The 54,356-nt window shown below is 54.7% G+C and carries 61 protein-coding genes, 3 tRNA genes and 1 pseudogene (1 of these 65 running past the window's edge); 35 read left to right on the forward strand and 30 right to left on the reverse strand.

Features of this window, described 5'->3' with window-relative positions; all coding sequences use genetic code 11:
• The first annotated feature begins 341 nt into the window (after positions 1-341).
• Positions 342-1,685: an anaerobic C4-dicarboxylate transporter gene (locus tag IMQ56_RS07570; RefSeq protein ID WP_017693227.1), complete on the forward strand. Its 1,344-nt coding sequence runs from the start codon at positions 342-344 to the stop codon at positions 1,683-1,685.
• A gap of 80 nt (positions 1,686-1,765) precedes the next feature.
• On the opposite strand, the gene IMQ56_RS07575 is transcribed toward IMQ56_RS07570, so the two are convergent.
• Both IMQ56_RS07575 and azuC read right to left on the reverse strand, forming a co-directional pair.
• Positions 1,766-2,017, reverse strand: a complete 252-nt coding sequence (locus IMQ56_RS07575) for a DUF2766 family protein (RefSeq protein ID WP_003859683.1) — start codon at positions 2,015-2,017, stop codon at positions 1,766-1,768.
• Between the two features lie 106 nt (positions 2,018-2,123).
• On the reverse strand, positions 2,124-2,207 hold the full coding sequence (azuC, locus tag IMQ56_RS07580; RefSeq protein ID WP_003859682.1) for a stress response protein AzuC: 84 nt from the start codon (positions 2,205-2,207) through the stop codon (positions 2,124-2,126).
• A 214-nt stretch (positions 2,208-2,421) separates the two neighbouring features.
• Between azuC and IMQ56_RS07585 the strand changes: the two genes are divergently transcribed.
• Positions 2,422-3,840 (forward strand): MFS transporter, encoded by a 1,419-nt coding sequence (locus IMQ56_RS07585; protein WP_017384426.1) that lies wholly within the window; start codon positions 2,422-2,424, stop codon positions 3,838-3,840.
• A 42-nt stretch (positions 3,841-3,882) separates the two neighbouring features.
• On the opposite strand, the gene IMQ56_RS07590 is transcribed toward IMQ56_RS07585, so the two are convergent.
• Positions 3,883-4,521 carry an RpiB/LacA/LacB family sugar-phosphate isomerase gene (locus IMQ56_RS07590; protein WP_003859680.1) on the reverse strand — a complete coding sequence of 213 codons (639 nt, stop codon included), beginning with the start codon at positions 4,519-4,521 and terminating at the stop codon, positions 3,883-3,885.
• Between the two features lie 245 nt (positions 4,522-4,766).
• On the opposite strand from IMQ56_RS07590, the gene yecR reads away from it, so the two are divergent.
• Both yecR and ftnA read left to right on the forward strand, forming a co-directional pair.
• Positions 4,767-5,105 carry a YecR family lipoprotein gene (gene yecR / locus IMQ56_RS07595; RefSeq protein ID WP_015570249.1) on the forward strand — a complete coding sequence of 113 codons (339 nt, stop codon included), beginning with the start codon at positions 4,767-4,769 and terminating at the stop codon, positions 5,103-5,105.
• A gap of 200 nt (positions 5,106-5,305) precedes the next feature.
• A complete protein-coding gene (gene ftnA / locus IMQ56_RS07600) occupies positions 5,306-5,803 on the forward strand; it encodes a non-heme ferritin (RefSeq protein WP_003859676.1) in 498 nt (165 codons plus the stop codon).
• Positions 5,804-5,839: 36 nt separating this feature from the next.
• On the opposite strand, the gene IMQ56_RS07605 is transcribed toward ftnA, so the two are convergent.
• Positions 5,840-6,076 (reverse strand): YecH family metal-binding protein, encoded by a 237-nt coding sequence (locus IMQ56_RS07605; protein WP_003859673.1) that lies wholly within the window; start codon positions 6,074-6,076, stop codon positions 5,840-5,842.
• A 191-nt stretch (positions 6,077-6,267) separates the two neighbouring features.
• Between IMQ56_RS07605 and tyrP the strand changes: the two genes are divergently transcribed.
• The gene (tyrP, locus tag IMQ56_RS07610; RefSeq protein ID WP_180260736.1) at positions 6,268-7,479 is read left to right on the forward strand and encodes a tyrosine transporter TyrP; all 1,212 of its coding nucleotides are present in this window, start codon (positions 6,268-6,270) and stop codon (positions 7,477-7,479) included.
• Between the two features lie 316 nt (positions 7,480-7,795).
• On the opposite strand, the gene IMQ56_RS07615 is transcribed toward tyrP, so the two are convergent.
• The gene (locus tag IMQ56_RS07615; protein WP_003859671.1) at positions 7,796-8,464 is read right to left on the reverse strand and encodes a YecA family protein; all 669 of its coding nucleotides are present in this window, start codon (positions 8,462-8,464) and stop codon (positions 7,796-7,798) included.
• Between the two features lie 411 nt (positions 8,465-8,875).
• On the opposite strand from IMQ56_RS07615, the gene IMQ56_RS07620 reads away from it, so the two are divergent.
• The 6 genes from IMQ56_RS07620 (at position 8,876) to IMQ56_RS07645 (ending at position 14,487) form a co-directional block, all read left to right on the forward strand.
• Positions 8,876-9,997, forward strand: a complete 1,122-nt coding sequence (locus tag IMQ56_RS07620; protein WP_196063780.1) for a branched-chain amino acid ABC transporter substrate-binding protein — start codon at positions 8,876-8,878, stop codon at positions 9,995-9,997.
• A 68-nt stretch (positions 9,998-10,065) separates the two neighbouring features.
• Positions 10,066-10,980, forward strand: a complete 915-nt coding sequence (locus IMQ56_RS07625) for a branched-chain amino acid ABC transporter permease (RefSeq protein ID WP_003859667.1) — start codon at positions 10,066-10,068, stop codon at positions 10,978-10,980.
• Positions 10,981-10,991: 11 nt separating this feature from the next.
• Positions 10,992-12,266 (forward strand): high-affinity branched-chain amino acid ABC transporter permease LivM, encoded by a 1,275-nt coding sequence (livM, locus tag IMQ56_RS07630; protein WP_015570245.1) that lies wholly within the window; start codon positions 10,992-10,994, stop codon positions 12,264-12,266.
• Entirely contained in the window at positions 12,263-13,138 is an 876-nt protein-coding gene (locus tag IMQ56_RS07635) for an ATP-binding cassette domain-containing protein (RefSeq protein ID WP_015570244.1), read from the forward strand. Before livM ends, IMQ56_RS07635 begins: the two co-directional genes overlap by 4 nt.
• Positions 13,135-13,851, forward strand: coding sequence for an ABC transporter ATP-binding protein (locus IMQ56_RS07640; RefSeq protein WP_032619512.1), 717 nt, complete (start codon positions 13,135-13,137; stop codon positions 13,849-13,851). Before IMQ56_RS07635 ends, IMQ56_RS07640 begins: the two co-directional genes overlap by 4 nt.
• Positions 13,852-14,016: 165 nt before the next feature.
• Positions 14,017-14,487, forward strand: a complete 471-nt coding sequence (locus IMQ56_RS07645) for a hypothetical protein (protein WP_196063781.1) — start codon at positions 14,017-14,019, stop codon at positions 14,485-14,487.
• A 5-nt stretch (positions 14,488-14,492) separates the two neighbouring features.
• Here the strand turns inward: IMQ56_RS07645 and IMQ56_RS07650 are convergent, their stop codons facing one another.
• From IMQ56_RS07650 to uvrY, 7 genes are all read right to left on the reverse strand, one after another.
• Positions 14,493-15,419, reverse strand: coding sequence for a LysR substrate-binding domain-containing protein (locus tag IMQ56_RS07650; RefSeq protein ID WP_017384433.1), 927 nt, complete (start codon positions 15,417-15,419; stop codon positions 14,493-14,495).
• A 250-nt stretch (positions 15,420-15,669) separates the two neighbouring features.
• Positions 15,670-15,756, reverse strand: a tRNA-Leu gene (locus IMQ56_RS07655).
• Positions 15,757-15,767: 11 nt separating this feature from the next.
• Positions 15,768-15,841, reverse strand: a tRNA-Cys gene (locus IMQ56_RS07660).
• Between the two features lie 51 nt (positions 15,842-15,892).
• A tRNA-Gly gene (locus tag IMQ56_RS07665) sits at positions 15,893-15,968 on the reverse strand.
• Between the two features lie 163 nt (positions 15,969-16,131).
• A complete protein-coding gene (gene pgsA / locus IMQ56_RS07670) occupies positions 16,132-16,680 on the reverse strand; it encodes a CDP-diacylglycerol--glycerol-3-phosphate 3-phosphatidyltransferase (protein ID WP_003859652.1) in 549 nt (182 codons plus the stop codon).
• 56 nt (positions 16,681-16,736) lie between these two features.
• A complete protein-coding gene (gene uvrC / locus IMQ56_RS07675) occupies positions 16,737-18,569 on the reverse strand; it encodes an excinuclease ABC subunit UvrC (protein ID WP_017384477.1) in 1,833 nt (610 codons plus the stop codon).
• A complete protein-coding gene (uvrY, locus tag IMQ56_RS07680; protein WP_017384478.1) occupies positions 18,566-19,222 on the reverse strand; it encodes a UvrY/SirA/GacA family response regulator transcription factor in 657 nt (218 codons plus the stop codon). The genes uvrC and uvrY overlap by 4 nt, the downstream gene beginning before the upstream one ends.
• A gap of 366 nt (positions 19,223-19,588) precedes the next feature.
• Between uvrY and IMQ56_RS23140 the strand changes: the two are divergent.
• Positions 19,589-19,690, forward strand: a pseudogene (locus IMQ56_RS23140) (hypothetical protein); the annotation flags it as partial.
• Positions 19,687-19,911: a DUF2594 family protein gene (locus IMQ56_RS07685; RefSeq protein ID WP_003859644.1), complete on the forward strand. Its 225-nt coding sequence runs from the start codon at positions 19,687-19,689 to the stop codon at positions 19,909-19,911. The pseudogene IMQ56_RS23140 and the gene IMQ56_RS07685, both read left to right, overlap by 4 nt.
• Before the next feature lie 64 nt (positions 19,912-19,975).
• On the opposite strand, the gene sdiA is transcribed toward IMQ56_RS07685, so the two are convergent.
• From sdiA to IMQ56_RS07725, 8 genes are all read right to left on the reverse strand, one after another.
• Positions 19,976-20,698 (reverse strand): transcriptional regulator SdiA, encoded by a 723-nt coding sequence (gene sdiA / locus IMQ56_RS07690; protein ID WP_045333304.1) that lies wholly within the window; start codon positions 20,696-20,698, stop codon positions 19,976-19,978.
• Between the two features lie 223 nt (positions 20,699-20,921).
• Entirely contained in the window at positions 20,922-21,674 is a 753-nt protein-coding gene (tcyN, locus tag IMQ56_RS07695; protein ID WP_003859634.1) for an L-cystine ABC transporter ATP-binding protein TcyN, read from the reverse strand.
• Complete coding sequence (gene tcyL, locus IMQ56_RS07700) at positions 21,671-22,339, reverse strand: cystine ABC transporter permease (protein WP_003859632.1); 669 nt, start codon at positions 22,337-22,339, stop codon at positions 21,671-21,673. Before tcyL ends, tcyN begins: the two co-directional genes overlap by 4 nt.
• 21 nt (positions 22,340-22,360) lie before the next feature.
• Complete coding sequence (gene dcyD, locus IMQ56_RS07705) at positions 22,361-23,347, reverse strand: D-cysteine desulfhydrase (RefSeq protein WP_017384480.1); 987 nt, start codon at positions 23,345-23,347, stop codon at positions 22,361-22,363.
• A gap of 103 nt (positions 23,348-23,450) precedes the next feature.
• On the reverse strand, positions 23,451-24,251 hold the full coding sequence (tcyJ, locus tag IMQ56_RS07710; protein WP_003859627.1) for a cystine ABC transporter substrate-binding protein: 801 nt from the start codon (positions 24,249-24,251) through the stop codon (positions 23,451-23,453).
• Positions 24,252-24,337: 86 nt separating this feature from the next.
• The gene (fliZ, locus tag IMQ56_RS07715; RefSeq protein WP_015570235.1) at positions 24,338-24,889 is read right to left on the reverse strand and encodes a flagella biosynthesis regulatory protein FliZ; all 552 of its coding nucleotides are present in this window, start codon (positions 24,887-24,889) and stop codon (positions 24,338-24,340) included.
• Positions 24,890-24,943: 54 nt separating this feature from the next.
• Entirely contained in the window at positions 24,944-25,663 is a 720-nt protein-coding gene (locus IMQ56_RS07720; RefSeq protein ID WP_003859623.1) for an RNA polymerase sigma factor FliA, read from the reverse strand.
• A gap of 163 nt (positions 25,664-25,826) precedes the next feature.
• On the reverse strand, positions 25,827-27,137 hold the full coding sequence (locus IMQ56_RS07725) for a FliC/FljB family flagellin (protein ID WP_045328696.1): 1,311 nt from the start codon (positions 27,135-27,137) through the stop codon (positions 25,827-25,829).
• A gap of 269 nt (positions 27,138-27,406) precedes the next feature.
• On the opposite strand from IMQ56_RS07725, the gene fliD reads away from it, so the two are divergent.
• The 4 genes from fliD to amyA all read left to right on the forward strand — a co-directional run bounded on the left by fliD (position 27,407) and on the right by amyA (position 31,217).
• Positions 27,407-28,819: a flagellar filament capping protein FliD gene (fliD, locus tag IMQ56_RS07730; RefSeq protein ID WP_017693218.1), complete on the forward strand. Its 1,413-nt coding sequence runs from the start codon at positions 27,407-27,409 to the stop codon at positions 28,817-28,819.
• A 30-nt stretch (positions 28,820-28,849) separates the two neighbouring features.
• Complete coding sequence (gene fliS, locus IMQ56_RS07735) at positions 28,850-29,260, forward strand: flagellar export chaperone FliS (RefSeq protein ID WP_003859616.1); 411 nt, start codon at positions 28,850-28,852, stop codon at positions 29,258-29,260.
• Positions 29,260-29,631, forward strand: a complete 372-nt coding sequence (gene fliT / locus IMQ56_RS07740) for a flagella biosynthesis regulatory protein FliT (protein ID WP_006811148.1) — start codon at positions 29,260-29,262, stop codon at positions 29,629-29,631. The genes fliS and fliT overlap by 1 nt, the downstream gene beginning before the upstream one ends.
• Before the next feature lie 98 nt (positions 29,632-29,729).
• Entirely contained in the window at positions 29,730-31,217 is a 1,488-nt protein-coding gene (gene amyA / locus IMQ56_RS07745; RefSeq protein WP_003859614.1) for an alpha-amylase, read from the forward strand.
• 102 nt (positions 31,218-31,319) lie between these two features.
• Here the strand turns inward: amyA and yedD are convergent, their stop codons facing one another.
• Positions 31,320-31,733, reverse strand: a complete 414-nt coding sequence (gene yedD / locus IMQ56_RS07750) for a lipoprotein YedD (RefSeq protein WP_003859613.1) — start codon at positions 31,731-31,733, stop codon at positions 31,320-31,322.
• Positions 31,734-31,808: 75 nt separating this feature from the next.
• Positions 31,809-32,123: a flagellar hook-basal body complex protein FliE gene (gene fliE, locus IMQ56_RS07755; RefSeq protein WP_003859612.1), complete on the reverse strand. Its 315-nt coding sequence runs from the start codon at positions 32,121-32,123 to the stop codon at positions 31,809-31,811.
• Between the two features lie 228 nt (positions 32,124-32,351).
• Here fliE and fliF point away from each other — a divergent pair, with 228 nt between their 5' ends.
• From fliF to rcsA, 14 genes are all read left to right on the forward strand, one after another.
• Complete coding sequence (gene fliF / locus IMQ56_RS07760) at positions 32,352-34,034, forward strand: flagellar basal-body MS-ring/collar protein FliF (RefSeq protein WP_017693146.1); 1,683 nt, start codon at positions 32,352-32,354, stop codon at positions 34,032-34,034.
• Positions 34,027-35,025: a flagellar motor switch protein FliG gene (gene fliG / locus IMQ56_RS07765; RefSeq protein WP_003859608.1), complete on the forward strand. Its 999-nt coding sequence runs from the start codon at positions 34,027-34,029 to the stop codon at positions 35,023-35,025. Before fliF ends, fliG begins: the two co-directional genes overlap by 8 nt.
• Complete coding sequence (gene fliH, locus IMQ56_RS07770; RefSeq protein ID WP_045348800.1) at positions 35,018-35,725, forward strand: flagellar assembly protein FliH; 708 nt, start codon at positions 35,018-35,020, stop codon at positions 35,723-35,725. The genes fliG and fliH overlap by 8 nt, the downstream gene beginning before the upstream one ends.
• Positions 35,725-37,095 (forward strand): flagellar protein export ATPase FliI, encoded by a 1,371-nt coding sequence (gene fliI / locus IMQ56_RS07775; RefSeq protein WP_017693144.1) that lies wholly within the window; start codon positions 35,725-35,727, stop codon positions 37,093-37,095. Before fliH ends, fliI begins: the two co-directional genes overlap by 1 nt.
• A 21-nt stretch (positions 37,096-37,116) precedes the next feature.
• Positions 37,117-37,560 (forward strand): flagellar export protein FliJ, encoded by a 444-nt coding sequence (gene fliJ, locus IMQ56_RS07780; protein ID WP_017383343.1) that lies wholly within the window; start codon positions 37,117-37,119, stop codon positions 37,558-37,560.
• Positions 37,557-38,768, forward strand: a complete 1,212-nt coding sequence (gene fliK, locus IMQ56_RS07785; RefSeq protein WP_196063782.1) for a flagellar hook length control protein FliK — start codon at positions 37,557-37,559, stop codon at positions 38,766-38,768. The genes fliJ and fliK overlap by 4 nt, the downstream gene beginning before the upstream one ends.
• Positions 38,769-38,874: 106 nt before the next feature.
• Positions 38,875-39,345, forward strand: coding sequence for a flagellar basal body-associated protein FliL (gene fliL / locus IMQ56_RS07790; RefSeq protein WP_003859598.1), 471 nt, complete (start codon positions 38,875-38,877; stop codon positions 39,343-39,345).
• Positions 39,346-39,349: 4 nt separating this feature from the next.
• On the forward strand, positions 39,350-40,354 hold the full coding sequence (gene fliM / locus IMQ56_RS07795) for a flagellar motor switch protein FliM (RefSeq protein WP_003859594.1): 1,005 nt from the start codon (positions 39,350-39,352) through the stop codon (positions 40,352-40,354).
• Positions 40,351-40,764: a flagellar motor switch protein FliN gene (gene fliN / locus IMQ56_RS07800; RefSeq protein WP_003859592.1), complete on the forward strand. Its 414-nt coding sequence runs from the start codon at positions 40,351-40,353 to the stop codon at positions 40,762-40,764. Before fliM ends, fliN begins: the two co-directional genes overlap by 4 nt.
• 2 nt (positions 40,765-40,766) lie before the next feature.
• Positions 40,767-41,141 carry a flagellar biosynthetic protein FliO gene (gene fliO, locus IMQ56_RS07805; protein WP_017693142.1) on the forward strand — a complete coding sequence of 125 codons (375 nt, stop codon included), beginning with the start codon at positions 40,767-40,769 and terminating at the stop codon, positions 41,139-41,141.
• Complete coding sequence (gene fliP, locus IMQ56_RS07810; protein ID WP_015572437.1) at positions 41,141-41,878, forward strand: flagellar type III secretion system pore protein FliP; 738 nt, start codon at positions 41,141-41,143, stop codon at positions 41,876-41,878. Before fliO ends, fliP begins: the two co-directional genes overlap by 1 nt.
• Positions 41,879-41,888: 10 nt before the next feature.
• Entirely contained in the window at positions 41,889-42,158 is a 270-nt protein-coding gene (gene fliQ, locus IMQ56_RS07815) for a flagellar biosynthesis protein FliQ (protein ID WP_003859587.1), read from the forward strand.
• Positions 42,159-42,164: 6 nt separating this feature from the next.
• Positions 42,165-42,950, forward strand: coding sequence for a flagellar biosynthetic protein FliR (gene fliR / locus IMQ56_RS07820; RefSeq protein WP_196063783.1), 786 nt, complete (start codon positions 42,165-42,167; stop codon positions 42,948-42,950).
• Positions 42,951-43,247: 297 nt separating this feature from the next.
• On the forward strand, positions 43,248-43,871 hold the full coding sequence (gene rcsA, locus IMQ56_RS07825) for a transcriptional regulator RcsA (RefSeq protein WP_017383340.1): 624 nt from the start codon (positions 43,248-43,250) through the stop codon (positions 43,869-43,871).
• 99 nt (positions 43,872-43,970) lie between these two features.
• On the opposite strand, the gene dsrB is transcribed toward rcsA, so the two are convergent.
• Positions 43,971-44,159 (reverse strand): protein DsrB, encoded by a 189-nt coding sequence (gene dsrB / locus IMQ56_RS07830; protein ID WP_003859583.1) that lies wholly within the window; start codon positions 44,157-44,159, stop codon positions 43,971-43,973.
• Positions 44,160-44,287: 128 nt separating this feature from the next.
• Between dsrB and yodD the strand changes: the two genes are divergently transcribed.
• A complete protein-coding gene (gene yodD / locus IMQ56_RS07835) occupies positions 44,288-44,515 on the forward strand; it encodes a YodD family peroxide/acid resistance protein (protein ID WP_017383339.1) in 228 nt (75 codons plus the stop codon).
• 294 nt (positions 44,516-44,809) lie between these two features.
• On the forward strand, positions 44,810-45,610 hold the full coding sequence (locus IMQ56_RS07840; RefSeq protein WP_023303925.1) for a mannosyl-3-phosphoglycerate phosphatase-related protein: 801 nt from the start codon (positions 44,810-44,812) through the stop codon (positions 45,608-45,610).
• On the opposite strand, the gene dgcQ is transcribed toward IMQ56_RS07840, so the two are convergent.
• The 3 genes from dgcQ to IMQ56_RS07855 all read right to left on the reverse strand — a co-directional run bounded on the left by dgcQ (position 45,595) and on the right by IMQ56_RS07855 (position 48,551).
• Positions 45,595-47,295: a cellulose biosynthesis regulator diguanylate cyclase DgcQ gene (dgcQ, locus tag IMQ56_RS07845; RefSeq protein WP_196063784.1), complete on the reverse strand. Its 1,701-nt coding sequence runs from the start codon at positions 47,293-47,295 to the stop codon at positions 45,595-45,597. The genes IMQ56_RS07840 and dgcQ overlap by 16 nt on opposite strands.
• Positions 47,296-47,379: 84 nt before the next feature.
• Entirely contained in the window at positions 47,380-47,562 is a 183-nt protein-coding gene (locus tag IMQ56_RS07850) for a DUF2158 domain-containing protein (protein ID WP_003859574.1), read from the reverse strand.
• Between the two features lie 77 nt (positions 47,563-47,639).
• Positions 47,640-48,551: a DUF808 domain-containing protein gene (locus IMQ56_RS07855; protein ID WP_196063785.1), complete on the reverse strand. Its 912-nt coding sequence runs from the start codon at positions 48,549-48,551 to the stop codon at positions 47,640-47,642.
• A gap of 178 nt (positions 48,552-48,729) precedes the next feature.
• On the opposite strand from IMQ56_RS07855, the gene yedA reads away from it, so the two are divergent.
• Positions 48,730-49,644 (forward strand): drug/metabolite exporter YedA, encoded by a 915-nt coding sequence (gene yedA, locus IMQ56_RS07860; RefSeq protein WP_196063786.1) that lies wholly within the window; start codon positions 48,730-48,732, stop codon positions 49,642-49,644.
• Here the strand turns inward: yedA and IMQ56_RS07865 are convergent.
• The 3 genes from IMQ56_RS07865 to IMQ56_RS07875 are packed head-to-tail and all read right to left on the reverse strand — an operon-like array spanning position 49,616 to position 52,266.
• Positions 49,616-50,107: a very short patch repair endonuclease gene (locus IMQ56_RS07865; protein WP_017693140.1), complete on the reverse strand. Its 492-nt coding sequence runs from the start codon at positions 50,105-50,107 to the stop codon at positions 49,616-49,618. The two genes, yedA and IMQ56_RS07865, sit on opposite strands and share 29 nt — an antisense overlap.
• The gene (locus IMQ56_RS07870) at positions 50,088-51,521 is read right to left on the reverse strand and encodes a DNA cytosine methyltransferase (protein ID WP_085939391.1); all 1,434 of its coding nucleotides are present in this window, start codon (positions 51,519-51,521) and stop codon (positions 50,088-50,090) included. The genes IMQ56_RS07865 and IMQ56_RS07870 overlap by 20 nt, the downstream gene beginning before the upstream one ends.
• Before the next feature lie 43 nt (positions 51,522-51,564).
• On the reverse strand, positions 51,565-52,266 hold the full coding sequence (locus IMQ56_RS07875) for a phosphohydrolase (protein WP_017693138.1): 702 nt from the start codon (positions 52,264-52,266) through the stop codon (positions 51,565-51,567).
• 284 nt (positions 52,267-52,550) lie between these two features.
• On the opposite strand from IMQ56_RS07875, the gene ompC reads away from it, so the two are divergent.
• The gene (gene ompC, locus IMQ56_RS07880; RefSeq protein ID WP_196063787.1) at positions 52,551-53,714 is read left to right on the forward strand and encodes a porin OmpC; all 1,164 of its coding nucleotides are present in this window, start codon (positions 52,551-52,553) and stop codon (positions 53,712-53,714) included.
• Between the two features lie 55 nt (positions 53,715-53,769).
• Here ompC and IMQ56_RS07885 read toward each other — a convergent pair whose 3' ends face one another.
• Positions 53,770-54,356: the 3' portion of an N-acetylmuramic acid 6-phosphate etherase gene (locus tag IMQ56_RS07885; RefSeq protein WP_196063788.1), read on the reverse strand. 277 nt of this gene lie beyond the right edge of the window; the window shows 587 of its 864 coding nt (coding positions 278-864); its start codon lies off the right edge, out of view; it ends in the stop codon at positions 53,770-53,772.

Genomic DNA, 54,356 nt, shown 5'->3' on the forward strand with positions numbered 1-54,356 from the left:
CGCGGTACCTTCGGCTTATTCCTTCCGGCTTATCGGGGACGGGCGGAGGTAACATCCCTGTAAAGCCCGCCCTCTCGGCGCATCCCTGCGCCTCGCCCCGGCCTACAGGAAACACCTCAGCGATTTACAGCCGGACCGAGGCATCGCTGAAAGCCTTCAGTTATTCTGAAGGCAACGTTATCGCTTTTGCTTTCAAATTACTGGGGATCCCTCAGTCCGTCAGGGAGTGGGTACCAACTCCCTGCTTTTGCTGACATTTAACAAATCAGATCTTGCTCCCAATGAATAACCATACATCGTGTAATGATTTGTTTAATTACATTCATTAACGAGGGAGCATCATGATCACCATTGAGTTTATTGTCATTATCCTCTGCCTGCTGATAGGCACCCGCTTCGGCGGGATGGGCCTGGGGCTGATAAGCGGCATCGGCCTGTTTGTTTTGAGTTTTGTCTTTGGTCTGCAACCCGGTAAACCGCCGGTTGACGTGATGCTCACGATCCTCGCCGTCATCGGCTGTGCGGCCACGCTACAGACCGCCGGTGGCCTGAATGTAATGATGCAGTTTGCAGAGCGCCTGCTGCGTAAACATCCCCAGCACATCACCCTTCTCGCACCGTTTACCACCTGGATGTTGACCTTCCTGTGCGGGACCGGGCACGTCGTCTACACCATGTTTCCCATTATCGCGGATATCGCCCTGAAAAAAGGCATACGCCCGGAACGGCCGATGGCGGTGGCCTCGGTGGCATCTCAGATGGCGATCACCGCCTCCCCCGTTTCCGTGGCCGTCGTTTCGCTGGTCTCGATTCTTGGTGCGCAGCACGGTATCGGCCACGCGTGGGGGATCCTTGAAATTCTTGCGGTCTCCGTACCGGCCTCACTGTCTGGCGTCGCCATTGCGGCACTGTGGAGCTTGCGTCGCGGGAAAAACCTCGCAGACGATCCTGAATTTCAGGAAAAGCTGAAAGATCCGAAACAGCGGGAGTTTATCTATGGAGGAACGGAGACGTTGATGGATCAACGTTTCCCGAAACAGGCCTACTGGTCCACGTGGATCTTCTTCGCCGGGATTGCCGTAGTGGTCCTGCTGGGTGCGCTGCCCGAGCTGCGTCCGGCGTTTGAGATCAAAGGCAAAATGACGGCCCTGTCGATGAACCTTGTCATTCAAATGATGATGCTGATCGCCGGGGCCATTATGCTGATGACCTGCAAGGTAAATGCGTCGGCCATTTCAAACGGGGCGGTATTTAAGGCGGGGATGGTCGCGATTTTCTCGGTGTTTGGCGTGGCGTGGATGAGCGATACCTTTTTTCAGGCGCATCTCGACGAGCTGAAAATGGCGCTGGAGGGGGTGGTGAAGAGTCATCCCTGGACGTATGCCATCGTGCTGTTCCTGGTATCAAAACTGGTCAACAGCCAGGCTGCGGCCTTGACCGCGGTCGCCCCGATGGGGTTGATGCTGGGCATCGATCCGAAAATGCTGGTGGCCTTCTTCCCGGCATCCTACGGCTACTTTGTGCTGCCCACCTATCCGAGCGATCTGGCCTGTATCGGGTTCGATCGCTCCGGCACCACCCGCATCGGTAAATTCATCATCAACCACAGCTTTATTCTGCCGGGGCTGATTGGCGTCAGCTGTGCCTGCGTGGTGAGCTATCTGCTGGTGCAGACGTTCTTCTGATCCTTCTGCGGGCGACAGGCTCTGTCGCCCTTCGACGTAAAAGCAGAAAAGAGTTTCTAATTTTAAAACATCGGTTTATTTTAGTGAGACTCACCCTGCGGTGTGAATCGGAGTTCAATCAGCGCAATCGCTTTCTGGATCGCGCGGAGCGTAACCGGGTCCGCCGCAGCAGGATGGTTGGTGAAATCGATGTTTTTCAGTTGGGTCGACATCTTTTCGCGTACCTCAACCGGCGCGATAACGTCAATCACATCAAGGATTTGTTTGATAACCAGCTGGCAGGCGACGACGTCAGATACCAGTTCCTGATCGGCGCTCAGGTTTTGTGACATGGGGTTCTCCTTATTCAAAGGCCGCCATAGTAGCAAAACAGACGCCCTTCCATCTCCCTCTCGTCGTCCGCAGACATAAAAAAACCTGCCGAAGCAGGTTTTTTTATCAGAACATCGCGCCCGGTGGGACGTCTTTAAACGTTGTGCAGTAGTTTGCCCACATGCTTTTCAGGATTTTGCGCAGTTTCATTATGTTGCTCCAGTAACGTGTTATGCAGGTGTTATTGTCAATACGCTTATAATATGACCACCATCACAAAAATCAACCATTTTGTGACCTGCGTCACGGTTATTAAACCCTCAGTGCTGCTGGTTTGTTAAAAAAAGCCATGATAAATCCGCACGTTACAGGCTTATAAATTCCAGTAAATGTTTATAAAATTTTTTGAGCGGGCAGGAAGAGAATGAGTGAAAACGTATCCGGCAAAGAGAGCCGTGGATTATCGCCTGCGGCGCTGCTGGTGGCCGGTGCTTTCTTTATGGAGTTTCTGGATGGGACGGTGATCGCCACCGCGTTGCCGGATATGGCAAAAAGCTTCGGCGACCAGGCGGTGGATCTGAATATCGGCATCAGCGCCTATCTGATCACCCTGGCCGTACTGATCCCCGCCAGCGGCTGGATCGCCGACCGCTTCGGCGCGCGAAAAGTGTTTGCCCTCGCGCTGGCGATCTTCACGCTGGCCTCGGTATTTTGCGGCCTGTCCACCACGCTCGATCAGTTCGTTGCGATGCGCGTCCTCCAGGGCATGGGTGGCGCGCTGATGGTGCCCGTAGGTCGCCTGGCCGTGCTACGCACCACGCCAAAACATCAGCTCATCACGGCAATCGCCACCCTGACGTGGCCTGCGCTGGTCGCGCCGATCATCGGCCCGCCGCTGGGTGGGTTCATTACCAGCTATGCCGACTGGCGCTGGATCTTCTTTATTAACGTGCCGCTGGGGATAATCGCCATTTTGCTGGCACTGCGCATCATTCCAGACCTGCATGAAGATACGCGCCGACCGTTTGATTTACCGGGTTTTGTTGTCACCACCCTTGCCATGGTGAGCCTGGTTTATGCGATGGAGTTGATGGGCGCAGAGCCTCTGCGAACAGGATTAACCGCCACGCTGTTTATCGTCGGTGTCGTCGCCTTAAGCCTGGCGCTGCGTCACTTTAAGCGGGCAACCTGGCCGATGATCAGGCTCGATGCGATGCAGGTGCCGACGTTTCGCGTCACCCTGTACGGCGGATCGCTGTTTCGCGCCTCCATCAGCGCGGTTCCGTTCCTGTTACCGCTGATGTTCCAGGTCGGCTTTGGCATGGACGCGTTCCATTCTGGCCTGCTGGTGCTGGCGGTTTTCGTTGGCAATCTCACCATTAAACCGGCGACGACGCCGCTGATCCGCAGCCTGGGGTTTAAGCGGCTGTTGCTGATTAACGGTGCGTTGAATGTCCTGGCGTTGCTGGCCTGCGCGTTTCTTACGCCGCAGACGCCCGCGTGGCTCATCATGCTGATCCTTTATCTGGGCGGCGTTTTCCGTTCGATTCAGTTTACAGCCATCAGTACGTTGGCTTTTGCGGATGTGCCATCGGCGCAGATGAGCTATGCCAATACTCTGTTTTCAACCGCAACGCAGCTTGCCGTGGGGCTTGGGATCACGCTCGGGGCGATTGGTATTCGTATCGGGGAAAAAGTCAGTGAGGCGATGGGGATTGCCGGTATGCCGGGAATGAGCTTCCGGCTGGCATTTGTGGCAATCGCGCTGATCTGCCTGGTGGGAATGGTTGACACGCTGCGGCTGACTAAAGATGCGGGCAGCGCGGTCTCATCGAAAAAGTAACGCTATCTGCCGGGCAGGCAACGCACCGCCCGGCAAAGTAAATCAGCCAACAATACCGCGCACGAAGGCTTCAATCTCTTTGTCCTGGCAGTTCTCGAAGAAGCACTGCTGGAAGCGCTGGCCTGATACGGCGGTTTTAACCAGCTCAGGATCGATTGCTCGCAGGGTATCCAGATAGTTTTCTTTCACCACCGCCGCTTTCACCTGGTTCAGGATCCCGGCGTTACGCACCTGCGGCTCTTTACGCTCTGGTGGATAGCCTTCGCCATTGCGTCCGGTAAAGGCTTTCTCAAAGATAAAGCGTACGTTCAGTTCTGCCCCCCAGCCGAAGCCCTTCGCAAACGGCAGAGAAAGCGCGTTACCGTTGTTGATTTGCGCAAACAGGAAAGCATCCGCAGGATCGATGCAGTAACCGCAAATCACACCCGGATGGATGTTCAGGGACATCAGCGCGCCCTGCCCGGTACCGCAGCCGGTAACAACAAAATCAACGGCTTTAGCGTTAAGCAGAATGCTCGCCATGATGCCCAGGTGAATATAGGTGAGATGATGATCGTTCTCATCACTCATACCGACGTTATAGACCGGAAAACCTTTCTCATCAGCAACGGCTTTCAGCTCATTAAGGATGATGGGATTCTTAGCGGCCTGGCTGTTTTCCATCATCAGTGCAATTTTCATCTTGTCTCTCCTGAATGCATGGCGGGCGATCCCGCTGTGGATACCTTTTCAACTTAACCTTACTATCAAACAAACGCACTTTCAAATTAAGTGAAAACTTGTTTTAAAAAACAAAGATGCGCTCACAATTTCGCGCGGTGGCCCGGCTCGTTGCACAGTGAGAGGGCAGATCCTCCGGCTATTCCAGCCATTGCGTACCATCGCGTTGGTTACAATGGCGTATTTCCCGTCACGCAGAGTGAACCATGAAACGTGTAATCATAGCCGGAACGATCCTGTTGCTCGCCGGGTGCAGTATCAACCGTCAGGCAGAAGTCAGCAGTACGGATGCCCCAAACGGAATTGTGCGCCTCGACTATGGCCAGGCCATGCTGCAAAACGCCTGGTCTGATGAGTATGTTAATAACGGTACGGCAACCAAAGCCTGTCAACATATGGGCTACGCCACTGCGTCAGCCTACGGGCAGCCAATTAAAACCTGCACCCTGATCAGCGGTTCACTCTGTCTGAACGAAAGTGTGACCATTCAGTATAAATGTCAGGGATATGCTGTTACCTCTTCCAGCCAGAATCCGTGGTATTAACCGCTACTGCCAGTCACGCTGGCAGTTTATTTAACAAGAACTAAAACAATTCTCATTAATAAATATAAATGACGGCAATGCGTTTTATTCCCATTCGTATTTTTAATAAATAAATATTTATTTTACTTTTTGCAAATAATTAAATAACAAATTATAGTGTCGCTCATCGTGAACCAGAATTAATAAACCGGAGCTGCACCATGTTAAAAACTGAAATGATCGACAAGCTCAATGCGCAAATGAATCTTGAGCTTTTTTCTTCCCTGCTTTATCAGCAGATGAGCGCCTGGTGCAGCTATCACAGCTTTGAAGGGGCGGCCGCCTTCCTGCGTCGTCATGCCCAGGAAGAGATGACGCACATGCAGCGTCTGTTTGATTACCTGACGGACACCGGCAGCCTGCCGCGCATTGATAACGTGGCATCGCCTTTTGCCGAATACGGCTCTCTTGATGAACTGTTCCGCGCCACCTATGAGCATGAACAGCTGATCACCCAGAAAATTAATGAACTGGCTCATGCCGCCATGACCAGCCAAGATTATCCAACCTTTAATTTCCTTCAGTGGTATGTGGCTGAACAGCACGAAGAAGAGAAGCTGTTTAAATCCGTGCTGGATAAATTATCTCTGGCAGGTAAATCCGGGGAAGGTCTGTACTTCATTGATAAAGAGCTGTCGACGCTCGATACCCAGAATTAACAGAAAAGCGGTGCTGAGTTTTCAGCACCGCATTATTTAATGGCGGCAGATTTTACTTTCGTGAGTGGAAAATCCGTCTGCTGCTGGAATGAATTTTCCGCGCGCCGCCAGAAACGCCACCAGCTCCGCGGCCGTCATCTCCGAAGCTGAACAGGTATGGAAACGCGCCGCTTCGCCAAAGCGGGCATGTATCGCCTCAACCAGACTCTCCTCCGTATAGCGCTCACCTGACTCAATCATCATATTCAGCACGTCGTGTCCGTGAATTGACATGGTTACCTCTCGCAAATAAAAAGCAGACTAAACGTTCCCTCTACGGCACGCTTTGCGCTGGCGCAGGTTACCCTTTTCTTTTTGTAAATTAATTATTACACCCTATGTAACGGTGATTTGACGAGATGGTGCTTTTCCCTTACTCTGCGCCGCAGAATGAGTCGCGGTATGGAAGCGTTGTAGAGGAAAGCGTGAAGAACAGAACTCTGGGAAGTATTTTTATCGTCGCCGGAACGACAATTGGCGCAGGAATGTTGGCCATGCCGTTGGCTGCCGCCGGCGTCGGGTTTGGGGTTACCGTAGTGCTGCTGGGCGGTCTGTGGGCCCTGATGTGTTACACCGCGCTATTATTGCTGGAGGTTTATCAGCATGTCCCTGCCGATACTGGCTTAGGCTCCCTGGCTGCACGCTATCTTGGACGCTACGGGCAGTGGATCACCGGTTTCAGCATGATGTTCCTGATGTACGCCCTGACTGCCGCTTACATCAGCGGCGCCGGGGAGCTGATTGCGTCAAGTATCAATGACGGCTTCGGTGCGTCACTTTCACCGGAAACAGGCGCCATTGTCTTTACGCTGATCGGTGGCGGCGTGGTTTGTGCGGGCACATCGCTGGTCGATCTGTTTAACCGTTTTTTGTTCAGCGCCAAAATTCTCTTCCTGATTGTGATGCTGGTGCTGCTGGCACCGCATGTTCACAAGATTAACCTGCTCTCCCTCCCGCTGGAGAAAGGTCTGGCGCTTTCGGCCATCCCGGTTATTTTCACCTCCTTCGGTTTTCACGGCAGCGTGCCGAGCATCGTGAGCTATATGAACGGTGATATTCGCAAGCTGCGCCGCGTCTTTGTTATCGGCAGCGCCATTCCGTTGATTGCTTACCTGTTCTGGCAGCTGGTGACGCTGGGCAGTATTGATTCCAATACCTTCATCGGACTGATGGCAGAGCATTCTGGTCTGAATGGATTCCTGGTTGCCCTGCGTAACGTGGTGGCCTCTTCACACGTGGAGCTGGCGGTACATCTGTTTGCAGACCTGGCGCTGGCAACCTCCTTCCTCGGCGTGGCGCTTGGCCTGTTTGACTATATGGCGGATCTGTTCCAGCGTCGCAATACCGTTGCCGGACGCTTGCAGACGGGGGCGATGACCTTCCTGCCGCCGCTGGCCTTCGCGCTCTTTTACCCGCGCGGGTTTGTGATGGCGCTGGGGTATGCTGGCGTGGCGTTATCGGTACTGGCCCTGCTGCTGCCTTCCCTGCTGGCGTGGAAGAGCCGCCAGCAACATCCGCAGCAGGGGTATCGCGTAGCGGGCGGTACGCCAATGCTGTGCGTGGTGTTTGGTTGTGGGGTGGTGATTATTCTGGTGCAGATTTTGATTGCAGCGGGGATGCTGCCGGAAGTGGGATAACTTATTTATACAGGTCCTGAGGTACTGTTCCGTTCACCTTAAGATCAACAGAATATAATTTTTTCACAGCATGTGAACGGGATAAGGGGGCCGCCGCGGCCCCCTTATCAATCCCCGCGGCCCCGCGGAAAATCGGTGCTTCGCACTGCGCTCACCTCCCGACCATCTGCCTGCGGTCGGCTCAACTCGACATCCTGTCTCGATTCGCCTCTGGCCGCCATCCATGGCGTCCAGCCCTTGTCATCTGGTCTCCGGTTCGCCGATTTTAGCGGGGACTCAACACCCGTGCCCCATTCAGGCCACAGTAATTAATGATTTAATGCAGGCAGCAGCTTTTAAACTTCTTCCCACTCCCGCACGGGCACGGATCGTTACGCCCCACCTTCGACCCGTTCACGATCGGCTTTTTCGCTTCCGGCTGCTGCGGGTTAGCCACCCAGTAGTTATACAAACGCAGCGCCGCAGGCTGAATGCTTTCGATGCTGGCCATGTACTCCTCTTCGGTCAGCGCATCCAGCTTCTCGCTGTTCTCTTCCGTCCCGTGCAGGGCAATCACCGCCAGGTCCGCTTCCAGCGCTTCCGGCAGGGATGACCAGTCCGTCAGCGCCACGCCGCGCATGTAGCCATAGCACCACTCTTCCACCACGGTATAGCTCTGACCGTCAACGTCGTTATAGCCAAACAGCGGTTCAAACTGATCCGGGTATTCGCTCAAACGCTCGGCAATATCGTTCATGTGCTTAAAGCAGAGATCGATAAAACGGTTCATCTCACGATCGTTTTTCCAGCGCGGAATATATTTCTCACCACCCCAGACCGCCACCAGCCAGGTGTCGGGCTCCACCACAACGGGACCGGAAAGTACTGCGGTAAGCATGCCGTCCAGTTCGGACACGTCAATCACGGATGCATCGTCGTGACCGTAAGAGATTAATGTCTCTTCCAGCCACGCCATCTCGCTTTCATTTAATGGGCCTTCAGCCATTGCTGATACTCCTGATAAAAAAAACGATCCTGACATATATCGCCGCGCGTGCCTATCTGAAGTTTAGGTCTTTATTGCTGCAAAAACGTGCAAATCGTGACCGTTGCACAACTTATGGGCTTTGTTGTTAAGGAGATGTGATCTCCGCTGTAAATTCATCTCCTCCCGCAAAGGCGCATAAAACGGCGCTCTATACTCAACGTGTTGTGACCCGGTCAAGGGATTAACCATTCTGGCAACCTTTTTGCTTAATGTTCTGCGCGCTTCGCGGTGCGTGGGATCCTCGCCGTATTAAGCATGAGATTGCTTCTAAAGTGCATTTTGTTCTCGCTCTTGTTTTTGGATTTACGATGCCATCAGGCGTTCGGGTTTATACCTGGTGCAAAAACCTCTTTGCTAAGGAACATAATAATGTCGCTGAAATTTACCAAAACTCCCCTCTCCCTGGTGCTGGCCGGTTGTCTGGTGACGGCCTTTTCCGCGCAGGCTGATATCGTCATCGGCGTGGCCGGGCCGTTCACAGGCCCGAACGCAACCTACGGCGATCAATACTGGCATGGCGCTACGCAGGCGGCGGAAGACATTAACGCCGCCGGCGGGATCAACGGTGAGAAAATCAAACTGGTTCAGGGCGACGACGCCTGCGAGCCCAAACAGGCCGTCGCCGTTGCCAACCGCTTAGTCGATCAGGATAAGGTGAAAGCGGTCGTCGGCCACTTCTGCTCCTCGTCGACCATGCCCGCCTCCGAGGTCTACAGCGATGCCGGGATCCTCTCCATCACCCCCTGCTCGACGAACCCGCTTATTACCGAACGTGGCATGAGCGATATATTTCGCATGTGCGGACGTGACGACCAGCAGGGCCAGGTCGCCAGCGATTTCATTCTTGATAAGCTGAAAGCCAAACGGGTGGTCATCATCCACGATAAAGACACCTACGGTCAGGGACTGGCGGACGCCACTAAGGCGGCGCTGGCGAAACGCGGCGTGAAGGAGGTGATGTACGAAGGGTTATCCCGCGGGGAGAAAGACTTTAACGCGCTGGTGACCAAAATCGGCGCACAAAAACCGGACGTGGTGTTCTTCGGAGGCTGTCACCCGGAAGCGGGCCCGCTGGTTCGCCAGATGCGTGAACAGGGCGTGCAGGCGAAGTTCTTCTCGGGAGACTGTATCGTCAATGAAGAGATGGTCACCGCCGCCGGTGGGGCGCAATACACCAACGGTATTTACATGACCTTCGGTAAAGATCCGCGCCTGATCCCGGACGGAAAAGCCGTCATCGAGAAATTCCGCACCGGTAAATTTGAACCTGAAGGATACACCCTCTACGCCTACGCGTCTGTGCAGGCTATCGCGGCGGCATTCAAGGCCACGAAAGGGACGGATTCCGCAAAAGCCAGCGAGTGGCTGAAGGCCAACCCTGTCGACACGGTGATGGGTAAAAAAGCCTGGGACAGCAAAGGTGACCTCAAAGTCTCTGACTACGTGGTCTATCAGTGGGATGACAAAGGCAAATATAAAGAAGTGCCATAACGGGACGGAATCTGCTCAGCGCCGGCAGGTCTGACTGTCGGCGTAACCCTTTATTCAGGTGCGCGACCATGAGTACATTCTTCCTGCAACAATTAATTAATGGCTTAACGCTGGGTTCGGTCTACGGTCTTATCGCCATCGGCTACACCATGGTGTACGGCATCATCGGTATGATCAATTTCGCCCACGGCGAAGTGTATATGATCTCCGCCTATCTCTCGGCCATTGGCCTGGCCCTGCTGGCGTTTTTTGGACTCCACTCCTTTCCGCTGCTGATCCTGGGGACGCTGGTTTTCACCATCGTGGTCACCGGCGTTTATGGCTGGACGATTGAGCGCATCGCCTATAAGCCGCTACGCAACTCGACGCGTCTGGCGCCGCTGATTTCGGCCATCGGGATGTCGTTGATACTGCAAAACTACGTCCAGCTCAGCCAGGGCCCGCGCCAGCAGGGCGTGCCCACCATGCTTGATGGCGTGCTGCGTTTTCACCTCGGCGAAGGGTTTGTCCAGATAACCTATACCAAAGTCTTTATTCTCATCGCCTCGTTCGCGGGCATGCTGGTGCTGACCTGGATTATCAACCGTACCCGCTTAGGACGCATGTGCCGTGCGGTACAGCAGGATCGTAAGATGGCCTCCATCCTGGGTATCAACACCGACAGAATTATTTCGCTGGTGTTTGTTATCGGCGCAGCCATGGCCGGGCTGGCGGGCGTGCTAATCACCATGAATTACGGCACCTTTGATTTTTACGTCGGGTTTGTTATCGGCATCAAGGCCTTTACGGCGGCGGTGCTGGGCGGCATCGGCTCTCTGCCCGGTGCGATGCTTGGCGGGCTGATTCTGGGCGTCGCAGAAGCGCAATTCTCCGGGATGGTGAACTCGGATTATAAAGACGTGTTCTCGTTTGGATTGCTGGTCTTAATTCTGATCTTTCGTCCTCAGGGGCTGCTGGGCCGCCCCGTCGTGGCTAAAGTGTAAGGAACAACGCGATGACCTCTGACGGTTTTTCCCTGAAGCGCTGCATTCTGGACTCGATTTTTTCCGGAATGATCGCCCTGATTATTTTCGGCCCGATTGCGGGCGTGATACTGGATGGTTACAGCTTTACCTTTGACGGCCAGCGGCTGGCGTGGATTGTAGGCACGGTGATGGTGGGACGCTTTTTACTGAGCGCCTTTTCAGCTACGGCGGCCGGAAGACGTTTACAGGCACGGTTTGAATCCGACAATGCGGGGGTGTATGTCCGGCCGCCGGCGTATAAAAGCCGCATGCGCTGGATCATTCCGCTGATTGTCACGCTGGCGATCTGCTTCCCGTTTGTGGCCACTAAATACGTTCTGACGGTTGCCATTCTCGGACTGATCTACGTCCTGCTCGGTCTTGGGCTGAACATTGTTGTTGGCCTGGCAGGGCTGCTGGATCTGGGTTATGTCGCCTTCTATGCCATCGGCGCTTACGGGCTGGCGCTCGGGTATCAGTATCTGGGGCTTGGGTTCTGGAGCATGCTGCCGCTGGCGGCGCTAATGGCCGCGGGCGCGGGCGCCCTGCTCGGCTTTCCGGTGCTGCGCATGCACGGGGATTATCTCGCCATCGTCACGCTCGGGTTTGGCGAGATCATCCGCCTGGTGCTGAACAACTGGCTCACCTTCACCGGCGGGCCTAACGGCGTTTCAGCCCCTGCCCCGACCTTTTTTGGCCTGGAGTTTGGCCGACGCGCCAAAGAAGGCGGCGTCCCCTTCCACGAGTTCTTCGGCCTGACCTATAACCCCAACTTGAAGTTTATCTTCATCTATGCGGTGCTGTTCCTGGTAGTCATGCTGGTGCTGTACATTAAACACCGGCTGACCCGAATGCCCATTGGACGGGCGTGGGAAGCGCTCCGTGAGGATGAGATTGCCTGCCGTTCAATGGGGCTAAATCACGTTCTGGTCAAACTCTCGGCCTTCACCCTGGGCGCATCGACGGCAGGTATCGCCGGGGTGTTTTTTGCCACCTACCAGGGGTTTGTTAACCCGACCTCTTTCACCTTTTTTGAATCGGCCCTGATCCTCGCCATTGTGGTCCTGGGCGGGATGGGCTCCACCGTCGGCGTCGTACTGGCCGCCTTTGTGCTGACCGTCACGCCGGAACTGCTGCGCAGCTTTGCGGAATATCGCGTGCTGCTGTTTGGCATGCTGATGGTGGTGATGATGATCTGGCGTCCTCGCGGTCTGATCCGCATCAACCGCAGCGGATTTGCCGTGCGTAAAGGAGTGGCGCCATGAACGCAACGATTTTACGTGTAGAACATCTGATGATGCACTTCGGCGGGATCAAGGCCTTAAACGACGTCAATCTTGAGGTGCAGCGCGGCTCCATTACCGCACTCATTGGGCCTAACGGCGCGGGAAAAACGACCGTCTTTAACTGCCTGACCGGTTTCTACCGGGCCTCCGGCGGCAACATTCTGTTCAATGCACGAAATAAAACCACCAATGTCATTCAGGTGCTCGGCCAGAAATTCCAGCCGGGCGACTGGCTCAACCCGGCGCAGCTTGGTCAACGCCTGTTCTATAAGATGTTTGGCGGCACGCATCTGGTGAACCGCGCGGGTCTTGCGCGCACGTTTCAGAACATCCGCCTGTTCCGCGAGATGTCCGTTGTGGAAAACCTGCTGGTGGCACAGCACATGCGCGTCAACCGCAATCTGCTGGCGGGGGTGCTGAACACCCCTGCGTATCGTCGCTCAGAGAACGATGCGCTGGACCGGGCGTTTTACTGGCTGGAGGTGGTGGATCTGGTGGATTGCGCGAACCGTCTGGCCGGGGAAATGTCCTATGGCCAGCAACGACGCCTCGAAATCGCCCGCGCCATGTGTACCGGCCCGGAGATGATTTGTCTCGATGAACCTGCTGCCGGCCTGAACCCGGTGGAAACGCACAAGCTGAGTGAGATCATCCGGTTCCTGCGCGACCACCATGACATCACGGTTTTGCTGATCGAGCATGATATGGGGATGGTGATGGGCATTTCAGATGACATCATTGTGCTCGATCATGGCGATGTGATTGCCAGAGGTAAACCGGCTGAAATCCAGCACAATGAAAAAGTGATTGCCGCGTATCTGGGCACCGACGAAAGCGAGGTAAATCTGTGAGCGAACCGATGCTTCAGTTTCAGGATGTGGATGTTTTCTACGGGGTGATCCAGGCGTTGAAGCAGGTTTCGCTTGAGGTTAACAAACGGGAAACTGTGGCCCTGATTGGCGCTAACGGCGCGGGGAAGTCAACATTACTGATGTCTGTCTTTGGTCAGCCCCGGATCCGCAACGGGCAGATCCTCTTCTGCGGCGAGGATATCAGCCACAAATCCACCCACTATGTTGCCACCGGTGGCATCGCGCAGGCACCTGAGGGACGACGCATTTTCCCGGATATGTCTGTAGAAGAGAACCTGCTGATGGGGACAATCCCCGTCGGCAATCAGCATGCAGCGGAAGATATGCAAAGCATGTTCGACCTCTTCCCCCGCCTCAAGGAGCGACGTAACCAGCGGGCGATGACGCTCTCCGGCGGTGAACAGCAGATGCTGGCTATCGCCCGCGCGCTGATGAGCCGTCCTAAACTTCTGCTGCTGGATGAACCCAGCCTCGGCCTCGCGCCAATCGTGGTTAAACAGATTTTCCAGACGCTGCGCGAACTGGCCCGTAACGGAATGACGATTTTTCTGGTCGAGCAGAATGCGCACCACGCGCTGAAGTTGTCCGACCGCGGCTATGTGATGGTTAACGGGCAGATTCGGTTAAGCGGCAGCGGCGAGGCGTTGCTGAAGGATCCGGAGGTGAGAAAGGCGTATCTGGGTGGCGTGTGAAACGAAAAGGCTATAGTGAGAAAAACTCACAGTGATTGCGATTATTAATCGTTTTTCAAAAACGTACGCCTTCCAATATTATCCTCTCGACCTACCCGGACGGTGGGCCAATTAAAACATTCAGGCGCAAACTGAATAGTCATAATGTGAGGAACCGGGGCAAACATGACACTTGATGCTTTATTTCAGTTAATGAAAATTATATCGCCATCTGAAACCCCATCAGGTGGCGATTTAGCGAATTTTATGACCATGCTTATCTCCACCAAAAATCATTCTGACGCCCTGTTACCGTTTTCGCAGCGCGCGTATATGCTTTCAGTTGCCTATCGCGATCCCCAAAAAGCAGCTGCGTTGCTTTCATCCTGTCAGCCCGAAGCAGGCAACTCTCTCCCGCTGCTCAACTTCTCTGGCTGGCCGGACGTGCGTTACGCCACTTCTGGTGAATTACAGACGCCGGAGTCTGAGGACTATTTTCACAAGATTTCGTCTGCCGCCACGCTATTACGCGCGGCAATTATTGACGCTGAACAGCAGAAAAACACGCCAGCATTTTATATTCTGGATAAGGTGCTCAACCTGAACAGCGCTTTGCCAGAACGTTATAAAAAGATGGCAAATATATCTTATTCATAACGGTATTAATAAATCCGACTGTCATCGTATGCCAGATAATCGATATCCAGCGCCGGAACGACCGGGGTATGGTTTTGCAGCCAGGCCAGAAGATGCTGAATGCTCTCTCTTTTGAGTGAATTTTTTGGCCAGACGAGGTAGTAGCCATCCCCCGTCGCGATAGCTTCCCTGAAAGGCAGGCCCAGCAGGCCACTTTTCAGGGCATCAAGCGTGAGATGCAGGTCGGCGATAGCGATGCCGTGCCCGTTCATCGCGGCAATACTTCCCTGTTCAAGGGTATCGAACACCATACCGCTGCTCATATCGAGCCCCGGGAACAATCCTGTTCTTCGCAGCCAGCGCCGCCAGTCACGTCTGTCCGGTGAAGGATGGATCAGATCGCATTGCGGAAGCCGCTGCCGGGCCGGTTCGATAAGCGATGGAGTACAAACCGGGATAAGCCATTCATGAAATAGCAGTTGGCTTTCCGTTGTGTCACCAAAACGCCCATTGCCGAGAAGAATGGCGCAATCGTAGGGCTCAAGATTGAAATCAACGGTGTCAATGTCCATCCAGACGCTGGCAATCTCAACCTGTGGTTTTGCATGGTTGTTGCGAAAAGATCGCAGCACGTCGAGAAGCCATCTCATGGTCAGGGTGCTGGGCGCTTTTAACCGCAGCAGGTGGTTTTCACTGCGAAATACCCGGCAGGCCCATTCAATGCTCGTGAAGCTTTCGTTCAGCTGCCCGGCAAGCACTCGCCCGGCTTCAGTGACCTCCACGCGAGGACCTTGCCTTTTGAAAAGCTCGCAGTCGAACCACAGTTCAAGGGTACGAACATGTCTGCTGACCGCGCCCGGCGTAATATTGAGCGTTTCAGCGGCTTTACTGAAGGAGTTCAACCGCGCAGCAACTTCAAACGCACGCAGTGCATACAATGGCGGTAAAGACATAGCGTCCCTTAAATGAGGTGATGGCATGGGGAATCAGGATCGCAAACCTGCAAATCTTCACACTGCAAATCGCGCCCGCTACACGATAGCATAATGGGTATCTGTTTAATTCCGTTGAAAAGGATCGTTGTTTTATTACGTGAGAGTCAGAAATGAAGGTTGTTGATTAGCAGAATGACAGGCACAAAAAAACCACCTTTCGGTGGTTTCACGACACTGCTTATTGCTTTGATTATTCTGCTTTTTCCCATGGTAGCCGGAGTGGGACTTGAACCCACACAGCGCGAACGCCGAGGGATTTTAAATCCCTTGTGTCTACCGATTCCACCATCCGGCCAGGGAAGAAAGTGGAGGCGCGTTCCGGAGTCGAACCGGACTAGACGGATTTGCAATCCGCTACATAACCGCTTTGCTAACGCGCCTTAAATCTGTTGTCTTTCGACCTGCACCCGCAAGCTGCCGATGCATTAATCTGGAGCGGGAAACGAGACTCGAACTCGCGACCCCGACCTTGGCAAGGTCGTGCTCTACCAACTGAGCTATTCCCGCATGTCATCAAGTAACTATTTAACTACTTCCTAACCACTTGATTTCATTGTCGTCCGGCTAACTGTGCCGCCGTTCGATGCGTTGCATTCTACTGATATGACGTTTTGAGTCAACGTTATTTTTTGCATCTCAGGATCGTTTGCTGAAAATTAAGCCGAAACGATCACTGTTCAAGCAAATCACCGCGCGCAGCGTTCAAATATTGCAGCATTGACCACAGCGTCAGCACCGCCGCAACCCACAGCAGACCAATGCCGGCCCACTCTACCCAGGCATTCGGACGCCACAGCATCCATACCAGCGCCGCCATCTGTGCGGTGGTTTTAACTTTACCGATCCAGGACACCGCCACGCTGCTGCGTTTACCCAGCTCCGCCATCCACTCGCGCAGGGCAGAGATAATAATCTCACGGCCAATCATGGTCGCGGCAGGCAGCGTTACCCACCAGGTATGATAATGTTCCGCCACCAGCACCATCGCGATTGCCACCATCACCTTATCCGCAACCGGATCGAGGAACGCGCCAAAGCGGGTACTCTGGTTCCAGCGACGCGCCAGATAACCGTCAAACCAGTCCGTCACGGCAGCAATCAGGAAAATAAGCGCACAGGCAAAAGGCGCCCAGACGACCGGCAGGTAAAATGCCAGGACGAAGAACGGAATGAGCACAACGCGAAAGAGAGTGAGCAACGTAGGGATATTAAATCGCATGATGACGGTAACTGTCTGTTGTCAGTAAAATTTAGCTCTATGTTGCTACAGAGCCCTCAATGTTTCAACGAGTAGTAGATCTTTTCTGCCAGCCCTTGCGAAATACCCGGCACTTTTGCAATTTCTTCCATACTGGCGTTGAGTAATCCTTGCAATCCGCCCATATACTTCAACAGCATCTGGCGACGTTTTGGCCCGACGCCTTCAATCGTCTCAAGGGTACTGGTATTTTTCACTTTTGCCCGTTTTTTACGGTGCCCACTGATGGCGTGATCGTGCGACTCATCGCGGATATGCTGGATCACGTGCAGCGCAGGGGAATCCGGCGGCAGGCTAAAGCCCTCGCCTTCCGGCTCAAAGAACAGCGTTTCCAGGCCAGCCTTACGATCTGCCCCTTTCGCTACCCCTAGCAGCAGCGGATGGTTCTTATCCCACTCCACATCGAGCGATTCAAATACCGCCTTCGCCTGCCCCAACTGCCCTTTCCCGCCGTCGATAAGGATAACGTCCGGGATTTTGCTCTCTTCAATCGCTTTACCATAGCGACGGCGCAGCACCTGGTTCATGGCGGCATAATCGTCACCGGGCGTAATGCCGGTGATGTTATAGCGACGATACTCTGCCCGCAGCGGACCGTTGGCATCAAAGACCACACACGACGCCACGGTCTGCTCCCCCATCGTATGGCTGATGTCGAAGCATTCCATGCGTTTCACTTCCGGCAGCTTAAGCAGCGTAGCAAGCGCGGTTAAACGCTGGCTGACGGTCGACTGCTGGGACAGTTTGGTGGTCAGCGCCGTGGCGGCATTGGTTCGCGCCAGCTTCAGATAACGCGCGCGATCGCCGCGCGGTTTCGTCTGAACATTCACCCGGCGGCCTGCCAGCTCTGAAAGCGACTCCGCCAGCAGGGTTTTATCATCGAGCGTGAAGTCGAGCAGGATCTCCGAGGGCAGCGTACGCATCTGGCTGCCCTGCAAATAAAACTGGCCGACGAAGGTCTCCACCACTTCACCCAGCTCAGTGCCGCCCGGCACTTTCGGGAAGTAGCTGCGGCTGCCGAGCACTTTGCCCTGACGAATAAAAAGCACATGAACGCAGGCCAGACCGGCGTCAAAGGCTACGCCGATAACATCGAGGTCGTCGCCCGTATTGGAAACAAACTGCTTCTCGGTCACCCTGCGCACCGCCTGAATCTGGTCGCGGATGCGTGCGGCCTCCTCAAATTCCAGCGCCGCGCTGGCTTTTTCCATACGGGCAATCAGTTGCGTCAGCACCTGATCGTCTTTCCCGGCTAAAAACAGGCGGACATATTCCACCTGCTGCGCGTACTCTTCTTCGCTCACCAGCCCTTCAACGCACGGCCCCAGGCAGCGGCCAATCTGATATTGCAGGCATGGCCGGGAGCGGTTGCGATAAACGCTATTTTCGCACTGGCGAACAGGAAAGATTTTTTGCAAAAGCGCCAGCGTTTCCCGCACGGCATAACCGTTCGGGAACGGGCCGAAATATTCACCTTTCGCATGCTTAGCGCCACGATGCATCGCCAGCCGCGGGTGCGTGTCGCCGCTCAGGAAGATAAACGGATAGGATTTGTCATCGCGCAGCAGAACGTTGTAGCGCGGCTGATACAACTTAATGTAGTTGTGCTCAAGGAGCAGCGCTTCCGTTTCCGTATGCGTTACGGTGACATCAATGTTATGTATAAGTGCGACCAGCGCTTCGGTTTTACGGGAGGCAAGGTTGCTGCGGAAATAGCTGGAAAGGCGTTTCTTCAGATCTTTCGCCTTACCGACATAGATAACCGTACCGCCAGCATCGTACATACGGTAGACGCCTGGCTGACTGGTGACGGTTTTCAGAAATGCTTTTGAATCGAACGCTTCACTCACTGACTTATTAACGACTCCGCATTGCACAAACCATGGCGAATGGCCAGGTGAGTCAGTTCGACATCACCGTGAATGTTCAGTTTACTGAACATTCGATAGCGATAGCTGTTGACCGTTTTCGGGCTGAGATTCAGTTGCTCTGAGATCTCATTCACCTTCTGACCTTTAGTGATCATCAGCATAATCTGCAATTCGCGCTCAGACAAACTGGCAAACGGAGATTCCGTTTTTTCCGGTTCAATCTGACTCAGAGCCATCTGTTGAGCAATATCAGAAGCGATGTAGCGCTGCCCGGCGTGTACGGTGCGGATCGCATTGACGACTTCCTGCGGCGCGGCGCCTTTACTGAGATACCCGGCAGCACCCGCCTGCATAACCCTGGCAGGCAGCGGATTTTCGGTATGGACGGTCAGCATGATAACTTTGGTATCAACGAACATGCGCGCGATTTTGCGCGTGGCTTCAAGCCCGCCAATACCGGGCATGTTCATATCCATCAGCACCACGTCTGCGGAGTTAGCGCGACACCATTTAACGGCATCTTCGCCACAGCACGCCTCGCCGGCAACTTTAATACCCTTTATATCTTCAAGAATGCGTCGTATCCCTGCGCGCACCAGTTCGTGGTCATCAACAAGAAGGACGTTGATCAAAGGAAATGTCTCCAGAATAGGGATAACGCTACTGACTGCTAATTGGGTTTATATTAACGGTTTTCCATGCAAGTTTAAAACGCTAAAAAATCGGCTATTCGATTCTGGTCTCGTTTTTGGAAATTAAGCTGTACAGTAAGTGGAAAGAAAACCCTTGCCCGCTGGGCTTTTACCTCTATTTTATAGCATCGACATTCGAAAAGTTACTAAAACAGTTGTTAACTCAAACGAAAAAGAGCGCGCGATTTTTTGTAACAACAATTAACGAATGGCGAACCGGGGATAAACATTTAATTGTCGCTAACATATTGGACAGAGTACCTTCATAATCCGCGCCGCCCAATAATCACTGCGCGATAAGTATAAAAAACAACCACTGCATTTTTTGCCGTAGCTTGTGGTATACTCCGCCGCCTTAACTTTCATCGTCGCGCTCAAGCGCTGTTTTATAATGAGGAAAATAAATGAGCACACCTGAATTTGCCACTGCCGAGAATAACCAGGAACTGGCACAGGAAGTAAACTGCCTGAAGTCGCTGCTGACGCTTATGCTACAAGCGATGGGCCAGGCTGATGCTGGTCGTGTGATCATTAAAATGGAAAAACAGATCGCGCAGATGGAAGACCAGGCGGAATCCGCTGTTTTTGCCAATACGGTTAAGCAAATTAAACAAGCCTACCGCCAGTAACAAAAACGGCTGGATGCAAAGCATTCAGCCGTTTTCTCGTCTGACACGCAGAACGTGATATCAGTCAGATAAGCCCCGTCGCCGCGGCATAACACGCTATCTGGATCTTATTCGGTGCGTTGAATTTCTTCTGCATATTCTTTTGATGGAAATTGACGGTATTTTCCGAGATGGAGAGAATGATGGCGATTTCTGCCGACGTCTTCCCTTCTGCGGTCCACTTCAGAATTTCCCGCTCACGCTTGCTGAATTTCATTTCAGGCGGCATCACCGTCTCATGTTCAAAGCGCAACAGTGTGGTGAGCGCCATCTGGACCAGCATTTGTAAACGCAGCTCAATTTCTTCACTGGATATCGAGTGTGCCTGTAAGCTGGTACATGACACGGAGAGGAAACCGAGCGCATGATTTGGCATCATCAGACACTGCGTTATTCCCTTGCGTAAACCGTGGTCCCGCGCGCCGTCCCATAATTGCTGGGCATCCGTGAATAATTCATCCGTCCAGGGCAAATGTCCCTGAATGAAATTCTCCGGCTTCAGCACCGGGTCAATGGCGAAATAATTCTCGGACTGATATTGCGCCATCCATTGTTGCGGATAACTGGAATGGACGGAGGTTCGCGGGCGGGTAAATGGCACAGGGTGTCGAACACAAAGCGCATAATAATCGAATTCAAGCGCCTGCGTTTGTCGCTGAAGTTCCTGATATACCTCTTCGGCACAGGTCATTTCCTGAAACCGGAGGAAGCATTCCCGTCGCCAGGTGAAAAAGTCTATATCCCTCATACTTACTGAATGAAGCCTCTGATAAAGATAATCATTATTATGGTGAATATAACCTAACACATAAAGCATGATTATTTATATAAAATATCGGCCACAGGCAGATTATCTTTAATTTGGCGATGGCTTATCCACATCAGTCGGAATAAAAAAGCAACAGAACGGAGTTTAAGGGAGGATAATTTGCTCCAGAAGCGGCATCTGGAGCAAATTGAACGCTAAAATGCTACTGCATTAAGAATTTTTCAAGGAACTGACGGGTTCGGGGCTGCTGCGGATTGGCAAACAGCGCTTTAGCCGGCCCCTGCTCAACTATTCTCCCCTGATCCATGAAAATAGCCCGATCGGCAACGTCGCGAGCGAAGCTCATTTCATGCGTCACAATCACCATCGTGCGTTTCTCCTGCGCCAGCTGTCGGATCGTGTTCAGTACTTCCCCGACCAGCTCAGGATCGAGCGCGGACGTGGGTTCGTCAAACAGGATCACATCCGGGCGCATCGCCAGCGCGCGCGCAATGGCGACACGCTGCTGCTGCCCGCCAGATAAGCGACGCGGATAGCTCGTCTCCTTCCCTGCCAGCCCAACCTTCGCCAGCAGCTCGCGGGCGCGGACCGTCGCGTCTTCCTTAGGTTCCCCCTTGACGATGACCGGCCCTTCAATAATGTTTTCCAGCACCGTGCGGTGCGGAAAGAGATTAAAGCTCTGGAACACGAAGCCGACATGCTGGCGCAGGCGGCGAATCAGCCCTTTTTGCTGGCTGATGGGTTTCCCGGTATCAATGGTGATATCACCCACGCGGATCGTCCCGCCTTCGGGCTGCTCCAGTAAATTGATGCTGCGCAGCAGCGTGGTTTTGCCTGACCCGCTCGGGCCGATAATTGCTACCACTTCGCCCTGCTCAACCTCAAGATCAATGCCATGCAGCACCGTTTGTCCATGGAATTTTTTCACCAGGTTTTTGACGTCAATTGCACTCATTTTGGATCACGCTCCTGGCGGTTAAGCTGGTTTTCAAAATAGTTTTGCAGAGCGGACAGTACCGTCGCCATCACCCAGTAAATCAGCGAGGCCGCCAGATACATGGTAAACACTTCCAGCGTGCGCGAGGTGATCAGCTGCGCCTGACGGAACAGCTCCGGCACCTGAATGGTCGCCGCAAGCGAGGTGTCTTTCACCAGGCTGATAAAGCTGTTGCTCAGCGGCGGCAGCGCCACGCGCGCCGCCTGGGGCAGGATCGCCCGGCGCAGCGTCTGCCACGGGGTCATCCCGATACTGGCCGCCGCTTCCCACTGTCCTTTATCGATGGAGGAGATCGCCGCACGCAGCGTTTCAGAGGTGTACGCCGCGGTATTCAGCGACAGGCCAATCATCGCCGCCGGGATCGGATCCAGCTCAATACCAAACTGTGGCAGCCCGTAGTAAATCATAAACAGCTGGGCGATAAGCGGCGTTCCGCGGAACACGGAGATGTAAAACCGCGCCAGCCACCGCACCGGCCAGATGTTCGACATGCGCATCAGTGCCAGCACAAACCCGAGCACCAGCCCGAAGAACATCCCGCCGATACTGAGCTGTAAAGTAAACACCGCGCCCTTAAGCAAGAACGGCAGCGAATCAATAACCAGTTGAATACTTTCTTGCATTATTATTTTTCTACCTGATTTTTAGACATGAGGATGATAGGCAAACAGCGCAGGCGCCCCGCCAGTATGAACAAACAAAATGGGTCCTTCATCCTTAAAGCGCTTGCGGGCGATGCCGTCGATCAGGCCCGCCATTGCCTTGCCGGTATAGACCGGGTCAAGCAGAATACCTTCGAGACGGGCCAGCAGCTTAACCGCCTCCATCCCTTCATCATTGGGGGTGCCATAGCCCGGCGCGAAATAGTCATCCCACAGCAGTATTTCCGCCTTCGCCTGAAGCGCAAGCTGTTCAGCCACCGCCTGTTGCAGGGTGACGACTTTCGGCTTCTGTTCCGCAACGCTTCTGGAAACCGTCACGCCAATCAGCTCGACCTCCGGCATCAGTTGCTCAAGCCCGACCGCTAAACCAGCATGGGTCCCCGCACTGCCGGACGCCACCACCACCGAGGATAAACTCACCGCGCCTTCGCACTGCTGAGCGATTTCCAGCGCGCTCTCAACATAGCCGAGGGCACCCAGCGCATTCGAGCCGCCAACCGGGATCACGTACGGACGAAAACCCTGCGCTTCCAGACGCGTCGCCAGCTCGTCGAGCTGTGCAGCCGGGTCGGTCAACGCGTCGACCATTTCAACCTGCACGTTGAACAGATCCAGCAGCAAACGGTTACCGTTAGTCAGGTAATTCTCTGCCTGCGTCCCGATCGGGTTCTCCAGCAGGGCTACGCAGTGGAGTCCCAGCTTCGCCGCCACTGCCGCCGTCTGGCGAACGTGGTTAGACTGAATTGCCCCGGCGGTGATCAGCGTGTCCGCCCCCTCACGCAGAGCATCGGCGGCGAGAAACTCCAGCTTGCGCAGCTTATTTCCGCCCATCGCCATGGGCGTCACATCGTCACGCTTAATGAATATATCGCGCCCCAGGTAGTCAGAAAATCGCGGCAGATACTCCAGCGGCGTGGGTGCGCCGATAAATTCCAGACGGGGAAAGCGCGTTAAATTCTGTAGTGACATGGTTCCTCCGGTCACGCAAACAATTGTTATTTCATTATGCACGCAGACGCGCGAGAAATAAAAAAGGCGCTTTTAAAAGCGCCTTTTTTTGTCAGTCAGAGACTTATTTCGTCACGTCTGCACCAAACCACTTCTCAGAAAGCGCCTTCAGGCTGCCGTCTTTCTGCATCTCAGCAATGGCGCCATCGATGGCTTTCAGCAGATCCTCGTTACCTTTACGCACCGCCACGCCGGACTCCTGACGGGAGAACGCATCACCCGCGACAGCCAGGGTATTGTTGGTTTTCTTCACCAGATCCAGCGCTGCCAGGCGGTCAACCAGAATGGCGTCAATACGGCCTACGCGTAGATCCTGGTATTTCGTCGGGTCATCATCGTAGGTACGGATGTCCACGCCCTGCACGTTCTGCCGCAGCCACTCTTCGTAGTTGGTGCCCAGACCGACGCCGACTTTCTTACCTTTCAGGTCCGCTGCGGACTTGATGCTGCCTTCGTTACCTTTCTTCACCAGCGCCTGAATACCGGACACGGTGTACGGCGTGGAGAAGTCATACTTCTTCTTACGCTCGTCAGAAATGGTTACCTGGTTAATCACCACGTCAATACGTTTGGAATCCAGTGACGCCAGCATCCCGTCCCATTTGGTGGGTTTCAGGGAGGCTTTAACGCCGAGGTGTTTTGCCAGCTCCTGCGCAAACTCCACTTCAAAACCGGTCAGTTTACCGTCGTCGCCCTGGAAGCTGAACGGAGGATAGGTTCCTTCCAGCCCAACCAGCAGCGTGCCGCGCTCTTTAACTTTGTTGAGCAGATTCTCTGCCGCGAACGTTTTCACGCTCATCCCCGCGACCAGCGCAACGGCCATCATCCCCATCAGCGCCTGACGACCCAGAAGTGCTAATTTCATAAGTACCCCGATACAGTGGAATTTTTGAGTAGTGTAGAGAAATCGCCTGCAACGTCAAAGGCGGCTGCGCTACATCTTATTCTTTTTTAATATATATCAGAAGTTGTTCCGGCGCGGACTTTCTGCTTTATGACGCCCGGCATCTGGACTTTATATTGCGCGTACTTTCGCAGCGCGATGCGGTAATTATTGGTACTGGTGGCGGGCAACCAGGGTTCCAGATTTTCATCCAGGTATCCGGTCGTCAGCAGATCGCGGGAGATATTTTGCATGGTCAAATGCTGACCCAGGCGGCGCAGGCGAACCACGTATTCACGCACGGTGCCGTGACTCATCTCCGTTTGTTCAAACAGGAATTGCTTGAAGCCGATAATATCGAAGAAGTCGCTTTGCTCTTTGCAATGGAGATCGCCACAGAAACGGCAAAGCGCTACCCACTCTTTTTGCTCTTCAAGCCAGGCGGCTTCATCCATCAGCGTGTCGAGGCGGGAAATCGCAATCTTATTCACGATTTCACCGCGACGAACCAGCGTGATGCGGTCGAGTAATTTTTTACAGTGGGCGCAATGCGTCTGGCTGTGTTTAAAGTCTTTCAGGTAGCGGCTTAAAGGCCGTCTTTTAGATTGCTGCACCGTCATGATAACTCCTGGTTGTCAATACGTTGTGCGGCATTTCCAAGGCGAATGACTCACCTATAACTTACCCAGTTTTGTGCGCAGGCGTTTAATGGCCTGGCTGTGCAGCTGGCTCACCCGAGACTCGCCCACCTCCAGCACGGCGCCAATCTCTTTGAGATTGAGCTCTTCCTGGTAATAGAGGGTTAACACCAGTTGCTCACGTTCCGGTAAAGCTTCGATCGCTTCCATCACGCGCTGGCGTAAATTCCCTTCCAGTAAATGGTGTAACGGGTTTTCTTGCTGATGTTCATCCGTCACCAGCTCGATGCTATCGCCATGCTCTTCGCGCCACTCATCATAAGAGAAGAGTTGGCTGTTATTGGTATCGAGCAACATCTGGCGATACTCTTCAACAGGAATGCCCAGACGCTCCGCTACTTCGGTTTCCGTCGCGTTGCGCCCCAGCTCCTGTTCCAGCTGCCCCATCGCATGCGCCACTTCGCGCGCGTTGCGGCGAACGCTGCGCGGCACCCAGTCGCGGCTGCGCAGCTCGTCCAGCATCGCACCACGAATACGCTGCACTGCGTAAGTCGTAAATGCCGTTCCTTGCAGAGCGTCGTACCGGTCAACTGCATTCAATAACCCGATACCGCCCGCCTGTAGCAGATCGTCCAGTTCCACGCTCGCCGGCAAACGCACCTGGAGGCGCAATGCTTCGTGACGCACCAGCGGAACATAACGCTGCCACAGCGAGTGTTTATCCATTACACCTTCAGCGGTATAGAGTGAATTCACGATAAACAGCCCTGCGTTAGTTGAGTTATCGGCATGATTATCCGATTCTGGAGGGGTTTTAATCGGGTGAATAGTGGGTGAAATGAGGGGTTATTTGGGGGGTTACGCGTAAATGCGGACAGAAAAAACCCCGCCGAAGCGGGGTTTAAGCGTAATCAGGCGATTAGCCTTGCAGCAGAGACAGAACCTGCTGAGGAACCTGGTTAGCTTTGGACAGCACGGAGTTACCGGCCTGCTGAACGATCTGCGCTTTAGACATGTTGGACACTTCGGTCGCATAGTCGGCGTCCTGAATACGGGACTGCGCTTCAGACAGGTTGGTGGTGGTGTTGTTCAGGTTGGTTACGGCAGAGCTCAGACGGTTCTGAACCGCACCCAGTGAAGAACGGAATTTGTCTACGGACGCGATTGCTTTGTCCAGCAGAGCCAGTGGATCCGCAGTAGATGCGCCAGCGAATTGTGCAGTTGGGGTATCAGTAGAAAGTTCAACTACAACTTTATTAGCATCAGAGGTAACGGAGTTATCGTCATCAAGAGCTGTCGCAACGGTAGTAGCGTAATTTTTACCTTGGAACGTTACATAACCAGCAGCATTGCCATCTTTGTCTGCCGCTACCTTAATAAGCTGTTTCGCCTGAGTAGCAGCAGTCGTGAGACCATTATCAGTATCTTTATATTCAACATCAGCTTTGTTTAAGGTAACTGCACCAGTTCCATGATTAATTGAAGCTGAATAGAAATCACTTCCTGACTTAACGACGAATTGATCAGTTGCCACACCGTTTGAATCTAAGGTGTTATGTAATGTCAGGCTGGATGCATCAATGGTCTTGCCTGTAGCAGAAGAAAGATCTCCTGCGACAGCGCTAAGGTCTACGGCTACAGGTTTAACACCCGCTGCGCCGGTAATTTGAGTGATGGTATCACTAACTTTAAGCGACTGACCTGAAACGGAGAATCCATTCAGCCCCAGAGTAGAAGAGTCAATCTTCTGAAGGTCAATGTTGATAGTCTGGCCGTCGTTCGCACCAACCTGAATCGCCATAGAACCGTTTTTAGCCAGTACGTTCACGCCGTTGAACTGAGTCTGACCAGATACACGGTCGATTTCAGACAGACGGGATTTGATTTCGTCCTGGATTGAAGACAGGTCAGAATCAGAGTTAGTACCGGTCGTTGCCTGAACGGTCAGTTCACGAACACGCTGAAGGTTGTTGTTGATTTCAGACAGCGCGCCTTCAGTGGTCTGCGCCAGAGAGATACCGTCGTTAGCGTTACGTGCAGCCTGAGTCAGGCCTTTGATGTTAGAGGTGAAGCGGTTAGCGATAGCCTGGCCCGCAGCGTCATCTTTCGCGCTGTTGATACGCAGACCAGAAGACAGACGCTCGATAGAAGAAGACAGAGCGGACTGGTTCTTGTTGATGTTGTTCTGAGTGATCAGCGAGAGGCTGTTGGTATTAATGACTTGTGCCATGATTTCGATTCCTGTTGTTCATCAAATCTGTTTGGTTAGATTTGGGTTTCCACCCTTCGGCTTCATCGCCGTCAAAGGTGTTATCGTCTGGTCCAAACCAACCTTTAGATATTTTTTCAGGATCGCGTTAATTTTTTTAGCCACGGAAAAGCTCTTCTCTATTACCGTTATTCCCGCCATTAAAAAAAAGAAATTAACCGTAAACTTTCCCCCATTAAGGCCGATAACCCCACTATTCGTTCTACGTGTCGATAGATTAAGGAATAAATATGGCAAGTATTTCATCATTGGGGATTGGTTCGGGTCTTAAGTTAGCAGACATTCTGGATAGTCTGACCACGGCCGAAAAAGCACAGCTGACGCCAATTTCCAAACAACAGACATCGTATACCGCCAAGCTGAGCGCTTACGGCACGTTGAAAAGTTCACTGGAAGCGTTTCAGACCGCCAACACCGCGCTGAATAAAGCCGACCTGTTTACAGCGACCAGCACGTCGAGCAGTACCACGGCATTCAGCGCCACCACTACCGGCAGCGCGATTGCCGGTAAATACACCATCAGCGTGTCGCAGCTGGCGCAGGCGCAAACCCTGACGACCAAAAACGCGCAGCCGGATACCAAAACGGCCATTGCCACGGCTGACAGCAAGATCACCTTTACCGCCGGTAACGGTAAAGATCCGGTGACCGTCGATATCAGCGCGGCAAACTCCTCGCTGACCGGCATTCGCGATGCGATTAACAAAGCTGACGCCGGCGTGACCGCCAGTATTATTAACGTCGGTAATGGTCAGTATCGTCTGTCCATCACCTCCACCGAAACCGGGGCGGACAACGCGGTCAGCATCAGCGTGAGCGGCGACAGCGCCCTGCAATCCTTTATGGGTTACAACGGCACCAGCACCGACGCCAGCAACGGCATGACAGAAAGCGTCACCGCGCAGAACGCCAAGCTGAAGGTGAATAACGTCGATATCGAAAATAGCAGCAACACCATCAGCGATGCGCTGGAAGATATCACCTTGAACCTGAACGATGTCACCACCGGTAACCAGACGCTGACGATCGCTAAAGATACATCGAAAGCGGAAACGGCGATGAAAGCCTGGGTGGATGCCTACAACACCCTTCAGGACAGCTTTGCATCATTAACCAAATATACGGCGGTTGATGCGGGTACAGATGCGCAGGATTCCAGCAACGGTGCCCTGCTCGGAGACAGTACGCTGCGTACTATCCAGACGCAGCTGAAAACCATGCTGGGCAACTCCGTCGGCGGAACCGCCTATAAAACGCTGTCTCAGGTCGGCATTACCTCCGATCCAAGCACGGGCAAGCTGGAGCTGGACAGCGACAAGCTGAAAAAAGCGCTGACGGATAACCCGTCTGCCGTGAAAGATTTGGTTGTGGGTGACGGTAAAACCACCGGGATCACTACCACCATGGCCACCCATCTGACTGACTGGCTTTCCAGTAAAGGCATTATCCAGGCGGCCAAAGATGGCGTCAGCAAAACGCTGAACAAGTTAACGGATCAATATAACGCCGTGAGCGAACGTATTGACGCGAGAGTGGCGCAGTACAAAGCCCAGTTTACCCAGCTGGACGTACTGATGACCTCGCTGAACAACACCAGCAGCTACCTGACGCAGCAGTTCGAAAATACGTCCAGCAACAAGTAGTAAACGCTAATCAGACCCGAGGGGGATAACATGTACGGCGCAAAAGGCACGCAAGCCTACGCAAAGATAGAAGTTGAAAGCGCGGTGATGAGCGCCAGCCAGCAGCAGCTGGTTATCATGCTATTTGATGGAGCCCTCAGCGCGCTGGTACGCGCGCGTCTGTTCCTGGCAGACGGTAATATCCCGGCAAAAGGGCTGGCGCTCTCAAAAGCCATCAACATTATCGAAAACGGGCTGAAGGTTGGCCTGGTGGAAAATAACGGTGATGAGCTTACGCAAAACCTGATTGCCCTTTATGCCTATATGGTACGTCGCCTCCTGCACGCCAACGTGAATAACGACGCCAGCGCCATCGAAGAGGTGGAAAACTTGCTGCGCAATATCGCTGACGGGTGGAAGGAGGTTGCCGGTACGCCACAACTGATGCAGGACGCCGTCTAATGAGTAACGCACCGCAACTTTATGCCCTTTATCAGCAACTCCTTGAGCAGAGCCAGTTGATGTTGCGACTGGCCCGGCAGGGACTATGGGATGATCTGATCATCTGTGAAACCGACTATGTTAATGCGGTGCACTCACTGGCTCGTCTCACTCAGGAAAGTGAACCTTCGATGCAGATTCAGGAGCAGCTTCGCCCGACGCTGCGGGTGATCCTGGACAACGAAGGCCAGGTAAAAACGTTGCTGCAAGCCAGAATGGATGAACTGGCGAAGCTGGTTGGGCAATCCTCCATCCAGAAAACCGTTCTCTCCACCTACGGTAACCAGGGCGGTCATGTCCTGGTTCCGCAAAGTAATAGCGATATTAATTAGCCATTTAACTGGCGGGCAAACGTTAACCGTTTCGTTCGCCAGGCATTTCTGCCAAACCTGCTCCATACTTGAGTTTCGCGACCTCATGGAGATGGTGCATGCGCAACCCAACACTTTTACAATGTTTTCACTGGTACTACCCCACCGGCGGTGAACTGTGGCGAGAAGTCACGGCATTAGCCCCCAACCTGAACGAAATCGGCATCAATATGGTCTGGTTACCGCCGGCATACAAAGGGGCATCCGGCGGCTATTCCGTCGGGTATGACTCTTATGACCTTTTCGACCTCGGTGAGTTTGACCAGAAAGGCAGCGTCGCCACCAAATACGGCGATAAAGCCCAGCTGCTGGAGGCCATCAACGCCTTAAAAAGCAACCAGATTGCGGTGCTTCTGGACGTGGTGGTCAACCATAAAATGGGGGCCGATGAAAAGGAACCCGTCCGCGTGCAGCGTGTGGATGCTCAGGATCGCACCCAAATCAGCGATGAGATCATCGAATGCGAAGCCTGGACGCGTTACACCTTCCCCGTTCGGGCCGGGCAGTATTCGCAATTCATCTGGGATTACAAATGCTTCAGCGGTATCGACCACATTGAAAACCCCAATGAGGACGGTATCTTCAAAATCGTGAACGACTACACCGGCGAAGGCTGGAACGATCAGGTCGACGACGAGATGGGCAATTTCGATTACCTGATGGGTGAAAATATTGATTTTCGCAACCATGCGGTGACGGAGGAGATCAAATACTGGGCGCGCTGGGTGATGGAGCAAACCCACTGCGACGGCTTCCGCCTGGACGCGGTAAAACACATCCCGGCCTGGTTCTATAAAGAGTGGATTGAGCACGTCCAGGAGGTGGCCCCGCAGCCGCTGTTTATTGTGGCGGAATACTGGTCTCACGAAGTGGATAAATTGCAGCACTACATCAATCAGGTGGACGGCAAAACCATGCTGTTTGATGCGCCGCTGCAAATGAAATTTCACGAAGCGTCACGCCAGGGACGCGACTACGATATGAGCCAGATTTTCACCGGTACGCTAGTGGAAGCCGATCCGTTCCATGCCGTGACCCTGGTAGCCAACCACGATACCCAACCCTTGCAGGCGCTGGAAGCCCCGGTTGAAGCCTGGTTCAAACCGCTGGCCTACGCGCTCATCCTGCTGCGTGAAAACGGCGTGCCGAGCGTGTTCTATCCGGATCTTTTTGGCGCCAGCTATGACGACACCGGCGGGGATGGCGAGACGTATCACATCGATATGCCGGTGATTGAACAGCTCCACGAGCTGATCCTCGCCCGGCAGCGTTTTGCCCACGGCGTGCAGACGCTGTTTTTCGATCATCCAAACTGCATTGCGTTCAGCCGCAGCGGGACTGAGGAGCACCCGGGCTGTGTGGTGGTGCTGTCGAATGGTGATGACGGCGAGAAGACCATCTGCCTCGGGGAAAATTACGGCAATAAGACCTGGCGTGATTTTTTAGGCAACCGCGAGGAAACCGTGACCACGGCGGCGGATGGCGAAGGGACGTTCTTCTGTAACGGGGGAAGCGTCAGCGTCTGGGTGATTGAGGACGCGCTGTAGTGCTGGGAAAGTGCGGCCTGATGCCCTCACCCCGACCCTCTCCCACCGGGAGAGGGAGCAAACCCTAAAAACGGCAATATGATTGCCGTTTTGCTTTTACCGCTACGGAAGCTTACTCTCCAGCGGATTCTTACTCAGGTAATCTGCGCATTCCACCGTTGGACGGTCAACCTTGTACAGTTCCATACCGTCATACTCCAGCGCCGCCCCATCACGCTCCAGCGGATAGACATCCAGCTTACGGGTCACGTTGTAATAATCATCTGAACGCAGCATGATCTTACCCGGCACCGCGATAACGCGCTGCCACTGACGGCAATCCAGCGTATCCCCCTCTGGCGTCACCACCAGCGTGGCGATCGCTTCCGGGCTCACCATCGCGCTCTGCGGCCCTTTCGACTGCCAGTAACCTGCCAGTTGCGAAGGTACCGGGTGCTTAATCACTTCCTGATAGTTATCTACCTGAACACATCCCGCTAACGTCAGCATCGCAGCCACAATTGCTACTTTTTTCATCATCTTTCCTGCATGCGAAGAAAAAAATATTGTGGCATTAAAGCCATCAGGCTGCCAGCGTAAGATAGGTATTGATTAAACCTGCATGCCCATCACTTCCTGGTATGCCGACACCAGCTTGTTACGCACCTGCAACCCCATCTGCAATGACACCGACGCTTTTTGCAGATCGGCCATCACATCGTTGAGCGCCACGCCGGGTTCGCCAAGGGTAAATCTCTCAGCCTGGGTACGGGCCGCGTTTTGCTTGTCGCTGATCCGGTCCAGCGCCGCATGCAGTTGACCGGCGAAGCTAACGCCCGGCGGCTGGTCAGCCACGCTCTGATTACGGGCGGTCATCGCCGTTGCCTGTAACTGACTGAGTACCCCTTCAATGCCCTGTATAGCCATGACTCTCCCCTGGATGGTTTTTTACGAGGTCAAGACTAACAGCTTGTCAATAAGATAATGGCGGTAAATAGCGTTAAAAAACCAGGTTATTTGACGCATAGAAAATCCCGAATCATCAAATAATGGCAGGGCCATCAGTATGGAACTTTTGTCGTGTTTGCCGACCCGGGAGTCAGTTTTGTTTCTCTACACGAATAACGTAAACCACCAGGATTTAAGAGGTGCGCAATGAGTGCGACAGCAGCATCGACAGCGCCACAGAATAAATCACTCGAGTGGATGAACCGCCTTCGCGCCAACCCTAAGATCCCGTTGATTGTGGCAGGCGCTGCCGCCATTGCGATCGTTGTCGCGATGGTCTTATGGGCAAAAAGCCCGGATTACCGCACGCTCTACAGCAACCTTTCCGACCAGGATGGCGGTGCCATCGTCACCCAGTTAACCCAGATGAACATCCCGTATCGCTTTGCCGATAACGGTGGTGCGCTTGAAGTACCGGCAGATAAAGTGCACGAGCTTCGCCTGCGTCTCGCCCAGCAGGGGCTGCCAAAAGGCGGCGCGGTTGGGTTTGAGCTGCTGGATCAGGAAAAATTCGGCATCAGTCAGTTCAGCGAGCAGGTTAACTACCAACGCGCGCTGGAAGGTGAGCTGGCCCGTACGATTGAAACCTTAGGCCCGGTGAAAAGTGCCCGTGTGCACCTGGCGATGCCTAAGCCGTCCCTGTTTGTCCGCGAACAAAAGTCCCCTTCGGCCTCTGTGACCGTTAACCTCGAACCTGGCCGTGCGCTGGATGAAGGGCAGATCAGCGCCGTCACGCACCTGGTCTCCAGTGCGGTGGCCGGCCTGCCGCCGGGTAACGTTACGCTGGTGGATCAGAGTGGTCATCTGCTGACGCAGTCCAACACCGCAGGGCGCGATCTCAATGACGCCCAGCTGAAATACGCCGCGGATGTGGAAAGCCGTCTCCAGCGTCGCATCGAAGCGATTCTGGGCCCGGTGGTCGGCAGCAGCAACGTACACGCGCAGGTCACGGCGCAGATTGATTTCTCGAATAAAGAACAGACCGAAGAGCAGTACGCTCCGAACGGGGATGCCTCCCGCGCCGTGTTACGCTCGCGTCAGATCAATGAGACGGAACAGGTCGGCGGCCAGTATCCTGGCGGTGTGCCGGGCGCGCTCTCTAACCAGCCTGCGCCTGCCAACGCCGCGCCAATCTCCACCCCGCCGGCAAACCCGCAGAACGGTCAGCAAACGAATCAGCAGACGACCTCGACCGCGAACAGTACCGGCCCGCGTAACAGCAGCCGTAACGAAACGACCAACTACGAAGTCGACCGGACTATCCGCCATACCAAACTGAACACGGGCGATATTCAGCGTCTCTCTGTTGCCGTGGTGGTGAATTACAAAACGCTGCCGGACGGTAAACCGCTGCCGCTCACGGCGGAGCAGATGAAGCAGATCGAAGATTTGACCCGCGAAGCGATGGGCTTCTCTGAAAAACGTGGCGATACCCTCAACGTTGTGAACTCACCGTTCAACCCGGTGGATGAGACCGGTGGCGAACTGCCGTTCTGGCAACAGCAGGCGTTCTTCGATCAGCTGATGTCCGCAGGCCGCTGGCTGCTGGTGCTGATTGTCGCGTGGCTGCTGTGGCGTAAGGGCGTTCGTCCTCAGCTACAGCGCCGTGCTGAAGCCGAGAAAGCCGCGCTGGAACAGAAGAACGCGCGTCCGGACGAGGAAGAAGCGGTTGAAGTTCGTCTCAGCAAAGATGAACAGATGCAGCAGCGCCGTGCTAACCAGCGTATGGGCGCAGAGGTGATGAGCCAGCGCATTCGCGAAATGTCAGATAACGATCCGCGCGTCGTCGCGCTGGTCATCCGCGGTTGGATGGGTAACGAACATGAGTAATACGCTTACAGGCACCGATAAGAGCGTCATCCTGCTGATGACCATTGGCGAAGATCGCGCGGCGGAAGTGTTTAAACACCTCTCCCAGCGAGAAGTGCAGATCCTCAGCGCGGCGATGGCCAACGTGCGCCAGATCTCCAACAAGCAGCTTACAGAAGTGCTGGCGGAGTTTGAGCAGGAAGCCGAGCAGTTTGCCGCGCTCAACGTCAACGCCAACGAATACCTGCGCTCCGTGCTGGTTAAGGCGCTGGGCGAAGAGCGCGCCGCCAGCCTGCTGGAAGATATTCTCGAAACGCGCGACACCGCCAGCGGGATCGAAACGCTCAACTTTATGGAGCCGCAAAGCGCCGCCGATCTTATTCGCGACGAGCACCCGCAGATTATCGCCACCATTCTGGTTCACCTCAAACGGGGTCAGGCAGCCGATATTCTGGCGCTGTTCGACGAGCGCCTGCGCCACGACGTGATGCTGCGTATCGCCACCTTCGGCGGCGTCCAGCCAGCCGCGCTGGCGGAGCTGACCGAAGTGCTGAACAACCTGCTCGACGGCCAGAACCTCAAGCGCAGCAAAATGGGCGGCGTGAGAACGGCAGCGGAAATCATCAACCTGATGAAAACGCAGCAGGAAGAGGCGGTTATTACGGCGGTACGCGAGTTCGACGGCGAGCTGGCGCAGAAAATTATCGACGAGATGTTCCTGTTCGAAAACCTGGTCGAAGTGGACGATCGCAGCATCCAGCGCCTGCTTCAGGAGGTGGACTCCGAATCGCTGCTTATCGCCCTCAAAGGCGCCGAGCAGCCGCTGCGCGAGAAATTCCTGCGCAACATGTCCCAGCGTGCGGCCGATATCCTGCGCGACGACCTGGCCAACCGTGGCCCGGTGCGTTTGTCTCAGGTGGAAAACGAACAGAAAGCGATCCTGCTTATTGTTCGTCGTCTGGCAGAAACCGGCGAGATGGTGATTGGCAGCGGAGACGACACCTATGTCTGATGAACTGTCGTGGAAGCGCTGGACGCCTGACGACCTCTCCCCTCCCACCGCAGAGTTCACCCCTGCCGTTGTGTCGTCCGACGAGGGCGACGCCAGGGCGGGTATCCCCGAGCTGAGTGAAGAGGAACAGCGCGCCCAGATGCTGGCCCAGATGCAAATGCAGGCGCACGAGCAGGGCTTCAACGCCGGGATGAACGAAGGCCGTCAGACCGGGCACGCACAGGGTTATCAGGAAGGGCTGGCGAAAGGTTTAGAGCAGGGCATCGAGCAGGCGCGCCAGCAGCAGGCGCCGCTGCATGCCCGCATGCAGCAGTTGGTGAGCGAGTTTCAGCACACGCTGGATGCGCTCGACAGCGTGATTGCCTCGCGCCTGATGCAGATGGCGCTGGAGGCGGCCCGTCAGGTGATCGGCCAGACGCCGGTAGTGGATAACGCCGCGCTGATTAAGCAGATCCAGGCCCTGCTCCAGCAGGAGCCCCTGTTCAGCGGCAAACCGCAGCTGCGCGTTCATCCTGATGATTTGCAGCGCGTGGAAGAGAGCCTCGGCGCGACGCTGAGCCTGCACGGCTGGCGGCTGCGCGGCGATCCGTCGCTCCATCACGGAGGCTGTAAGGTCTCGGCGGATGAGGGCGATCTGGATGCCAGCGTCGCGACCCGCTGGCAGGAACTGTGCCGCCTGGCGGCACCGGGAGTCGTCTGATGACCGCTCGCCTTACGCGCTGGCTTAACACGCTCGATAATTTTGAAACGAAGATGGCGCAGCTGCCATCCGTTCGTCGTTATGGACGCCTGACGCGCGCCACCGGTCTGGTCCTGGAAGCCACGGGGCTGCAACTTCCGCTCGGCGCCACCTGCGTGATTGAGCGTCAGGACGGGGGGGAGACGCGTGAAGTGGAAAGCGAAGTGGTCGGGTTCAACGGTCAGCGCCTGTTTCTGATGCCCCTTGAAGAAGTGGAAGGGATTTTGCCCGGCGCCCGCGTCTACGCGAAAAACATCAGCGGTGACGGCCTGCAAAGCGGCAAACAGCTGCCGCTCGGTCCGGCGCTGCTGGGCCGCGTGCTGGACGGAAGCGGCAAACCGCTTGATGGCCTGCCCTCCCCTGATACCACCGAAACCGGCGCGCTGATCACCCAACCCTTCAACCCGCTGCAACGCACCCCAATCGAGCACGTACTGGATACCGGCGTGCGGCCGATTAACGCCCTGCTCACCGTGGGACGCGGCCAGCGTATGGGGCTGTTTGCCGGCTCCGGCGTGGGTAAATCGGTCCTGCTCGGCATGATGGCGCGTTATACCCAGGCGGACGTTATCGTGGTTGGCCTGATTGGTGAGCGTGGTCGCGAAGTCAAAGATTTCATCGAAAACATTCTGGGTGCGGAGGGCCGCGCCCGCTCGGTGGTGATCGCCGCGCCTGCGGACGTGTCGCCGCTACTGCGTATGCAGGGTGCCGCCTACGCCACGCGTATTGCGGAAGATTTCCGCGACCGGGGCCAGCACGTGCTGCTGATTATGGACTCCCTGACCCGCTACGCGATGGCGCAGCGTGAGATTGCGCTGGCCATCGGCGAGCCGCCCGCGACCAAAGGCTACCCGCCGTCGGTCTTCGCCAAGCTCCCGGCGTTGGTTGAGCGCGCGGGGAACGGCATCAGCGGCGGCGGCTCCATCACCGCGTTCTATACGGTACTGACCGAAGGCGATGACCAGCAGGACCCGATTGCCGACTCCGCGCGAGCGATCCTCGACGGCCATATCGTGCTGTCGCGCCGTCTGGCCGAAGCCGGGCACTACCCGGCCATTGATATTGAAGCGTCGATCAGCCGTGCGATGACGGCCCTGATCACCGAGCAACACTACGCCCGCGTGCGTAACTTCAAACAACTGCTCTCCAGCTTCCAGCGCAACCGCGATCTGGTAAGCGTCGGGGCGTACGCCAAAGGCAGCGACCCGATGCTCGATAAAGCGATTGCCCTGTGGCCGCAGCTGGAGGCATTTCTGCAACAGGGTATTTTTGAACGCGCCGACTGGGAAGATTCCCTCCAGGCACTGGAGCTGATTTTCCCGCAGGTGTAACACAGGTGGAGGGCGAAGGTCATGGCGCAGAACAGTGCGTTATCAACGCTGAAAGATCTGGCTGAAAAAGAAGTTGATGATGCCGCATTGCAGCTTGGCGCAATGCGACGCGGGTGCCAGCAGGCTGAAGAACAGTTGAAGATGTTAATCGACTATCAGCATGAATATCGCACCAACCTTAACACCGACATGGCGCAGGGCATTGGTAGCCAGCGCTGGATTAACTATCAGCAGTTTATCCAGACGCTGGAAAAGGCGATTGAGCAGCATCGCCAGCAGCTTAACCAGTGGACGCAAAAAGTCGATACCGCGCTGAATTTCTGGCGCGAGAAAAAACAGCGGTTGCAGGCCTGGCAAACCTTACAGGACCGGCAGATTGCAGCCTCGACCCTGGCGGAAAACCGTCTGGATCAGAAAAAAATGGATGAGTTTGCCCAGCGCGCATCAATGAGGAAACCAGAATGATCACACTGCAACAACTGCTGATGACCGACAGCGACCCGTCCGGCGGCACGCTGACCGGAAAAGGCGCTGAGGGCGCGCAAGATTTTCTCTCTCTGCTGGCGGGCGCGCTGACCGAGACCACCGGCAAAGGCAAAGATGCCCCGCTGACGCTGGCGGACCTGAAAGCGGCGGGCAGCAAGCTGTCGACAGCGGCAAAGGAAAAAAACGGTGATACCACGCTCCAGGCCAAAATTGCCGAGCTGCTCTCCCGTCAGGAGACCCTGACTGGTGAAGATACCGCCGTCTCCCTGCAAAGCCTCGTCTCCGGCCTGAAACCCGCAGCGAATACGGATGCGCTGAAGACGCTGACCCAGCCGGAGGCGAAAACAAACAGCGAGACCACGACTGAAGAAGAGGAGCTGGCCGGGTTAAGCGCGCTGATGGCGATGTTACCGCACCAGCAGACCACCATCCCGGTAGCGACGCAACCTGCGAGCACCGGGGAGATCGCCCCCCGTGCCGCCCTCCCCTCTGCGCTAGCCCAGACGGACAACGGCCAGCATCAGCCGCTTAGCCATGCGTTAACGGCTCAGGAAAAAATGCCGGTTCAGGACAGCGACACATCGCTGCCCGCCACGGCAGCCGTTACGCCAGCCGTCGCCGCCGTCGCGGAGAAGCAGGACGTAGCGAGCGCGTCGTCTGCCGCCAGCCCAACCGCGACGCTGGCCCCGATCGTCAGTCACCTGGCGCCTTCACAGCCTGCCGCTACCGTTGCGACAGCGCCGGTGTTAAGCCAGCCGCTGGGCACGCACGAATGGCAGCAGAATCTGAGCCAGCACATCACCCTGTTCACAAAGCAGGGACAGCAGACCGCAGAGCTGCGTCTGCACCCGGAGGATCTGGGTCAGGTGCAAATTTCGCTTAAGCTGGATGACAACCAGGCGCAGTTGCAGATGGTTTCGCCCCACAGCCACGTCCGCGCGGCGCTGGAAGCGGCCCTGCCGATCCTGCGCACGCAGCTTGCGGAAAACGGCATTCAGCTTTCCCAAAGCAGCGTCAGCAGCGAGGGCTTTGCCGGGCAACAGCAGTCCTCATCCGGGCAGCAACAGCACGCTTCGCGTTCCGGCCAGCATGGCGGGTTTAACGATGAGAACGAAGAGTTATTGCCTGCCCCTGCCGCCCTGCAATCCGCCGCGCGCGGCAGCCGTGCCGTAGATATCTTTGCCTAAACGCCAGAGGTAACGTGATTATCCCCGTCTTTTCCACGCTTTGACCTAAGCCGGACACGGGATAATCACCGTATTAAGCTGTACCGAAACAGGAAGCTCGTATCAGATGACAGACTCCGCTATCACCAAAAAAAGCAAGCGTTCCATCTGGATCCCGCTGCTGGTGTTGATTACCCTCGCGGCCTGCGCCACCGCAGGCTACAGTTACTGGCGTATGCAGCAAGAACCCTCCAGCGCGGCCGCCAAAGCTGAAGCGCCGCCTCCACCGGCGCCGGTCTTCTACCCGCTGGATACGTTCACCGTCAACCTGGGCGATGCGGATCGCGTGCTTTACGTGGGTATTACGCTGCGTCTGAAAGATGAAGCGACCCGTGCACGCCTGAACGACTACCTGCCAGAAGTGCGTAGCCGTCTGCTGCTGCTGTTTTCTCGTCAGGATGCCTCCGCGCTCGCCACCGATGTGGGCAAGCAAAAGCTGGTCGATGCCATTAAACAGACGCTGGCGACCCCGCTGGTAAACGGCCAACCTAAGCAGGAAGTCACTGACGTTCTGTATACAGCCTTCATTCTGCGGTAACGACATGGGCGACAGTATTCTTTCTCAGGCAGAAATCGATGCGCTGCTCAACGGCGACAGCGATAAAAGTGACGAACCGAAGCCGGGTCTGACCGGCGATGATAATATTCGTCCCTACGATCCCAATACCCAGCGTCGCGTGGTGCGCGAGCGTTTACAGGCGCTGGAGATCATCAACGAACGTTTCGCACGTCAGTTCCGTATGGGGTTGTTTAACCTGCTGCGTCGTAGCCCGGATATCACCGTCGGTGCGATCCGCATTCAGCCGTATCATGAGTTTGCCCGCAACCTGCCGGTGCCAACCAACCTTAACCTGATCCATCTGAAACCGCTGCGCGGTACCGGCCTGGTTGTGTTCTCGCCAAGCCTGGTGTTCATCGCGGTGGATAACCTGTTCGGTGGCGATGGCCGTTTCCCGACCAAAGTGGAAGGCCGCGAGTTTACCCATACCGAACAGCGTGTGATTAACCGCATGCTGAAGCTGGCGCTGGAATCCTACAGCGACGCGTGGAAAGCGATTAACCCGCTGGAAGTGGAGTACGTGCGTTCCGAGATGCAGGTGAAGTTTACCAACATCACCACCTCCCCGAATGACATCGTCGTGAACACCCCGTTCCACGTCGAGATCGGCAACCTGACGGGCGAGTTCAACATCTGCCTGCCGTTCAGCATGATTGAACCGCTGCGCGAACTGCTGGTGAACCCGCCGCTGGAGAACTCACGTCACGAAGATCAGAACTGGCGTGAAAACCTGGTGCGTCAGGTGCAGCATTCGCAGCTGGAGCTGGTGGCCAACTTCGCCGACATCTCCATGCGGTTATCGCAGATCCTGAAATTACAACCCGGCGACGTTTTGCCGATAGATAAACCTGACCGCATTATTGCCCATGTGGATGGCGTACCCGTGCTGACAAGCCAGTACGGCACGATTAACGGCCAGTATGCGTTACGCGTTGAGCACTTGATCAACCCGATTTTGAATTCGCTGAATGAGGAACAGCCCAAATGAGTGACATGAACAATCCGTCCGATGAAAACAGCGGAGCACTGGACGATCTGTGGGCTGACGCGTTAAACGAGCAGAAAACGACGCCGACGAAAAGCGCGGCAGACGCGGTCTTTCAGCAGTTAGGCGGCGGCGACGTCAGCGGCACGTTGCAGGACATCGACCTGATTATGGACATTCCGGTCAAGCTGACCGTTGAGCTGGGTCGCACCCGCATGACCATTAAAGAGCTGCTGCGCCTGACGCAGGGTTCCGTGGTGGCGCTTGACGGTTTAGCGGGTGAGCCGCTGGATATTCTGATCAACGGCTACCTGATTGCACAGGGCGAAGTAGTGGTGGTGGCCGATAAATACGGCGTACGTATCACCGACATCATTACCCCTTCCGAACGCATGCGTCGTCTGAGTCGTTAAGTATGAAAACCCAGGCAACACTGTCCGCGCCCTCCGCCGTACCCGGCTCACCGCTGCTCCAGGTGAGCGGCGCGCTGTTCGGTATTATTGCCTTTATCCTTATCGCCGCCTGGCTGGCAAAGCGTTTCGGTCTGGCGGGGAAAACGGCCGGTACCCGCGGGTTGAAGGTCAGCGCCAGCACCCCGCTAGGACCGCGCGAGCGCGTGGTCATTGTGGAGGTGGAAGATGCACGACTGGTGCTGGGCGTGACCGCCTCCAGCATTAACGTCCTTCACACGCTCCCCCCTGCGCCTGTCACGGTGGAGGCTAACGCCCAGGCCACTGCGGATTTCCAGTCCGTAATGAAGAGTTTGCTCAAGCGTCCCGGGAGATCCTGATGCGCCGTTTGTTATTCCTTACGCTGACAGGCCTGGGCCTGTTCGCGCCCTCTGTGTATGCGCAACTGCCGGGGCTGGTTTCCACGCCGCTGGCGAACGGGGGACAAAGCTGGTCCCTGTCCGTGCAGACGCTGGTATTCATCACCTCGCTGACCTTTATTCCGGCGATCCTGCTAATGATGACCAGCTTCACCCGCATCATCATTGTGTTTGGCCTGCTGCGCAACGCGCTCGGCACGCCGTCCGCGCCGCCCAATCAGGTGCTGCTGGGTTTAGCCCTCTTCCTGACCTTTTTCATTATGTCGCCGGTGATCGACAAGATTTACACCGAGGCCTACCAGCCGTTCAGCGAAGATAAAATTTCCATGCAGGTTGCCCTGGAAAAGGGCGCGCAGCCATTACGTGAATTTATGCTTCGCCAGACGCGCGAAGCGGATCTGGCCCTGTTTGCCCGTCTCGCTAACACCGGTGAGTTACAGGGGCCGGAAGCGGTGCCGATGCGCATTCTGCTCCCGGCGTATGTGACCAGTGAGCTGAAAACGGCGTTCCAGATTGGCTTCACCATTTTCATTCCGTTCCTGATTATTGACCTGGTGATCGCCAGCGTCCTGATGGCGCTCGGGATGATGATGGTCCCGCCCGCAACCATTGCCCTGCCCTTTAAGATCATGCTGTTCGTGCTGGTCGACGGCTGGCAGCTGCTGGTCAGCTCGCTGGCGCAGAGTTTCTACAGTTGAGGAGCGCGCAATGACGCCTGAGTCGGTCATGATGATGGGCACGGAGGCGATGAAAGTCGCGATTGCCGTCGCCGCGCCCCTGCTGCTGGTTGCGCTGGTCACCGGTCTGATTATCAGTATTCTCCAGGCCGCCACGCAGATTAACGAAATGACCCTGTCGTTCATCCCGAAGATCATTGCCGTATTCGTGGCGATTATCGTTGCCGGGCCATGGATGCTCAATTTGCTGCTGGACTATATGCGCAACCTGTTCACCAATCTGCCTTACATCATCGGCTGACGGACGATGCTGCATTTCACCAGCGATCAGTTTGTTCAGTGGCTCGGGATCTATTTCTGGCCGATGCTGCGCATCATGGCGCTGATCTCCACCGCCCCCATACTCAGTGAAAAGTCGGTGCCTAAACGCGTCAAAATTGGGCTGGGCATCGTTATCACGATTATCGTTGCCCCTACCCTGCCGGCGGTGGATATCCCGATCTTTTCCCAGAATGCGATCTGGATTGCCCTGCAACAGGTGATGATTGGCGTGGCGGTCGGGTTTACGATGCAGCTCGCCTTCGCCGCGGTACGAACGGCGGGTGAACTTATCGGTTTGCAGATGGGCCTGTCTTTCGCGACGTTCGTTGACCCGGGCAGCCATCTGAATATGCCCGTGCTGGCGCGTATTATCGACCTGCTGGCGATGCTGTTGTTTCTCTCGTTCAACGGCCACCTGTGGCTCATCTCGATGCTGGTGGACACCTTCCACACGCTGCCGATTGGCGACAACCCGGTAAACAGCAACGCGTTTCTGGCGCTGGTGCGGGCTGCCGGGCTGATCTTCCTCAACGGGCTGATGCTGGCGCTGCCGATCATTACCCTGCTGCTCACCGTTAACCTCGCATTAGGTTTACTCAACCGAATGGCTCCGCAGCTGTCGGTATTCGTCATCGGCTTTCCGGTGACTTTGACGGTTGGCCTTTTATTAATGTCATTATTGATGCCACTTATCGCCCCCTTCTGCGAGCATTTATTCAGCGAGATATTCAATCTGTTAGCGGATATTGTCAGCGAACTTCCACGCAAATAATAACCCGCAGTGTTTGCAATGTCTTTCTGAGGATATTCCTAAAAATAATCTCGAAAAACATCTACCAGGATATATCTGACGCGGTTTAAATGTTTCTAACCAACTCACAATACTTAATATTTACTTTACTTTAAGATGATTCCTGGCAAATTATACGTAACTTTACGGGATAGTGAGTTCGCCTGAAAGTCTTTGTCATGCTCACAGGTTTTATTAGATTTTTTCCATCCCGTATGGCTGTTTATGAGCTCTCAGGCAGGTGGTGAATTATCGTTACGCATTGAGTGAGGGTATGCCATGTCAACGATCATTATGGATTTATGCAGCTACACCCGGCTAGGGTTAACCGGGTACTTAGCAAGCAGAGGGGTAAGAAAGAGAGACATCAACGATGCACACACCGTTGAAGAACTCGCAGCCGCTTGTGACGCCCACAAGCCCGGCGTGGTGTTTATTAATGAGGACTGTTTCATTCACGACCCCGCTAACAGTCAGCACATTAAGCAGATCATTAATCAGCATCCTAAGACCCTGTTTATTGTTTTTATGGCGATCGCCAATATTCATTTCGATGAGTATTTGTTGGTGCGTAAAAACTTATTAATCAGTTCGAAATCGATTAAACCAGAGTCGCTTGATGATATCCTGGGCGATTATTTGAATAAAGAAGTTAAGAATGTAGGGGCGGTTAACTTACCCACCCTATCATTAAGCAGAACTGAATCAAGTATGCTAAGAATGTGGATGGCTGGACAAGGGACAATTCAGATCTCAGACCAGATGAATATCAAGGCAAAAACAGTATCGTCACACAAAGGAAATATTAAAAGGAAAATTAAAACGCATAATAAGCAAGTCATATACCATGTCGTACGCCTGACAGATAATGTGACGAATGGGATTTTCGTTAATATGCGCTAATTTGCACGGCCATGTTGTACCCTACCTTGATCTCTGGCCTGGCCAGAGATTTTGCTTTTCAGTAGCCGGAGCCGGGGAGAAGATGCCCCCGACGCCGCCCTATTCCGCCGTTTCCACAAAGATCCCATCCGGGTGCCCCAGTTCGTTGAAGAACCAGATGCCGAGCGGGTAATCTTCCAGCGACACCAGATACATTGTGCCTTCATTAAACTCTTCTATAGCCAGCACCACGCCCGGGCGGCGCGGCCCACCGTCCGTTTTGACGGTTACCCGATCGTTGACCTTCATACATTCCTCCTGTGGTTTTGAGCCAGTGTAGAACAAATTGCATTGCCTGGCATCGCCACCTGGCGCGAATGGCGTTTTTGTGTGCGGTCTATACTTAACTGTTGAGACGATTAAATGAGGAACCCGCCATGAAGACCGACAAAGAGTACAGCGACACCATTAAGCGTGAGGTTGAAGTGGATGTCGATGCCCTGCTTGCCGCCATCAATGAAATCAGTGAGTCCGAAGTTCATCGCGCGGAGGATAATTCCGACCGTGTCGTGGTCAATGGTAGGGATTACCATACCTACCGTGAACTGGCTGAAGCATTCGAGCTGGATATCCATGACTTTAGCGTCTCGGAGACGAACCGCTAAGGCGAAAAAAATCCCGGTCATGGGGATGACCGGGATCAAACTTGCTTATGCAAGAAGCACTTGTAAATTCGTTACACCAGGAAATCTGATGCAGGTAAGACATTATCCCCAACGGAATAGTCTTACAAGCATATATTCTCTTAGCGAATATTATATTTTATACATGTGAATTTTGGTTATGAGTATAAACATGCGCCGCCTGTGGGTTTGTCGGGATCGTTTCCACTTCAACGGCGCGTCAATGCCTGTTCTTTTAAGATTTATCTTAGGTGAAATCATCACCCGGGAGACGTTATGCCTTCGTTTGAGGAGACTCTGCTTGTTTTTACCGACCTCGACGGCACGCTGTTGGATTTTCACACACTCGACTGGCGGCCTGCGGCCCCCTGGCTGGAAAAGTTAATGGATGAACAGGTACCGGTCATTCTGTGCAGCAGCAAAACCGCGTCCGAGATGGATGACATCCAGCAGGAGCTGGGGCTTGGCGGGTTGCCCTATATTGCGGAAAACGGCGCGGTGATCCAGCCTGACGTACGGTGGGAAAACGCCGCACGGTTCATCTCAGAAAAGAAGCATGACGATATCCGGCAGTGTATTGCCCGGGTACGTCAGGAAATGCATCTTAAATTCACCACCTTCGATGACGTAGATGAGCGCGTGGTCGCCGGATGGACTGGGCTGAGTTGTCCCCGCTCAGTGCTTGCGCGTAAACACGAGGCTTCCGTGACGCTGATCTGGCGTGACAGTGATGAACAAATGGAACGCTTTGCCGCCGAACTCGCCCGGCAGGGGCTGAAGATTGTCCAGGGAGCACGCTTCTGGCATATCCTGGACACCTGCTGCGGCAAAGACGCGGCGGTTCACTGGCTTGTGGACCAGTATCGCCTGCACGAGGGTTCCGAACCGACGACGCTGGGCCTGGGCGACGGCCCGAATGATGCCCCGCTGCTGGACAGCGTAGGCTTTGCCGTCGTGGTGAAAGGCTTCAACCGGGAGGGCGTCAGCCTTAAGAACAACGATCCCGCCCGGGTTTATCACACTCAGCACACTGGGCCGACCGGCTGGTGCGAGGGGCTTGATTACTTTTTGACGTGATCCTGCCAGATGACCCGGTTACGCCCGCGCTGTTTCGCCTCATACAGACGCGCATCGGCGGTGGATTGCAGATTTTCGAAGTGATAATTGCCCTTCTCCTGCGCGCCAGAGACGCCAAACGACGCACTTACGCGCAGGGTGGTACTTTTCTTAATCAGGATCTCTTTGCTGTCGATACGTTCGCGGATCTGCTCTGCGACGTCCGCCGCCTCTTCAAGCGTCATGCCCGGTAGCACCACACAGAACTCTTCGCCCCCGACGCGTCCGGCAATATCTTTAGTCCGGAGGGTGCTGGCAATCAGACCCGCGGCATGGGACAACACCTTATCACCCGCCTGATGCCCGAACCGATCATTGATGCTCTTGAAGCAATCAAGATCGATCTGAATGACCGAGAAAGGCAGCGACTGCTGTTCACACTGCTTCGCCAGCATTTTCGCCTGCTCGAACAGCGACCCACGATTATTCAGCCGGGTCAGAGGGTCGTGCCAGGCCTGCCATTGCAGCGAGTTCTGCATCGAATACATATTACTGACCATGCGCCGGATCACCAGCCATGAGATAAGCAGCATCGCGGTGAACAGCGCCCAAAGCAATGCCAGCACAATGCTGATGCTGCCGAAATCACCGCGCACCCCTTCATCCAGGGTGTGCACGCGCAGGACGATGCCATCAAAATGGTCGAGACGCTCCCAGCTGACAAAACGACTCCCCAGGCGAATGCCGCCTTCAGAATCCGATTCTATCGCGTGCGCTATCTGCGCTAATTCGCGCGCGTCAAAATGATTAACGTCCGCAGCAGGTGATTCAGACGTTGCAAGCTGAGTAAGCCGACTGTCATACAGTTGGTATTCCCCTTCCGGGTTATCGCCCACGGCTTCCACCAGCAGGCGACGCAGGGTGGCAAAGGTGAAATCCATCGCCACCACGCCATACCAGACGTGATTGTAATAAACCGGCACGCTGGCGGTGATCAGCGGCTTTTTGCCGACAAAGGTGGAAGGCGGCGAGATAAACCAGCGCACGGCACGCGCACGGTTTTCACGCTCGGACTGTTGGGTAAACCAGGGCTGAGTGACCAGATGGTAATAGCGCTGCACGATATCGCTGGAATTTCCCGGCGTATCCGTTTCCAGAAAGAATCCGGCGCGAGAGACATAAATCACGCGCTCTTCGTTGCGGGAAGGGCTGGATGCCAGACGCAGCAAATACCCCACTTCAAGCGCGGCGGACAGTTCATTATTAAGGTACTCATCATCACGGTTCAGAAGGGTCGTCTTTTCAACGAAGGCATCCGAAACACCGTTGATCGGTAACGTGCGCTGTTTATCAACCGCAATTTGCCAGCTGGGGGACGTGCGCAAATGCGCAAAACGCTTTACCGCATCATGCAGCACGCCAAACGCCAGCGGCGTTTCCAGGGCATCACGCATGCTGTGGCGAAAAAACAATATCTTATCGACGCTGAACTGAAGCTGTCTGTCCAGCGCACTGGCAACCGTTTCCAGATGGTTACGCTGGCTGGAGATATAAGCATCTTCCAGTACCACAACTTCGCGCCAGGTCAGGAGGGTGGAAAAGATCAGGACAACGATAAAACAGAGGTTAACAATCAAACGGGGATTGCTACGCTTATGCAGCCACTGCAAAAAAGATTGTTTTACAACAAAGGTATCGTGCTGCACACACACTCCCTGATTGTCGCTCACCATCCGATATGATAAGTCTTCTGCCAGTAAAAACGCCCGGCAAGGCCGGGCGTTGTGTGATTAAGCCTTGTCGCGTTTTTGCCTTTTATTAGCAGGCTGAAGCTCGTCTTCGCGAAAAGCCTCCCGCTTAATGCCGTATCCATCATGCCACCGACACTCCACCATTCCGCTGGAATACCCGGTGACGATCATACCTGGACCACCATTTTTGGGCTTAACTTCATCACTGATCAAAAAGACCATACCTGCCTCCTGTATCAGGGTGAAACGTTTTCAATTTAGACGAGGAATGGTCTTTTTGCATCCGGGGTCAGCAATAATTAATGCGATTTCCCGCGTACTTTTTCAACCAGCTTAACAACGGCTACCACAATCAGACCGACGATAAAGCCCAGTACGAGGTTAAGCAGTGTGGGCAGAATTGCAGCAACTACCGCTCCCTGGCCTGACGCAAAATGTTCAATCATGTGATGCAGCGAAGCAACACCGTGCACGATAATTCCGCCGCCGACCAGGAACATCGCCAGGGTTCCCACCACCGACAAGGTTTTCATCAGCCACGGCGCCAGCACCAGCAGGCTTTTCCCAATGCCGCGCGCAATTGCACTGGATTTTTTTTCCAGCCAGAAGCCGATATCGTCCAGCTTGACGATCAGCCCGACCAGGCCATAAACCCCTATCGTCACGAGGATCGCAATGCCGGACAGGATCAGCACCTGGTTCATCAGAGGGGCATCTGAGACGATCCCCAGCGTAATCGCCACAATCTCGGCCGAGAGGATAAAGTCCGTGCTGATCGCACCTTTGACCTTATCGCGTTCAAACGTTTTTGGATCCTGTGCGGCCAGCGCTTCCAGACGCTGCTGGCGCATTTCCGGGGTGTCTTTCTCTTTGCGTGCAGCGAACATATGCAACACTTTTTCGGCACCCTCGAAGCACAGGAACGCCCCGCCAATCATCAGCAGGGGCGTAATGGCCCAGGGTATAAAGGCGCTAATCAGCAGCGCCAGCGGAACGAGGATCACCTTGTTAATAAAGGACCCTTTCGCAACGCCCCACACCACCGGCAACTCACGGTTCGCCCGCACGCCGCTGACCTGCTGCGCGTTAAGCGACAAATCATCTCCCAGTACCCCGGCGGTCTTTTTCGCCGCCAGTTTTCCCATAACCGAAATGTCATCCAGCAAGGTGGCGATGTCGTCCAGTAATGTTAATAAGCTACTTCCTGCCAAAATCTCTTTCCTTCTTTTTTTGCTAATTAAGTGAATAGTATGGAACAAAACTCACCGCCCGGAAACTGGCACCTCGCGTCAACAAAAATTTCACATCAACAACACAATTAAAGCACTCGCCAGGCTGATAGTTTTGGCATTAACTATGAGCGAACTTTTTATTTCGTCGTGAGGGACTATGCGTTTCCGGCATTTATTACCGCTCATTGGAGCACTCTTTTCCCTGTATATCATCTGGGGGTCCACCTATTTTGTCATTCGTATAGGCGTGGAAAGCTGGCCCCCGCTGATGATGGCCGGTATTCGTTTCCTTACGGCCGGCGTGCTGCTGATGGCGTTTTTATTGCTGCGCGGCCACAGACTACCGCCGCTGCGTCCCCTGCTTAACGCCGCCCTGATTGGCCTGCTGCTGCTGGCGGTGGGCAATGGCGCGGTAACCGTCGCCGAACACCAGAACGTGCCGTCGGGCATCGCCGCAGTGGTCGTCGCAACCGTGCCGCTGTTTACGCTCTGCTTTAGTCGCCTCTTCGGGATCCGCACCCGTAAGCTCGAATGGCTGGGCATCGCGATTGGGCTTGTGGGTATCATCCTGCTGAACAGCGGCGGTAACCTGAGCGGGAACCCCTGGGCTGCCGTTCTGATCATGATCGGCTCCATGAGCTGGGCCTTCGGCTCGGTCTACGGTTCACGCATCGAGCTGCCCTCCGGGATGATGGCAGGTGCGATTGAGATGCTCGCGGCGGGCATTGTGCTGCTGATGGCCTCCGCGTTGACGGGTGAAAAACTGACGGCGATGCCAGACCTTCCAGGTTTCCTGGCCGTCGGGTATCTGGCGCTGTTTGGCTCGATTATCGCCATCAACGCCTATATGTACCTGATTCGCAACGTCTCACCGGCGGTTGCCACCAGCTACGCCTACGTTAACCCGGTGGTTGCCGTGCTGCTGGGTACCGGTTTTGCGGGCGAAGTGCTGTCGACGATTGAATGGCTGGCGCTGGGTGTGATTGTCTTTGCCGTGGTACTGGTCACGCTGGGTAAATATTTGCTGCCCGCGAAACCGATTGTCACGAGGTGTGAGGTGGAGAAACCGTGATCGGGTGAATGCCCTGGGTATCGATCTGCGCGGCCTGACCGCCGCCGCAGATCCACTCTTCCAGCCGCTCCGTCAGTTCCACGTCATTCAGCTTCATTCTTCCGCGCAGCGCGCACTCCCAGACAATCAGCACCCGCCAGCCCTGAGCGTAAAGCTGCGAAACATCGCGTTTATCACGCTCGACGTTCCTGCCAATCTTCTCCAGCCAGAAGTCGGTGCGTGTCGCCGGGACTTTAAACAGATAGCAGTCGTGATGATGCCAGAAACAGCCGTGGGTAAAGATGATGCACTGGTACGCGTCGATGACGAAATCAGGACGCCCGGCAAGCGTGGCATCCTGAACCCTGAATTCAAACCCGACGGCGGTTAGGAGGCCCGCGATCCGTTTTTCAATCGCGGTATCACGCGTGCCGATGGCACGCATGTTTTTACTGCGCGTGGCCTTATTGTGAACGTCCGCCATTGACGGCCTCGCTCTGACGAAGCTGAACGGCCTTGCTGATGCGTGAGGCCAGCAGTTTAGCTACCGCGGCAAAGGCTGGCACCACCACCGAGTTGCCAAACTGACGATAGGCCTGGGTATCCGACACCGGGATGCGAAAACTGTAGCCCTGCGGCGTCTCAAAGCCCATTAAGCGGGCGCACTCGCGCGGCGTTAAGCGCCGCGGCCGGTGCTGTTGGTTCTGGGGATGGTCAAAATCTTTTTCGCCCAGCGCCTTATCCCAGCCGCGATCGATAAGAATTTCCGCGCCATCTTTGTAATAGCGCGCCGACAGCGTACGCGTCACGCTATCAGGATTAAGCGGATTGACCATGCCAAACCCAAAGCCATTGCCTTTGGCCTGATGCTTTTTGGCATAGCGATAGAGGTATTTCCACAGCACCGGCGTCAGAATGAATTTCGCATCGACGGCGGGCTCCAGCAGATCGGCCACCGTCGGTCGGCGCGCCGGATACAGCGAAGGCAAATCACGCAGCGTAAAATCGCCTTTCAGATTGAGATCGCGGCGAAAGCCCACCAGCACGATGCGTTCCCGGTGCTGTGGCAGGAAGTGTTTGCCGTCGATAATTTTCGGATCGTCCGGCCCCATGTCCTCTGCATCCGCCACGTCGTAACCCAGTTCATCCAGCGTTTGCATGATAATGCGGAAGGTTTTGCCGCCGTCATGACTCTTTAAATTCTTGACGTTCTCCAGCACAAAAATTGCCGGGCGGCGGGCATCAATAATCCGGGCAACGTCAAAGAACAGTGTGCCCTGCGTATCGCAGGCAAAGCCGTGTGCGCGTCCCAGCGCGTTCTTCTTCGACACGCCAGCCAGCGAGAACGGCTGGCACGGAAAACCTGCCAGCAGCACGTCGTGCGCCGGAATGGTATTGCGAATGTGTTCGGCGGCCTCTTCATCGCTGACGCCGGTTTTGTGGCTCAGCGTGACATCACGAATATCCGCGTTGAACTGGTGCGCGTCGGGATCGCAATACCAGTTGGCTTTATAGGTACGGACGGCATGTTTATTCCATTCACTGGTGAACACACACTGCCCGCCAATAGCTTCAAAGCCATGGCGAATGCCGCCGATACCGGCAAAGAGATCGATAAAGCGAAAGGCATAATTTGGATGCGCAGCAGGCGGACGCGGCAGCAGGTTGCGCAGATAGCGGAACTCACCGTCGCTCAGGCGGTGCCCTGCCCTGTCGCTTATCAGCAGCCGCTTGAGTATCGCCGGGCTCCAGTGGCTCTCGCCATGGGCCACCAGCTGGTTTGCCAGCGTTTTAGCATCATACATTTCCAGCAGCTGACGCAGGAGTGCCTGCACGGCTGCCGTTGATTTCTCAACCCGCTCAGGCGCGGGCACAGTCACTGATCGATTTTCCTGCATTCTCTTAACCGGACAATAAAGACAGAAAACAGAGTACCACAGTTCAGGATCGCACACTGCGACGGAAATGGGTCAATATCTGGCTGTCGGTTCCGAGGTAATCGCCCTGTAATTCGGCACTCAGCTTCGCCATAAACTGGATCAGGAAATCGGCATTGTGACGCGCAAGTTCGCGCCCCCGCGCGGTTTGCATGGTGTCAGGCAGGCGCAGGAGTTTGGTCTGAAAGTGGTCGAGCGCGAAGGCTTTATCATCCAACTCTCGTGTTCCGGCGAACGGGTCGTCGGCATCAAACAGCGCGGCGCCCAGCGCACCGGAGACGGCAAAGACGCGCGCCAGGCCGATAGCGCCTAACGCCTCCAGCCGGTCGGCATCCTGCACAATTTTGGCCTCCAGGCTTTGCGGCGCGATACCGGCACTGAAGCTGTGCGCTTCAATAGCATGCTCAACGGCTGCATAACGATCCGGCGGAAAATCAGGAAAGTCGCGACTGAGGATCTCGCGCGTTTTTCGCGCTGCCAGCCGCGAGGAGTGGCTACGTTCCGGGTGATTTTTCGGCAGGCTGACAATGTCATGGAAGTAGCATGCGGTCAGCACAACCAGCGGATCGCTATCCTCGTCAGCCATAATACCCTGCGCCGTCATCCAGACGCGGTGAAAATGGGCGATATCGTGCGCCGCATCATCAGTAAAATGATTTTCGTCGAGCCAGCGCTCAAAACGGTGTTGCCACTGCGCAAGTTCCATCATCCTGTCCTGTTGCTCAAAAGTGAGTGAATTATAATACACCCGAATTAAAATCCTTTATAAATAGAATTACGAAATACTTAATAATAATTACCCGCTATATTTTCAATGAATTAATTCACGTGAAAAATAAAGAGATAAAAAGAAATATTTTGTAATATTTTTACCACTTTAATTACATTTATTTTTGAACCTAAATAATAATCCATAGAATAGTATCAGCCATGTAGTTACGGAGGGTAATTACATATATTCAGACAATTTATATTTAAAGGGAATATATAATGAAAAGAAAAGTTCTGGCAATTCTCGTACCCGCGTTATTAATGGCTGGCGCAGTAAATGCGGCGGAAATGTATAACAAGAATGGCAACAAAGTTGACCTGTACGGTAAGGTTGATGCGCGTCATACCTTCTCCGACAACCCAGGCGACGACGGCGATGAAACCTATGTACAGGTGGGTTTCAAAGGCGAAACGCAGATCACGAACGACCTGACAGGCTATGGCCAGTGGGAATATAAAACCTACGCTAACGACACCGAAGGCGCAGGGGAAAAATCTTTCAACCGTCTGGCATTCGCTGGCCTGAAATATGGCGACTACGGCTCATTTGATTACGGCCGTAATTACGGCGTCGTGTATGACGTTGAAGCCTGGACCGATATGCTGCCGGTATTTGGTGGAGATTCTTACACCTGGACGGATAACTATATGGTTGGCCGTACTAACGGTGTGGCGACCTACCGTAACAATGATTTCTTTGGTCTGGTCGATGGCCTGAACTTTGCGCTGCAATATCAGGGAAATAATGAAGGTGGACCAAACGAAAATCAGGAAGGCACCAAAAACGGCCATGATGACGTTCGTTTCCAGAACGGCGACGGCTTCGGTATGTCTACCACCTATGACTTCGATTTCGGCCTGACGCTGGGTGCGGCTTATTCTTCCTCTGACCGTACTAACGACCAGGTCGCTTACGGCGCTGGCACCTATAACCGCTTCAGCAAATATGCTGGCGGTGAACGTGCGGAAGCGTGGACAATCGGTGCTAAATACGATGCTAATGATGTCTACCTGGCCATGATGTATGCGGAAACCCGTAACATGACTCCGTACGGCAACGATGGCATCGCCAACAAAACACAGAACTTTGAAGCCGTAGCGCAGTACCAGTTTGACTTCGGTCTGCGTCCATCCCTGGCGTGGGTCTATTCTAAAGGCATCGATTTGGGCGGTAACGATTATCACCCAGGCAATGGCTATGACTATGTAGACCAGGATCTGGTTAACTACATCGACGTGGGCATGACCTACAGCTTCAACAAAAACTTCTCCACCTACGTTGATTATAAAATCAACCTGCTGGACGAAGATGATGCCTTCTACAATGACAACGGTATTTCTACCGATGACATCGTTGGCGTAGGCATGACCTACCAGTTCTAATTCCCATCAATATTAAAGCCCGCGATGCGGGCTTTTTTTATTTGACGCTGAAATGTTATGGCGCTTCCTGCAAGGCCAGGCGAACAAACCCGTTATTCTGCGCCAGCAATTCGTGCGCTTTCCAGGCATCCAGCCCTGTCAGCACCATCAGTACCGCCGTTTTGCACTGGTGGTTACAGCTTTCCAGCGCGGCCTTCGCCTGAGCCCGGCTACATCCCCCCGCTTCCATCACAATGGCAATTTGTCGTTCGGCCCATCTGGTATTGCTTGCCTCCAGATCAACGCGCAGGTTGCTGTACACCCGTCCGGAACGTACCGCCAGACCGGTGGTGATCATATGCAGGATCATGCTTTGCGCAATGCCTGCTTTAGCGTTGGTATACCCGGCCACCACATCCGCGCCCAGATCGGGAGCAATGACCATACTCGCCAGCTGCGCCGCTTCACTTTGCGCATCCTCCGTAATGAGCGCAACCGTTGAGCCCAGAGACCACGCATGACGCATCGCGCCCCATACCCATGGGGTTTTGCCGCTGACGGACAGCGCCAGCATCATGTCATGCTCGCCAAATTCTATCGTCTGAAGGTCGGCAACGCCGCTCGCGTAGCTTCCGGCGTTATCACCTGCTGTTAACGCAATGA

It is taken from the genome of Enterobacter sp. Res13-Sevr-PEC09-46, from assembly GCF_015672585.1.
Classification (GTDB): Bacteria; Pseudomonadota; Gammaproteobacteria; order Enterobacterales; family Enterobacteriaceae; genus Enterobacter; species Enterobacter hormaechei_C.

Excerpts from the sequence above, each read along its gene's own strand:
- IMQ56_RS07725 (WP_045328696.1), bottom strand. The coding sequence starts at position 27,137 with ATGGCACAAGTCATTAATACCAACAGCCTCTCGCTGATCACTCAGAAC.
- fliS (WP_003859616.1), top strand. The coding sequence starts at position 28,850 with ATGTACGGCGCAAAAGGCACGCAAGCCTACGCAAAGATAGAAGTTGAA.
- IMQ56_RS07570 (WP_017693227.1), top strand. The coding sequence starts at position 342 with ATGATCACCATTGAGTTTATTGTCATTATCCTCTGCCTGCTGATAGGC.
- yedD (WP_003859613.1), bottom strand. The coding sequence starts at position 31,733 with ATGAAAAAAGTAGCAATTGTGGCTGCGATGCTGACGTTAGCGGGATGT.
- IMQ56_RS07840 (WP_023303925.1), top strand. The coding sequence starts at position 44,810 with ATGCCTTCGTTTGAGGAGACTCTGCTTGTTTTTACCGACCTCGACGGC.
- fliJ (WP_017383343.1), top strand. The coding sequence starts at position 37,117 with ATGGCGCAGAACAGTGCGTTATCAACGCTGAAAGATCTGGCTGAAAAA.
- IMQ56_RS07650 (WP_017384433.1), bottom strand. The coding sequence starts at position 15,419 with ATGTCTTTACCGCCATTGTATGCACTGCGTGCGTTTGAAGTTGCTGCG.
- fliM (WP_003859594.1), top strand. The coding sequence starts at position 39,350 with ATGGGCGACAGTATTCTTTCTCAGGCAGAAATCGATGCGCTGCTCAAC.
- IMQ56_RS07625 (WP_003859667.1), top strand. The coding sequence starts at position 10,066 with ATGAGTACATTCTTCCTGCAACAATTAATTAATGGCTTAACGCTGGGT.
- fliE (WP_003859612.1), bottom strand. The coding sequence starts at position 32,123 with ATGGCTATACAGGGCATTGAAGGGGTACTCAGTCAGTTACAGGCAACG.
- fliT (WP_006811148.1), top strand. The coding sequence starts at position 29,260 with ATGAGTAACGCACCGCAACTTTATGCCCTTTATCAGCAACTCCTTGAG.
- IMQ56_RS07615 (WP_003859671.1), bottom strand. The coding sequence starts at position 8,464 with ATGGCTGAAGGCCCATTAAATGAAAGCGAGATGGCGTGGCTGGAAGAG.
- tcyL (WP_003859632.1), bottom strand. The coding sequence starts at position 22,339 with ATGCAAGAAAGTATTCAACTGGTTATTGATTCGCTGCCGTTCTTGCTT.
- dsrB (WP_003859583.1), bottom strand. The coding sequence starts at position 44,159 with ATGAAGGTCAACGATCGGGTAACCGTCAAAACGGACGGTGGGCCGCGC.
- IMQ56_RS07575 (WP_003859683.1), bottom strand. The coding sequence starts at position 2,017 with ATGTCACAAAACCTGAGCGCCGATCAGGAACTGGTATCTGACGTCGTC.
- fliI (WP_017693144.1), top strand. The coding sequence starts at position 35,725 with ATGACCGCTCGCCTTACGCGCTGGCTTAACACGCTCGATAATTTTGAA.
- yodD (WP_017383339.1), top strand. The coding sequence starts at position 44,288 with ATGAAGACCGACAAAGAGTACAGCGACACCATTAAGCGTGAGGTTGAA.
- IMQ56_RS07865 (WP_017693140.1), bottom strand. The coding sequence starts at position 50,107 with ATGGCGGACGTTCACAATAAGGCCACGCGCAGTAAAAACATGCGTGCC.
- IMQ56_RS07590 (WP_003859680.1), bottom strand. The coding sequence starts at position 4,521 with ATGAAAATTGCACTGATGATGGAAAACAGCCAGGCCGCTAAGAATCCC.
- IMQ56_RS07870 (WP_085939391.1), bottom strand. The coding sequence starts at position 51,521 with ATGCAGGAAAATCGATCAGTGACTGTGCCCGCGCCTGAGCGGGTTGAG.
- IMQ56_RS07850 (WP_003859574.1), bottom strand. The coding sequence starts at position 47,562 with ATGGTCTTTTTGATCAGTGATGAAGTTAAGCCCAAAAATGGTGGTCCA.
- IMQ56_RS07635 (WP_015570244.1), top strand. The coding sequence starts at position 12,263 with ATGAACGCAACGATTTTACGTGTAGAACATCTGATGATGCACTTCGGC.
- fliF (WP_017693146.1), top strand. The coding sequence starts at position 32,352 with ATGAGTGCGACAGCAGCATCGACAGCGCCACAGAATAAATCACTCGAG.
- fliQ (WP_003859587.1), top strand. The coding sequence starts at position 41,889 with ATGACGCCTGAGTCGGTCATGATGATGGGCACGGAGGCGATGAAAGTC.
- rcsA (WP_017383340.1), top strand. The coding sequence starts at position 43,248 with ATGTCAACGATCATTATGGATTTATGCAGCTACACCCGGCTAGGGTTA.
- sdiA (WP_045333304.1), bottom strand. The coding sequence starts at position 20,698 with ATGAGGGATATAGACTTTTTCACCTGGCGACGGGAATGCTTCCTCCGG.
- IMQ56_RS07645 (WP_196063781.1), top strand. The coding sequence starts at position 14,017 with ATGACACTTGATGCTTTATTTCAGTTAATGAAAATTATATCGCCATCT.
- IMQ56_RS07585 (WP_017384426.1), top strand. The coding sequence starts at position 2,422 with ATGAGTGAAAACGTATCCGGCAAAGAGAGCCGTGGATTATCGCCTGCG.
- fliR (WP_196063783.1), top strand. The coding sequence starts at position 42,165 with ATGCTGCATTTCACCAGCGATCAGTTTGTTCAGTGGCTCGGGATCTAT.
- dcyD (WP_017384480.1), bottom strand. The coding sequence starts at position 23,347 with ATGTCACTACAGAATTTAACGCGCTTTCCCCGTCTGGAATTTATCGGC.
- tcyN (WP_003859634.1), bottom strand. The coding sequence starts at position 21,674 with ATGAGTGCAATTGACGTCAAAAACCTGGTGAAAAAATTCCATGGACAA.
- fliN (WP_003859592.1), top strand. The coding sequence starts at position 40,351 with ATGAGTGACATGAACAATCCGTCCGATGAAAACAGCGGAGCACTGGAC.
- fliP (WP_015572437.1), top strand. The coding sequence starts at position 41,141 with ATGCGCCGTTTGTTATTCCTTACGCTGACAGGCCTGGGCCTGTTCGCG.
- fliO (WP_017693142.1), top strand. The coding sequence starts at position 40,767 with ATGAAAACCCAGGCAACACTGTCCGCGCCCTCCGCCGTACCCGGCTCA.
- tcyJ (WP_003859627.1), bottom strand. The coding sequence starts at position 24,251 with ATGAAATTAGCACTTCTGGGTCGTCAGGCGCTGATGGGGATGATGGCC.
- IMQ56_RS07875 (WP_017693138.1), bottom strand. The coding sequence starts at position 52,266 with ATGGAACTTGCGCAGTGGCAACACCGTTTTGAGCGCTGGCTCGACGAA.
- IMQ56_RS07620 (WP_196063780.1), top strand. The coding sequence starts at position 8,876 with ATGTCGCTGAAATTTACCAAAACTCCCCTCTCCCTGGTGCTGGCCGGT.
- fliH (WP_045348800.1), top strand. The coding sequence starts at position 35,018 with ATGTCTGATGAACTGTCGTGGAAGCGCTGGACGCCTGACGACCTCTCC.
- IMQ56_RS07685 (WP_003859644.1), top strand. The coding sequence starts at position 19,687 with ATGAGCACACCTGAATTTGCCACTGCCGAGAATAACCAGGAACTGGCA.
- ftnA (WP_003859676.1), top strand. The coding sequence starts at position 5,306 with ATGTTAAAAACTGAAATGATCGACAAGCTCAATGCGCAAATGAATCTT.
- fliG (WP_003859608.1), top strand. The coding sequence starts at position 34,027 with ATGAGTAATACGCTTACAGGCACCGATAAGAGCGTCATCCTGCTGATG.
- amyA (WP_003859614.1), top strand. The coding sequence starts at position 29,730 with ATGCGCAACCCAACACTTTTACAATGTTTTCACTGGTACTACCCCACC.
- ompC (WP_196063787.1), top strand. The coding sequence starts at position 52,551 with ATGAAAAGAAAAGTTCTGGCAATTCTCGTACCCGCGTTATTAATGGCT.
- fliL (WP_003859598.1), top strand. The coding sequence starts at position 38,875 with ATGACAGACTCCGCTATCACCAAAAAAAGCAAGCGTTCCATCTGGATC.
- fliZ (WP_015570235.1), bottom strand. The coding sequence starts at position 24,889 with ATGACGGTGCAGCAATCTAAAAGACGGCCTTTAAGCCGCTACCTGAAA.
- yedA (WP_196063786.1), top strand. The coding sequence starts at position 48,730 with ATGCGTTTCCGGCATTTATTACCGCTCATTGGAGCACTCTTTTCCCTG.
- fliK (WP_196063782.1), top strand. The coding sequence starts at position 37,557 with ATGATCACACTGCAACAACTGCTGATGACCGACAGCGACCCGTCCGGC.
- azuC (WP_003859682.1), bottom strand. The coding sequence starts at position 2,207 with ATGAAACTGCGCAAAATCCTGAAAAGCATGTGGGCAAACTACTGCACA.
- IMQ56_RS07605 (WP_003859673.1), bottom strand. The coding sequence starts at position 6,076 with ATGTCAATTCACGGACACGACGTGCTGAATATGATGATTGAGTCAGGT.
- livM (WP_015570245.1), top strand. The coding sequence starts at position 10,992 with ATGACCTCTGACGGTTTTTCCCTGAAGCGCTGCATTCTGGACTCGATT.
- yecR (WP_015570249.1), top strand. The coding sequence starts at position 4,767 with ATGAAACGTGTAATCATAGCCGGAACGATCCTGTTGCTCGCCGGGTGC.
- pgsA (WP_003859652.1), bottom strand. The coding sequence starts at position 16,680 with ATGCGATTTAATATCCCTACGTTGCTCACTCTCTTTCGCGTTGTGCTC.
- fliD (WP_017693218.1), top strand. The coding sequence starts at position 27,407 with ATGGCAAGTATTTCATCATTGGGGATTGGTTCGGGTCTTAAGTTAGCA.